The sequence below is a fragment of the Longitalea luteola genome, from assembly GCF_017356035.1.
Taxonomy (GTDB): Bacteria; Bacteroidota; Bacteroidia; order Chitinophagales; family Chitinophagaceae; genus Niastella; species Niastella luteola.
This window is the reverse complement of sequence record NZ_JAFIQX010000011.1, coordinates 230,687-272,505: the sequence shown is the minus strand read 5'-3', so window position 1 is coordinate 272,505 and position 41,819 is coordinate 230,687. Positions and strand designations below refer to the sequence as shown.

General features: G+C 39.3%; 38 protein-coding genes (1 of these 38 cut by a window edge). 6 read left to right on the top strand and 32 right to left on the bottom strand.

What is annotated here, in order from left to right; all coding sequences use genetic code 11:
• Positions 1-61: 61 nt before the first annotated feature.
• From JUB15_RS23265 to JUB15_RS23130, 28 genes are all read right to left on the bottom strand, one after another.
• Positions 62-1,597 carry a recombinase family protein gene (locus JUB15_RS23265; RefSeq protein WP_207515048.1) on the bottom strand — a complete coding sequence of 512 codons (1,536 nt, stop codon included), beginning with the start codon at positions 1,595-1,597 and terminating at the stop codon, positions 62-64.
• Positions 1,594-1,899: a hypothetical protein gene (locus JUB15_RS23260; protein WP_207515047.1), complete on the bottom strand. Its 306-nt coding sequence runs from the start codon at positions 1,897-1,899 to the stop codon at positions 1,594-1,596. Before JUB15_RS23260 ends, JUB15_RS23265 begins: the two co-directional genes overlap by 4 nt.
• A gap of 81 nt (positions 1,900-1,980) precedes the next feature.
• Positions 1,981-3,489: a P-loop NTPase family protein gene (locus JUB15_RS23255; protein ID WP_207515046.1), complete on the bottom strand. Its 1,509-nt coding sequence runs from the start codon at positions 3,487-3,489 to the stop codon at positions 1,981-1,983.
• Between the two features lie 15 nt (positions 3,490-3,504).
• Positions 3,505-9,960 (bottom strand): MutS N-terminal domain-containing protein, encoded by a 6,456-nt coding sequence (locus tag JUB15_RS23250; RefSeq protein WP_207515045.1) that lies wholly within the window; start codon positions 9,958-9,960, stop codon positions 3,505-3,507.
• Between the two features lie 7 nt (positions 9,961-9,967).
• The gene (locus JUB15_RS23245) at positions 9,968-10,645 is read right to left on the bottom strand and encodes a DNA cytosine methyltransferase (protein ID WP_207515044.1); all 678 of its coding nucleotides are present in this window, start codon (positions 10,643-10,645) and stop codon (positions 9,968-9,970) included.
• A gap of 27 nt (positions 10,646-10,672) precedes the next feature.
• Positions 10,673-11,236, bottom strand: a complete 564-nt coding sequence (locus JUB15_RS23240) for a hypothetical protein (RefSeq protein ID WP_207515043.1) — start codon at positions 11,234-11,236, stop codon at positions 10,673-10,675.
• Positions 11,237-11,250: 14 nt separating this feature from the next.
• On the bottom strand, positions 11,251-11,421 hold the full coding sequence (locus JUB15_RS23235) for a hypothetical protein (protein WP_207515042.1): 171 nt from the start codon (positions 11,419-11,421) through the stop codon (positions 11,251-11,253).
• 32 nt (positions 11,422-11,453) lie between these two features.
• Entirely contained in the window at positions 11,454-12,146 is a 693-nt protein-coding gene (locus tag JUB15_RS23230; RefSeq protein ID WP_207515041.1) for a hypothetical protein, read from the bottom strand.
• Positions 12,147-12,174: 28 nt separating this feature from the next.
• A complete protein-coding gene (locus JUB15_RS23225; protein WP_207515040.1) occupies positions 12,175-12,384 on the bottom strand; it encodes a hypothetical protein in 210 nt (69 codons plus the stop codon).
• A complete protein-coding gene (locus JUB15_RS23220) occupies positions 12,381-13,037 on the bottom strand; it encodes a hypothetical protein (RefSeq protein WP_207515039.1) in 657 nt (218 codons plus the stop codon). Before JUB15_RS23220 ends, JUB15_RS23225 begins: the two co-directional genes overlap by 4 nt.
• Positions 13,037-13,477: an N-acetylmuramoyl-L-alanine amidase gene (locus JUB15_RS23215; RefSeq protein WP_207515038.1), complete on the bottom strand. Its 441-nt coding sequence runs from the start codon at positions 13,475-13,477 to the stop codon at positions 13,037-13,039. Before JUB15_RS23215 ends, JUB15_RS23220 begins: the two co-directional genes overlap by 1 nt.
• 14 nt (positions 13,478-13,491) lie before the next feature.
• A complete protein-coding gene (locus JUB15_RS23210; RefSeq protein ID WP_207515037.1) occupies positions 13,492-14,454 on the bottom strand; it encodes a peptidoglycan-binding domain-containing protein in 963 nt (320 codons plus the stop codon).
• A gap of 6 nt (positions 14,455-14,460) precedes the next feature.
• Positions 14,461-15,144: a hypothetical protein gene (locus JUB15_RS23205; RefSeq protein WP_207515036.1), complete on the bottom strand. Its 684-nt coding sequence runs from the start codon at positions 15,142-15,144 to the stop codon at positions 14,461-14,463.
• An 80-nt stretch (positions 15,145-15,224) separates the two neighbouring features.
• Positions 15,225-15,407: a hypothetical protein gene (locus JUB15_RS23200; protein ID WP_207515035.1), complete on the bottom strand. Its 183-nt coding sequence runs from the start codon at positions 15,405-15,407 to the stop codon at positions 15,225-15,227.
• A gap of 3 nt (positions 15,408-15,410) precedes the next feature.
• Positions 15,411-16,244, bottom strand: coding sequence for a hypothetical protein (locus JUB15_RS23195; RefSeq protein ID WP_207515034.1), 834 nt, complete (start codon positions 16,242-16,244; stop codon positions 15,411-15,413).
• Complete coding sequence (locus tag JUB15_RS23190; protein ID WP_207515033.1) at positions 16,219-16,566, bottom strand: hypothetical protein; 348 nt, start codon at positions 16,564-16,566, stop codon at positions 16,219-16,221. The genes JUB15_RS23195 and JUB15_RS23190 overlap by 26 nt, the downstream gene beginning before the upstream one ends.
• 4 nt (positions 16,567-16,570) lie before the next feature.
• Positions 16,571-17,449 carry a hypothetical protein gene (locus JUB15_RS23185; RefSeq protein WP_207515032.1) on the bottom strand — a complete coding sequence of 293 codons (879 nt, stop codon included), beginning with the start codon at positions 17,447-17,449 and terminating at the stop codon, positions 16,571-16,573.
• Between the two features lie 10 nt (positions 17,450-17,459).
• Positions 17,460-17,837: a hypothetical protein gene (locus JUB15_RS23180; protein ID WP_207515031.1), complete on the bottom strand. Its 378-nt coding sequence runs from the start codon at positions 17,835-17,837 to the stop codon at positions 17,460-17,462.
• Between the two features lie 19 nt (positions 17,838-17,856).
• Positions 17,857-18,405, bottom strand: coding sequence for a glycoside hydrolase family 24 protein (locus tag JUB15_RS23175; protein WP_242696485.1), 549 nt, complete (start codon positions 18,403-18,405; stop codon positions 17,857-17,859).
• 26 nt (positions 18,406-18,431) lie between these two features.
• Entirely contained in the window at positions 18,432-19,055 is a 624-nt protein-coding gene (locus JUB15_RS23170; protein ID WP_207515030.1) for a hypothetical protein, read from the bottom strand.
• A 26-nt stretch (positions 19,056-19,081) separates the two neighbouring features.
• Entirely contained in the window at positions 19,082-19,801 is a 720-nt protein-coding gene (locus JUB15_RS23165) for a hypothetical protein (RefSeq protein WP_207515029.1), read from the bottom strand.
• Positions 19,802-19,943: 142 nt separating this feature from the next.
• The gene (locus JUB15_RS23160) at positions 19,944-20,510 is read right to left on the bottom strand and encodes a hypothetical protein (RefSeq protein ID WP_207515028.1); all 567 of its coding nucleotides are present in this window, start codon (positions 20,508-20,510) and stop codon (positions 19,944-19,946) included.
• Positions 20,511-20,532: 22 nt separating this feature from the next.
• A complete protein-coding gene (locus tag JUB15_RS23155; protein WP_207515027.1) occupies positions 20,533-22,416 on the bottom strand; it encodes a hypothetical protein in 1,884 nt (627 codons plus the stop codon).
• Complete coding sequence (locus JUB15_RS23150; RefSeq protein ID WP_207515026.1) at positions 22,413-22,901, bottom strand: hypothetical protein; 489 nt, start codon at positions 22,899-22,901, stop codon at positions 22,413-22,415. The genes JUB15_RS23155 and JUB15_RS23150 overlap by 4 nt, the downstream gene beginning before the upstream one ends.
• A gap of 2 nt (positions 22,902-22,903) precedes the next feature.
• A complete protein-coding gene (locus JUB15_RS23145; protein ID WP_207515025.1) occupies positions 22,904-23,083 on the bottom strand; it encodes a hypothetical protein in 180 nt (59 codons plus the stop codon).
• 20 nt (positions 23,084-23,103) lie between these two features.
• Positions 23,104-23,361: a hypothetical protein gene (locus JUB15_RS23140; RefSeq protein ID WP_207515024.1), complete on the bottom strand. Its 258-nt coding sequence runs from the start codon at positions 23,359-23,361 to the stop codon at positions 23,104-23,106.
• A 7-nt stretch (positions 23,362-23,368) separates the two neighbouring features.
• A complete protein-coding gene (locus tag JUB15_RS23135) occupies positions 23,369-23,926 on the bottom strand; it encodes a hypothetical protein (RefSeq protein ID WP_207515023.1) in 558 nt (185 codons plus the stop codon).
• A 231-nt stretch (positions 23,927-24,157) separates the two neighbouring features.
• A complete protein-coding gene (locus tag JUB15_RS23130; RefSeq protein ID WP_207515022.1) occupies positions 24,158-24,379 on the bottom strand; it encodes a hypothetical protein in 222 nt (73 codons plus the stop codon).
• Positions 24,380-25,531: 1,152 nt separating this feature from the next.
• Here JUB15_RS23130 and JUB15_RS23125 point away from each other — a divergent pair.
• The 6 genes from JUB15_RS23125 (at position 25,532) to JUB15_RS23100 (ending at position 38,037) form a co-directional block, all read left to right on the top strand.
• Positions 25,532-26,128 carry an RNA polymerase sigma factor gene (locus tag JUB15_RS23125; protein WP_207515021.1) on the top strand — a complete coding sequence of 199 codons (597 nt, stop codon included), beginning with the start codon at positions 25,532-25,534 and terminating at the stop codon, positions 26,126-26,128.
• A gap of 227 nt (positions 26,129-26,355) precedes the next feature.
• Positions 26,356-27,543 carry a FecR family protein gene (locus JUB15_RS23120; protein ID WP_207515020.1) on the top strand — a complete coding sequence of 396 codons (1,188 nt, stop codon included), beginning with the start codon at positions 26,356-26,358 and terminating at the stop codon, positions 27,541-27,543.
• Positions 27,544-28,102: 559 nt separating this feature from the next.
• Positions 28,103-31,534, top strand: coding sequence for a SusC/RagA family TonB-linked outer membrane protein (locus tag JUB15_RS23115; protein WP_207515019.1), 3,432 nt, complete (start codon positions 28,103-28,105; stop codon positions 31,532-31,534).
• A 17-nt stretch (positions 31,535-31,551) separates the two neighbouring features.
• Positions 31,552-33,033, top strand: coding sequence for a RagB/SusD family nutrient uptake outer membrane protein (locus JUB15_RS23110; RefSeq protein WP_207515018.1), 1,482 nt, complete (start codon positions 31,552-31,554; stop codon positions 33,031-33,033).
• 284 nt (positions 33,034-33,317) lie between these two features.
• A complete protein-coding gene (locus JUB15_RS23105; RefSeq protein WP_207515017.1) occupies positions 33,318-34,928 on the top strand; it encodes a thioredoxin family protein in 1,611 nt (536 codons plus the stop codon).
• Between the two features lie 280 nt (positions 34,929-35,208).
• Positions 35,209-38,037, top strand: coding sequence for an alpha/beta hydrolase family protein (locus JUB15_RS23100; protein ID WP_207515016.1), 2,829 nt, complete (start codon positions 35,209-35,211; stop codon positions 38,035-38,037).
• A gap of 742 nt (positions 38,038-38,779) precedes the next feature.
• Here the strand turns inward: JUB15_RS23100 and JUB15_RS23095 are convergent.
• From JUB15_RS23095 to JUB15_RS23080, 4 genes are all read right to left on the bottom strand, one after another.
• Positions 38,780-39,073, bottom strand: coding sequence for a hypothetical protein (locus JUB15_RS23095; RefSeq protein WP_207515015.1), 294 nt, complete (start codon positions 39,071-39,073; stop codon positions 38,780-38,782).
• Positions 39,074-39,323: 250 nt separating this feature from the next.
• Positions 39,324-39,815: a TlpA family protein disulfide reductase gene (locus JUB15_RS23090; RefSeq protein WP_207515014.1), complete on the bottom strand. Its 492-nt coding sequence runs from the start codon at positions 39,813-39,815 to the stop codon at positions 39,324-39,326.
• A gap of 1 nt (position 39,816) precedes the next feature.
• On the bottom strand, positions 39,817-41,364 hold the full coding sequence (locus JUB15_RS23085) for a hypothetical protein (protein ID WP_207515013.1): 1,548 nt from the start codon (positions 41,362-41,364) through the stop codon (positions 39,817-39,819).
• An 86-nt stretch (positions 41,365-41,450) separates the two neighbouring features.
• On the bottom strand, positions 41,451-41,819 hold the 3' portion of the coding sequence (locus tag JUB15_RS23080) for a MauE/DoxX family redox-associated membrane protein (protein WP_207515012.1). Its footprint extends 78 nt past the window's final position; 369 of the gene's 447 nt are visible here — the last part of the coding sequence; its start codon lies beyond the right edge, outside the window — the gene reads right to left on this strand; its stop codon occupies positions 41,451-41,453.

Genomic DNA, 41,819 nt, shown 5'->3' with positions numbered 1-41,819 from the left:
CGGGGAGTTCGGGATATTAATTTCTTCTTATTTAGACTCCAAAAAATCTATGCTTAACAACCTAATCCCCCAACAATTTGACTTGATCCGCGATTGGCGCGAATACTTCATTTACTTGTTCGGTTCGAAATGTTTCATTTTCGAACAAATAGACAATTCCCTTCGGAAAGATCAATTTTTGCAGTTTTTCTTTTTGCTGTGTTTCGCTGGAAGCCCATACTGGCGTGAGTTTGCTCGAAAAAGTAATTGCTTTTGCAAAGGTTTTTTTGAGGTTCGCCATATCCACTTTAGTACCTGCTAGGTTTTTCAATATATTTTCCTTTTCCTCGGTCAATTTGCCTATGAATCGATCGAAAGCTTCTTTCGGCATATCCCCATTGATATAATATTTTTCCTCGATGGTGTCTATCTTTTTCTGGACGTCTGTGAGATTGGTTTTTAAACTTTTTTCTTGTTCCAAAGACGAGCCATGTATTTTATCGAACAGGTGATATGCCTGATAAAGAAACGGCTCAACTAATTCCGGCTTAATAGAGTATTGAGAAAGAAAAGCCTCAAAATGCCTATTGACCAATTCTGCTCTTTTATTGCATTTGCAGCCGGTGGTTCTGCATTTATAATAATAGAGATTTTTTGCCTTTACAACATAGCCAGTATATCCAGAACCACACTTATGGCATCGCATAAATGCTTTTAAGGGAATAAGTTCATTTTCTGTCTGATTATGTGTTGTACCAAATTTCCCTTTGGCTTGCTTTCTAATATCGTTTACTTGCAGAAATAATTCGTATGTTATCAGCTTTTCATGGGTGCCTTCCACCAACTTGCCTTCTAACATCTGATTGGAAATAATACCGCAGTAAAACGGGTTGGAAAAAATCTGACTTAACTTCTGCTTATAAATCAGTACACCCATTGCACGTAATTTTTCAAGGATAGCTTCGTTTTTCATTCCCTGAGCTTTCCACTGAAATGCCTTCCTTAGCTTTTTACCAGTTTCGTCTACTACAATTTTACGAACGCCATTTTCTTTGATAACGGTATAACCCATAGGTGGCTTAATGCACCAAATGCCACGCTCTAATTTTTCTTTGATACCTGCCATTGCTCTTTGTCTTCTCAGCATATTATCGTATTCGCTGAATAGTAGTTGCATGTTTTGTTGGAAAACACCGCCGGGATTACTGGTATCAATAGGTTGGGTTACTGCAAGAATACTTACGCCATATTTTTCTCTTAAGTCCTTTGCGACCTTTATAGCTTCACCGCCTGTACGACTAAACCTGTCGAGTAAATAAACCAGGATGTGTGTAACCTTTTTATTTTTCTTCACAAAGGTCAGCATCCGCTGAAACTCTTTGCGTCCATCCGTTTGGGCACTTTCAAATGTTCCTCCAAAATACTCGATCGTTTTAAAGTTGTGACGCTTAGCATAATCTTCAATAGTTGCCCGCTGGAAATCCAAACTAAGATTATTTTCATACTGTTCCTTTGTAGAAACACGGGTATATACAACTGCAATTCTTTCACGGTCTTTCGCAATGATATTATCTGGTCTTTTAGCCCATTGGGCAAATAAGTCGAGTGTAATGCTCATGCTGCACGTTTTTTAGTTTGTGGGGATGGGATTGAAATAACTTTTGTTTCGAGTTTGTCATTTAAATTTACATCTTGTTGATTATCAATACAAATAGATTTTGTTTCCGCGTTTTCAAAAATGATAACTGCAAGCATTTCAAGGCTTTGAATAATTCCATTTGCCTCCTCATCTGTATAGTTCTGACAGCCAGAAAAAGAGCGTACCTTTTCAGGTGTTAAGGATTCACGTTTTGGATTGATCCTTTGAGCGTAATCAAAAAAATCCTCGTTGTTTTCTAAAACTGTTTTCAACTGCTTCATAGATACGTTTAAAAAAAAAACCGGCTGCATAGCGCCGGAAGTGGTTATATGATTGTTTATAAATTACAACTAACAAAAAATTTATGCTGCCATTCTCCAATCGTCTCTTTCAAAAATATCAATCTCACCACCCTGGTTAAATCTTCCCATCTGCACTGCCTTCCCTTTTTCGGGCACTTCAATCACCACATCCACATCATGCTGAAAAGTATTGGCTCCCCGAAACTTTCCGTCTTTAGTTGTCTGGAAAATGAAAATGAAAGATTTGCCAGGGTTTGCCGCCTTTAACTTGTTGAGATCTTCTGGTATTAAACCCATTCTGTTTACACTAACGAGAAAAACAAAGTTATATTTAGCAAGATTTGACGGCAATACAGAAGCAACAAATAGGTTGGGATGAGCCACATGCTTTTCATTTAGCTTTTTCTGGAGAGTCATATCAAGTCCTTCTTCCTTCGCCACATACAGCACTTTCCCATGATTCCGTGCCAGGTATCCGGCAAAATCTACGCACAGGTATGATTTCCCCATTTTAGGTTTTCCAAAAACCATTACCGAAAAATTCGATGACGGGTCACCGATCAGCCTGAGCCATTTACCGGTAAAGCCTAATGTATCAAATTGCATTTCGGCAAAATCCATACTGTTCATAATAGCCGGTTTTCCGTCCAACCCGTTTAGAGGGGTACAGGCACAGCCTAAAATGCCTTGTAAGCCGTTCAATTCCGCCTTTTCTATCTGTAATGTTTTTTCGCGTTTATTGGCAAGAAATTCTTCAAGGTTTCCCTTGATGTCATTGATTGCAGAAATATACAAATCCGAATTTGTCAACTTTCCTTTATCAAATGCTTTATTGATGTGTTCCAATAACTTTCTAGCTTTATCCTTTACATCAGGTTTTCCATTCAAACTGATGTATCGTTTAATGAAATTTATGGATGGCATTATCGCTTCACTATAAACCAATGCTTTCAGGTCATTATAAAAACCCTCCTTTTCTATATCAATAGAAATCTTCTGCTTCATGCTATTATACCAGTCAATCAGTTTGTTTTGAATCAGTCTGATTTGATCAGCCCAATTGGAAGTTTTACGAATACGCTTTTCGACTATGGCTTTCTGAAGCGAATTGATAAACCTCAATATTTCATCCTTTGTTTTTGATTTACCATTCAAATACACAAAACGCTTTATAAAGCGAAGTTCTTCAGGTATTTTTTCAACAAGTACAGGTGCAGTTTGCGAAGCAATCACCTTATTTTTCTTTGAGTGTTTCGTTTTCTTATTTTCGGTAGGAATTGGCTCCTGCGCGGGCATATATTCATCAATAGCTACCGTATGGCCAGCACCCTTTTTTGCTTTTCTTGGCTGCTTTGTTTCCTTCTTACTACTTCCAGAAATAAATGCATTCAATTTATCCAGGTAAAGATCAATCGTATTTTTGACCTTGTCACTCATGTTATACGCAGCAAGATCATTTCCGTTGTCCGTGGCCTTCACAATAAAATTGTGCCCCGCCGAAAGAGCAGATGGGAAGTTTGTTCTATCTATGTTTTGTATCTGATCAAAGTAGTTTTCAATTGTAATCATAGGGTTAAATAGTTTTTATGCAGCAAGTAATAAAAGTTCCAATTCAAGTGCTTCTGCTTCCAGTTCCAAAATGCGGATTTTGGCCATAGAGTTATTTACCGGTGGGGCTTCTTCCGGCGGCGGTAGTTCAATTCTGTTCCTGTTACTGCTGCGGATAGCTTCTTTATTAATCTCCTTTAATTGATAAGACTGTATTGTCATGGAACAACTGTGATTATTCTGAAGCACTTCTACAAGTTCACTTATCTTACCGTCACCTAGCATGGCAACCATCTTATCGGAAGTCTTTTCAAAGTTGTTCTTCTCAACCAACGAAAGAATATCCTTATCGAGATAGATGTCACCACCCTTACTGCGAGAAGCAGAAACAATCAGTTTATAATAGTCGCCGGTACGGAAGATGGAAAGGCCGTCATTGGTAACAATGTGATGGCCGCTCACTAAGGAGCGTATGATTGGAAGCGCCTTTAATATGGGTACAATAACCTTATCCTGCAACTGCTCAACCGGATCCCAATGCTCCGGCATAAGGATACCCTTCTTTACCTGGCCGTCTATGGTGGTATAGCTTACCAGTTTACCAACCTGGTCACTGAACGCTTGCAGCAAATTACCGGTAATAATGTGTCGCGTTGCCCTGTCAGCACTACGCTTCTGAATGTAATTATCCCAGCCATTTAAAAGCGTAGGTATATCAACTTCTTTTAGATCAACGCTCGCTCCAATAATTGACATAATATCCTGGCTATAGCTTGCAGGAATCGCCAGATACTTCGAACTGTTTGCAATGGCAAAGCGAAGTTTTATAGCGGAGGGGGCATAGGGATTTTTCTTTTTTCTATCTATCAAATACCCAAGAAATACAGCGGGCACTATTTCACTGTCAGTTCCGAAAGTTTTTACAGGATAGTTTACGTATCGACCAATATAGAAATAATTAAGTGCCTTTTTCAGTGCAGAGCTACGGTTTTCAAAGGTCTTTTCATTTTTTATGTGCATGGCAACTCTTGCATCCTCCAGCTCCTTTGTCCGCTCACTTACCGCCTGGTTCCAGGCGTCACGGTCACCTTCCAACTTTTTTATCTGCCTTTCACCGGGTATATCACGGATAAGCTGGTCATATTTTGTGTCCACTTCCGAGGTAAGCTCACGCAGTTTATTTTGTATTTCAGAAGTATATTCCTGCAAAAACTCTTGCTGTAATTTTTGCGGATTTTCCCCCTTCAGCGATTCATTTAGCAGGTTTTCAAGTTCAATTTTTGAAAACGGCTTTTTAAGCACATTGACTTTTACAGTTTCCAGCGTGCTATCCTCACCAAAGGCGCTGTCCGTACCTTTCCCCATCTTAAACACCTTAGCAGATATGGTTTCCGCTTCCAGATTCATCGCTTCTACTTCCAGATCATACTCACCGATCTGTTTTAAGTAATCTACATAATCATTATACCTTTCTGAAATATCTGTATAAAACTCGTCCTGCATTTGGGTGGAAAGAACAGCTACACGGCCCGATACCTTCATGGCGGCATCTTCTATAGGGGTTTTGCTGCCGCTATCACTTCCTGAATCTTCCATATAAAGTGGGTCGTCCAAAAGCTTATTTACCTCCGGGTTATCAGCCAGGTATTCCTGGACAATCTTATCTCCGAATTTGTTTAAAAAATCGGGAACATCCAGAATTTTAGCCGATTGCTTTTGATTGGAAGTGGTATTGGCATCGAGGGATTTGAGTTTTTTCTGAAGCATCATCATCAGCCGCTTTTCTGCCGGAATCGCACTGCTCACATAGTCATAAATAGGTTTTAGAATCTGGCCGGTACGGTTAATTCTTCCCCTCTTTTGAACTTCCGTGGATATGTCTAACTCGGCCTGCAAGACGATCATCACCCGTTGATTCACCTCGTCTTTTGGAACTTTTGCAGTAGGTATGGCATGGGCAGATGCGCCGGTACTACCGGACTGATTGATCATCAGCACGTCCACTTCATTATTATTGAACATTCGGAAGGCATCATTGGTATTGATACGTTTACGGGCAAGTACAAGTGCCTTACGCTCATGTTTATCAAACTGTAGCTCAAACTTTCTTCCGGTCACTTCTGCAACCGTGTAACCGGCCTGTTTGATCTTTCTGATAACAATATCAATGGGACTTATAGTAATGCCAGTTGATACTGATTCAATTTTCTCGCTAATGCGCTGGTATTCCAGTTGAGCATCCGGGGGGAAATCTGTAATCTGAAACTGTTTATATTCGGACTTACCATCAATTCCTATTTCAGTATAGCGCATAATACCTTGCAGACCACGGCGAAGCACTTCCGAAAATTCGGCATCAATCGTATCGCCATCGCCCACCGGCATACCGGTGTCGCTTTCCATTGTTTCAATAAAACTGCCCATCGTGCTGGCAAATGCAATCACCGGCTTTTTGCCTTCCCGGAGGCGAGCAATAGCCTTTTCAGCAACGGCCTCAGCCTTCAGACTGAAAAGCATTTGATTGATAACGTTGAAAACCTTGGAGAAATAAGGAATGTTGTCAACGCCTGCCTGTTTTGTACCTTCTCTGATCTCGACCTCCTTGCTTTCCGCTACTGCAATCTCATCCAGATCTTTTACTTCCTTGTCAACATAGGTGGTCTGAAAGGCGATAATGTCCCGTAAAATCTCGGTAATATTATCGGCAATTGCCCTATGCTCCGGCGCTTTGTCATCAAGAGTAATATAGTTTACCTCAATGCCCTCATAACTGCGTTCACGGCGTATCATTTGACCTTCGGCCACGAGCTGCGAAGAAAGTACTTCCTGTAGTGCTACGCCACCTTTTGTAATGGCGTCTACCAAATCATCCCTTGTCATATTACAATCTGCAATCGCAGTTTTCATGGCATATATGGGCAAATTATCCGGCCGTTTGGCAAAGGTGGCGGATAGAAACAGCACACCCCGTGTATGGCGGATCGCCCCCTGCATGAACTCACCCGTGTTAGAACTACCAGATGAGTTATGCGCTTCGTCCAGGATTAGAATATTATCCTCGGCTATCGCACGAAGAAAATTAGGCTTAACCGGTTTTTTTTCGGCAGAATTGAACTGCGTATAAGTAGCAACCACAAAATCATATTTAGCAGGAACCTGGCGGGATTCAAATATGCTATTTTGCTCTGTGGGCGGTGGCGCCTGGTACACCACATTACCATCTTCATCCTTAATATCGGATTTTGGCTCCCGGCTATTTACAATGAAGGGTTTTAAATGTCCTGATCCTATTGCGCTGAGGTCACGGTATATATCACTGAACAGATTTGCTTTTTCCGTAAGGAATACAGGAGTTTTTCCTTGCAGCACACCATACCGGATCATGGCCGCAGCAATACGACCCTTGCCGATACCAGTCTGGTCACCAATGATCATACCCTGACCACGAGCTTCAATATTGTAAATGGCTACTGCAACCGCATCGATCTGTTCAGCAGAAAGCACTTTACAAAGTGCTGCTTTGGTTGGATAGCCCAATCGGTGCCGAACGAAGTTATCAATGTCACCGCCTACTTCTTGTTTGATCAATTGTAAAAACGAATGAGTTTCAAAGGCCATCGAATCCGGAACCTGAGTATTGAGCTTTATACAGGCTTCGGATGCCGGTTGATAGACTGCGCCAAGATCTTCAGCCCCCCTGCTGTTTTCAATTATCATTACTTCATAACCGGCATTAGTAAGGAGCGATAAGCGTTCTTTCCATGTTTCTTTGGAAACACCGGCCATTAAAGAATATTCTGTACCTGTCGATTTAATATACCTAATCTTGCAAACCCTTGCCAGTGTCTCAGCATCTCCTTCAAACGTTGTATATGTTCCAGGAGTTTCAAAAAGAATAAGTTTATTTGGATTCTGCCCTTTAAGCATCTTGTAATGCTCAAACATTCTCCAATGGCGAACGCTACCATCTTCATCAATATAATCAGTAACATCAACGGAGTAGTCAAAGCCTTTGCCATCATTATTTTCGTTCAAAAAGACAATGGTATACCCTTTTTTATGAAAAACATCAACATAGTGTTTAAGGTTGGTCGAACGGGCACTGATTCCTTGAATTACCTTCCCAAATAAATCACGTATTGATTTTTTGTCGTAGAAATTTAAATTGTCGATTACCTGTCGTGCTATTTCAGCGTCTCCTTCCCAGGTTGTATAGAGACGAGCACCTTGCTTTATAAAGAGAACATTTTTTGTCCCATGATTTTTATTTCGAACCCATACGCGGTAGTTAGCTTTATCCTTTGCATTATGCGCTTGCCCTTTTTCTAATTCATACTGTTCTAGTTCTTTTCTTGTCGGCCATTTGTAATGCGCCTTTTCATTTTCAATAAATAAAGGTTTATAGCCAGCTTCCAAAAGCAGTTGCTCAATTAGCGGCCTATCTTCTCTTAAAATTCCCTGTTGAGCAAAATAGGGAAATCCATAACAGTTAAGAGCCTTCACATAAAAATCTGGATTTTTGTGTTTGAAATCATAATTTTTTCTGACATTATAAACTATATAAGCATCGTAATCAAAAGTTTGAAATGTAGTTGCTTCTTCCAGCAAAATAATTGTATCAGGATATGACTTTTTTAATCTTGACCACTCTTTAAACATTTTTTCATCATTGCCGCTGCCATCTTTGTATAAATAATTTACACCTGAAAGGTCATGTTCAGAACGATTTGTTTCCTCGGTTTCAGTATCTTCTATGATTGCAATAACATATCCTGCGTGGTAAAGTTGGTTTTTAATTTCTAAAAGCTTCTTTTCATTAAATGTCATGCCGTAAACCTTCTTCCCTTTTATTATTGAAAATAGTGTCAGGGGTAATGAGAACATATAAATAAGGCGTTCGGCATCCTGATCGAAAGTTTCGTACTCGCCGGTAAGAACTTTCTTAATTACTACAAGTATTTTAAAATATTCTCGGTATCTGTTTCTGAAATGCAAATAGAGCTCATAATTATTGTTGTTTATATTGCTAGGAATTATAGCACCTAAACCATTTTCAAAATTTGTTTTGAGTAACTGTAACTCAAGTTGTAGCGCTTCAGCCTCTAATTCTATTAATTTCATGTCGTAACTTTTTGAATTTTCAAATTGCCCTACAGCTCTGTGCATATACCCGGCCTTTATAATTTTGGCCACATACGTTTGAAGCGATGTTGCAGGAAAACGTATCATTTTAATTTTTTCACCCTGGTATTCCACTTCGCCAGCACCGGTAAAGTCTATTTCCCTTAAAAGTTTCTCGGCATCGCTTCCAAATATGAAGTATTCAAAACCTTCCTCTAATAAAAGAATGGAATCTGGGTAAGCAGGTTTGATCGACGCATATTTTTTATAAACAGTAAGGTATTTTGAACCTAAAGAGATAGATTTATAAGTTGCTTCCTTAGCATCCATCACCCGGTTAAATAATTCGTCAAACGTTTTTACTTCTACATCTTGTTGTAAGTTAAATAAGGGTGCATTTCCAGAAGGAGTTTCCTTTCTGCCATCTATCAATATCAACCGTACATCAAAAGCTGTTCCCTGACGTGAATAGAGTTTATGGCCGTCAATCATTATAACGTCAAGAACATTGTAACGGCTATATAAATAATTGAAGAATATCCTGTTTTTGCCTGCCTGTATTCGTCCTTTATCATCCCATCTTGTATGACCGCCAATAATAATAGCTGCCCTTCCATAATCTTTCATGCAGTCTAGAGCTCTTAGCGCCATAACATGCTCCAACGATACAATGCGAAAGGTGTCATACAATATTTCTTGTTCACTAATTCCAAAGGGAGGATTGGTTAAAATGGCATCAAACTGCCTGTAATATTCTGCAAACGGTTTGGTTGCGTCTTGTTGAGTTACTTTTTTAAATTTTTGTATTTGAAGGTTTTGATTGCGAAAGCTGTCAATTTCATTTACAATAAAGGAACTCGGATAACCAGCGATAGTCAGTAGCCCATTGCCAGCAGATGGCTCAAAAAATATTTTACTTGGTTCAGAGCTATCGATGCCGCAAAACACACCGGCCAGATATGAAATAGGCGCAGGAGTAGAATATTGTTGTAGTAATATGGATTGGGAAGTGCGGTGGGATAAGTTCACTTGCGAATTATACAGATCAACAATCTTATCAAATCTGTCTTTAATTGTCCCTCCGCTGTGAGCAAGCTGTCTTGCTCTTTTTACAATGGCAAGCTCTGTTAATTCCTTAACGTGGGTTTTATCAGTGATACCAAAAGTAGCGGCAAGTTTTTCGACAGATTTTTTATTTTGTGGCGTTTTATCTGATAAAAGCTTGTCGATAGCAGTTACAAATCCATCCGCATCATTTTTTGATTGCGGCAGGCTCGATAAACTGTCAACAGTTCGAGAATATGAAATCTGAACTTCCGGCACATTAAGCTGGTCACCTAAAACTATTTCTTTTACGTTAGGATACTTCATAAAAAAATTAAGCAGCAATAGGGAGCTGGCGGCTCTTGCTGCTTACTGTTTTTGTTTCCAAAGGGTTGGCATCAAAAAATGATTGAGCAAAACCAGGAGGTGTAATACTTCTTAACTCTTTGGTAGTTTCTGATTTGCCACCAAGCATTTGTATCCACGAACCTTGTTTGCTATAGCGAACCAGTAAAGTTTTATGCTGAACTGATGGTTTTTTAAATACGCCCCATAGACCTGTCTTCTTAGTCCAACGATCACCAAACCAATACGGTTGCCAGTACCACGGTCCGTAAGATTTTAATTCAGGCACTAAATCATTCAATCTCCCCACAGGATTTTCAATGACCCAAAACCGGGGTCGGAAATACTTTACCACTTCCAAAATCTTTTTAACCAATTGCACACTTTCTTTTGTACGTCCATCTATATCCTTCCTTTTCCAATACTGCGCTCCACTGGTAGCAAAATCAGTACAGGGCGGGGCGGCCAAAATACCGCCCACCAGCCCCTGCCTGATTTGTTTGTAATCCCATTTGTAAAGATCAAAGCCCAACTTCTTTTCTACCTGAAGCACTCGGTAACCAGCCTTCCGGTACGGTGCCGACCAACAACCGCTATAGTCAAACAATGACACCAAAATCGGCTGCTGGAGAACTTCTTTAAATACTGTCACCTGATTCATTGCCATAAGCGATAGGATCTTGCAGTGGAACGGCTACGATATGGCCTCCATACTCACTATATAATTCAGTGGCCGATATGTGAGGTTGTACCTCTCGTTCCAGATGTTGGTTTGCCGGGTGCTGCCATCTGCCCACTCGTACAGAATATTGTCGGCGGTTTGGGTAATTTTCAGAATGGCCCATTCCGGGGCCGTGGCAGCACCACTCCCTTTATGCCATCCCTTATATACAGCATTGGGCTGCGATTCGTCAATACGGGTTGGTTCGGTTTTAAGCAGATCGGCTTCAGTGTCTTTTAAAGTATTGAGCAGGTTTTTAATATTAGTCAGCTCGTTCAAAATGCCTGCTTCTTCCGTAAGATTGGGCATCATGTTTTTGATCGCATCCCGAAGCTGCTCACCGGAGGTAACCGCAGGTACTTCTACCTCGGAATAACGCAGAAACACGTTTTTAAGTGGACCTTCACCAATATCCAACCGAACCACACCATTGGCAATGGTGTCAATGGTTTTTACCTGAGCCTTTGAGACAAAGAGAACTGAAGTGCCGTTTTCAATGCGAATCACGACACCATCGTCATAGATTTTGTACGCCATTTGTGTTAAGAAGTTTATTTATCGGGATTGTTTCTTTTTTCTACAATTGTTTCTCCCACAATAGAGCCAATGAACCCAGCCACAAGCATGTATGGTACGGCATCCTTTTGAGCTTCTTTGGCATACAAGTAGGCAATCAGAGACACAACTAAGGTGGTGGTGGACACAATTGCTTTATCGTTCATGGCTATGAAATAATGATTTTTATTTACAAGAATTAGTGAAGAATGGAACTGGCTGCAAAGCCTGCCAAGGCGATGGCACCCAGCGTGAGTAGCTTATTTTTACGCTTTTGTCGTTTCATCCACTTGCGCATTTTCAGGTTTTCACTTTGAAGCATCTGTTTTTGTTCTACCGACTGATCAAAAAGCGTAGCAAGGGAATAATATACCGATTGATGAGTTTTGATGACAGAATCCTTAATATCAAGAGCATCCCCCAGTATTTCCAATTGTTGCTCATACAAACTATCCTTTCTTTGATTTTCATCGAGGTAAGCATTTACTTCGGTAATCAATGAGTCGCACTGTGAAGCTATGCCTGTGTCAGCAGGATATTCCTTTGCTCTTCTTTCAATCAAATTTTTTGAATCATATCCGTTGTGTTTGACCAGTTGTTTAATGGAGCGTTCCTTATTGGCTGTTACTTGTTTTGCTTTTTGCAACTCCGATTGAGTGGATCTCAATTTTTCATTTAGCTGTTCATTTGATTTTTGAAGGGCAGAGATTTTATTTAAGAAAATGGTTTGTTCACTCTTTGCCCTTAGCTCCAACTCCTTTACCGGCGCAACAGCAGATTTATTCGCCGGTGGATTGGGATTGCATCTGGCAAAAAGCTGAGAGGTGCAAAAACCAACAAGAAAACCCAATAGAAAAAGCACAAGGGATGTTTTGAATCGAAATGTTGCCATAGTGTAGGGATTAATTTTAAAAGTTTACTTAAGTAGATTTCTTTTCAATGGAATACCCAAAGCATCCGGCGGCAATCAAGCTCACAAAGGAGTAAAACATATATTCTGGTACTTCCTTACCATAAAACTGCTTGGCTATCCAACTAATAACTATAACCAAAATGAATATGGCGATGGCGAGTTCCCGAAGGTTAAAAGCTCCGTTTTTGTCTTTAAGAAGTTCTGTTATTTTTATCATTTCATTGTTTGATAAGTGAGAAATGCAGCACCCAGGCCAATACCGACCGCGATCATCTTTTTTCTTTGCTCCCGCGCAATAGCTCTGCTATCGATGAGCGAATAAGTGAAGCTGTTACCGTATAGCTTTCGGTGCAGTTCGCAGAGACGCATAAACTCCGAGAACTTTTTTGCATCGGCAAATACCTGACAGCCTGCCGAATTCTTGTCTATATGGAGCGCTTTTCCACTGCCGGATGTTTTGTGGATATTGATACCGTGCATTCCGGTATCAGGCTTTCCATTTCGAAAATCAAGCAGGGCATCCCGGTCGTAATCCCTAAGCACGGTAACCTTCCTTTTTTGCACTAAAGCAGCATATTGCCCCCGGTGCAGACCGATCTGATAGCAGTCCCTATATTGTCCCTGGGCCAAAATGGCCGTACCCTGGAGATTTAAGGGATTACGCAACCAGTAGGTGCCCGGATCGGTGGTAGCTTCATAAGATAGGTGGATGGTTTGGCCCTGTGGGTTTTGAAAGAACACATGTATTTGATCATCGAAACGGTTGGGTGTAGTGGTATTGGCCCGAACACCTACAATGTTGAGTTCAAAGGGCCGGGTAAAAAGCACATAATTATTAAAGTGAAAGACTGATTGAATAGCTGATAGCATTAGGCAGCAATTGCAAGTTCATCGGGAGTATAGTTACGCAGCCACTCCCTCACATCAAAGGATGGGCATTTTTTGGTGACACCTTTAAAGTCGCGGTGCCCCAATATGGTCGCGCCGGGATATTTTTCCGACAGAGCCACGAGCTTGTTAAACAAAGAACGAATTTGTGCCGGTGTGCGGTTGTCGGTTCGATTACCAGCTTTATCAACCCCTCCGATATAAGCAACATGAACACATTCTATATTAAAATCTTTTACTCCATTTGCTATTTTATCTTCCGATAGCAGCGATACAATTTCCCCGTTACGTTTGATTAAATAGTGATAGCCTGGATTGTTCCACTTCCTTACTTCTTTCCAAAACTTGAGAATACTATCGATGGTTGCATCCGGTGTGGTGCCGGTACAATGCACTACAATGTATTTGATCTTACGTCTCATGGGTAGAAATTTGATTATGATAAAAGTTTTACGGCATTGGTATTTACTAAAAAATATTTGCCCTTGTTTTCAAATAATGCGTAATCCAAACGTTGAGCCACCTTACTGCCCAGCACCATACCAGCGGGTACACTTACACTTTCTTTAGCATTTACCCATATGGTGGTCGGTTGAGTGGTTAACAAGGAAACGCCGTCTAACCCGGAAAGTGCCCACTTACTGCCATCGTACTGGAGACCCATGCGCAAAAACTCCCGTTTAATAACATCTTTTTGGGTGGCAGCCGAAAAGGTGCTGAGCAGTCCATTGACCAACGTTTGACGCACTCCGTTTAGAAAAAAAGTTTTAAAGACATCACTGGCTTTGGCGTAGTCATCGGTTGATTTTAGTTTTTTAAGACTACTGATAGCAGCCGTGTAATTTTTTGCTCGGGCCGCGTTATAGAGATCCTTTCCTACGGCGGAGGCGTCTACTTGTGTAACTGATACGATAACATGAAAGGTGCTTTTATCAATGGGAGGTATAAACCCTGCCTTCTTCAGCGCAGCTTCTGTTTGGGGGCCAAACACACCGTCTGCTGTGATGGCGTGACCTTTGGCAATAAGCGCCTGCTGCAAGCGTAATACGTTATCACCCCGGCTACCTTTTTTCAGCGGAAAATCACCGCCCGTCTCGGCTGTACTATTATTATAGGTATAAACCGTTTTAGGCTCTGGCGTTGAAGGCGTATAAGCGGGCAGTGATACTGCTGGCGGTTCAATCAAATTGTTGCTCATTTTTAGAATGGCATCAAAATCACTACTGGAAGTAGCCGCTTTTTTACGCTTGAAATATTTCCAACCAAAAAAACTAAGCAGGCCCAGACCCGCTGCTACAGAAGCAAGGACGACCTTTTTGCTGGCACTTCGGGATGTCTTCTTGCCTGCTGCAACTCTCTTCCGTTTGCTCTTTACCTTTGCCTTTTTCTTTGTTTTCATACCGTATTAAACTTTGGGTTTGTTAGTGATGATCGCCATAAGGGGGGAATACTCCCACAACTCCAGTTCCTGAAGCAGTCCGTTTTTCAGGCTTTGCCCATACAATAATTGATAGGCTTCGGCTACTTTCGCATAGTCGGCTTGCGTTGGAATTTCCATAAAGACCGACCGTACAGCGTCTTCATCGGTGCCGGGAAGGTTCGGCCCCCAAGTGTAATCAAATGCAGCTTTCAGACGCTTTGCCCATGCCTGATACTGAGCCTGCCCAATTTGTGGTGTATAACCAGTAGAAACTTTCTCTGGCTTGGCCCCGGCAATGGCCAGCATTTCATTGTACTCAGTAGTGGTGAGCTCACTTTTTAAATCGAGCATCAGATTTTTGCCGCCCGTATTATAAGAGCGCATGACACCGTAAAAAATCTCCTTAGTGGGAATTTCGCGAAAAATAGCACGCAGGGCTTCCACATCAGTTCCCCACCAGCCGTTGTTTTCAAAAGCCATTTTAATGCGGGTTGCAAAATCAGCCGGGGTACCTTCTTTTGCCGATTTGTTCGCCTGTCGTTTGATCGCCTGGCTTCTGAGTATGCGATGTCCAACATATAAACCACCGCCTACCAGGACCAAACCTATTGCAGCGTACTGGAGCTTCTGTTTGAGCGTAAAATCACTTTGATCTTTGGCACTGGGCATAACGGAAAGTTTATGTGAACCGTTGGTATGATGGCAATCATGTTTAAGCATTGCTTTGCAGGATTAACTATAATCACTGATTACACACCCAGGTACTTTTTTGCCAAAGCTGTCTTTACCGGGTCGTTCTTGACGATGTGCGCCAGTTTGGTCAGTTCTATGGGCGATAGTTTTTGTGCCAGTGTAGTTAGGGCGGTCATCTTGGCATCGGCTTCCGATTCCGTCTTTGCTTCAATGGAAATGTCATAATGAAACTTCTTCATAGTTTACGGGGTTTGAATATTCAGTAATTCAGCAACGGTTTTAAGATTCGTGGGTTCGTCGGCAAGCCTTTGCAATACCTGCATGACTACTTCCAGTTCCGCTGTGTTAAAAGCTGCGTCTAATTGTTGGAGCAGTGGGATATAGCGTAGTTGCTCCGGCTTTATTTGATCGGTAGATTTTTTTTGAAATGATGCCTGGGCCTCTACTTGGGCTGAACTGCTTAACTGCTGCCGTTCCTGATTGTCCTGCTCAATAATGCCGGCAAGCGCTTCGCCGCCGGGCAATTTTGTTAGCAGCTGTGGATTGCGACGGATCATACCTTCAAGGGCCACCGAAGCAAGTTCGGCCACATTGATACTACCGAGCTTATACTTATTGTCCTGCAGCAGTTTGATTTGTTCTTCAAGCGTTTCTGCATACTCTTCGGCTTCGACCAATTGATCTTTTACTTTTTGCAGTTCTTCGCGCAGTCGTGTCATTTCATATTCCCGGTCACGGGTTGCGAGTTTTTCCTGAATGATCCCGTCTAAATCCCCTAACCCATTAAACCCGCTAAGTCCTTTGTCCTGTCTGGTTGGTTGCACATGAAAGCTATACTGATCATTGCGGGGCGAGAGGCCTGAACCATAGATAACAATGCGCACTTTTTCGGTGGTGTCGTCTATATACCGCTCGTAGTTCTCAAATTCTTCCGCATTGTCGGTCTTGGGCACCACCTTCAAACTATCGACAAAAATTTCATAGTACCGTGGCTGCCCTTTGGCCGCCATGTCCTCTAAAAAGTTTTTTAGGCGTTCAATTTTAAATTGGTCATACTTCTCGTTGGTTACTGCCATTTTCTTGTTGATTGATGGGTATCGCCTGAATAAATCTAACGTTGTTCAGTAAGGGAGAGAGGTTTATTATTTTTATTGCGCCCCGGTGTTCGTACTGTAGCTCATTGGCGTGATCTTCGTTTTGATCGTACAGGCCCACATCACTTTCGATTCGAATATCTTTGGTGGGTTCAATGAGTATATATAATTGATTATAACCTATTAGTTCGCGTTTTTCCTGTGCCCGAAAGAGTAGATGCCGAAACCGGATCAGGTAACTGTTGCCATATCCCATTTCCAACATGCGCTTGCTGATATATTCCAAAGCCAGATCGCTTGTCATACGCTTAAGGTTTTTGCAGCCAAACAAAAATGTTGAGTAGATAGCTTATTTCCTTTCTATAAAGCACTCCAAATTCATCCTTATAGTAAGCTTCAATCAATGGTGAATGGGTCGTAATCAGCACTTCGGCTGAAAATCTTCTTTTACCCGTTATCCATTGCTCTATCTCAAAAAAATGTTTGCTAGTGTAATCACCATACCGGAGGTTGTGATCTTCTCGAAACACTTCACCCTGGTAAAAAATATCTGTTCGATCGGGACTTTGTAGTGATAGTACGCCGGCCTTGTCATTGTTTTTGATCACAAACAGCGGATCGTAAACTGGTCCCGATGGCGGAGGTGGTGCGCCGGTACAAGAACCGGTTGCCCACGCTGCAAACTGATGATTAATATCGCAAGTAAGAGTCAATTGATCAGCGTTGGCAGAAGCAGTAGGTTTATAATTAGCATCATTGCTTCCAAATTGATTCCATTCAGCAAGTGTTGTATTGTTTACGGCATCAGCGAGTTTCGTAACGATGGTGGCTGGAGTATCGCCACCAACGGCAATTACCGCAACTGTGACTGAATAAACTGCAACACTGTACTGAAAGGTTGGATTTACCGCATTACCAATCTGAAATACATGGATGCGAATTGGATCAGCCGTGATTTGATTCGATAGCTCAGTCATTGTTGCGTTGCCCGGATTGGGACACGACGGCGAAGGTTCATTGGTAGAACTACCACCGTCGGGCACTGGTGCCGGAAGGGCGGTTAAAAGAAAGATACTGGTTTCCACACCAATGACCTTCTTTTCGGTTCCAGGTAGCGGAATTTGAAAATATTTCATTTCACCAGCGCGGTTGATTCGTTCCCTGTGTATTATAACTGACTGTTGCATTTAAGTCTGGTTAGCTTTTAAGTTCCAAATCCAAATACAGCGATACGCGGTAGGCGGCAAATGGAAGGCGTGCATCCGCGTTATCCCGGTAATCTACCTTTACTTTGAAGTTGCCGGGCGGGATGCTTCCCAGATTGTAATATCTATCATTTGGAGACACATTCAGGCCCGACATCAACAACTTGCTTTCGTAATCCTCGGCAAAGATTTCCTCTGAATTGATTTCTACCTTCGCTGTCCCCCTGTAATAGAGAAGATCATCGCGGTTTGAAGTAAACAGTAAACCATGCACCTTCTCAACCGTTTTATCGAGTTCAAATGTTTTGGAGTGAACTGTGTTTTCCGTAGTGACTTCAATATCAAACCGCTTTTTTATTTTTTTTCCCATCGTAAACTGTTGATTTTAATTAAGCAGCCATTACGCTTCCACCGGCCATCTGATAGACTGCCAGCAAATTTTTAATGCTATTCTCATGTTGACCATAACCAGCACCAGGAAGCGAGGCCCATTCTTTTTTGCACTTCTCAATCGCAAGTGAAAACCTACCCGCCATTACATCTTCCAATGCCTTTCTTCTTTTAATCAGTTCAATCGCCGCTCTGTCCTGGTTGGCAGGGCTAAAGTCTAAGAGTTTTAGCTTTTGAGCGATCTCTAACCATGTTCTATACAGTATTTGATAGGCGCCAGCCGCTGTGCTGGTAATACCATATTTGGTAATACGCCTATTGGGATGCTTTGAAAAATCACTGAATAGTCCGCTGCCAAATAAAGTCCTATAGGCATTTGCACCAGCCGTGCCTTCACTATATTGAATCATTAAAAGAAATGCCCTTAAGTTCTTTTGCGCTATAGTTAGATTGGCCATTTTTTCAATTTGATTTTTAATCAAAAGCAGTAAGGGCGGCGTTAACAAACCGGCTGCTATAACCGCCCACCCATGTTTTTTAATCTTCATCTAAGTAGCATAACTAAAGAATAGATTTAAGGCGTGGTAATGGTTCCCCGCAACCCTACAAAGACAAGTTGATTTGGTAACAACCCCTGAGTGGTAGCCAGTTCAAACGTAAACTCGATCTGCCATTCATCCTGAATCAGCCGGGGATTTTCCAATTTGTAATATCCAGGTGGAAAGCCAGTAAAGCCCTGACCAAAAAAAAGTTTACAGGATGTTTCCGGCACTATGATTTTCTGATTGGCTTTTAACGTAAACTCACCATTATGTAAGGGCAAACATGATTGGACAAGTCCAATAGTGCTTGTGCTCAAGATCTCATCTTTCGTAGGCGGTTTACCGGTATTCGGGGATACGCCTGTAAATACTTGAATCCCGGAAACCAAAAGGCATTGATTTTTGGGTAGTTTACCCCCGGCAATGCTGCAAATACCCACTTGCCGGTCGTCCTGTGGTTCAAACATCTTAACCACCTTTGAACCTACGTGTTTAATCGAATAAATAATCGTATCGGCGTAGCGGAGTTTTCCCTTCTTTAGTTCCTCTTTTACATGGTGAGGAAGCTGGTTTTCAAATTTTTCCATCTCGGCACGACTACCAATGGATCCATTTTGGTTATGAATTCGCTCGAATTGCTCTACACCGCTCAACATAAAATAAAAAAGTTTTTTTTGGATTATTAAGGTGTGGTTACTGTACCGTGCAGGCCAGCGAACAGAAATAAATTGGGTGGCAAACTATCCATTGTGCCCAGTTCCACGGTAAATTCAATTAACAGATCATCAGCAATAATGCGCGGGTTGGCAAGCTTATAGTAACCTTGTGGCACAGTGGTAAATCCTGTGGTATTAAACACATTGTTGGAGGTATCGGGCACAATCTGCTTTTTATTGGCTTTTAGAGAAAATTCCCCGGATAAAATGGCCGGATAATTTGCAATTATATTCAGCGAAGAAGCCATCATTTTGTCTTTAGTGCCATCAGCGGCTACACCGGCCATCATATAAATGCCTGATACCAGGAGACATTGATTTTTTTGCAATTTGGCATTGCTGATATTTGAAATCGCCACCTGCTTGTCATCTTGGGTTTCAAACATCTTGATGGTTTTACTATTAATGAACTTTCTGGAATACAAGGTAAAATCAGCCAACCGCAGTTCTCCTTTGGCAATCCCTTCTTTGATGTGGTCAGGTAATTCATTAAAATGCTTTTCCATTTCAGCACGCGAACCTTTGGAGGGAGCGCCAGGTGCGGCTAACTTGTTTACAAATTTTTGTCTTTTAATTGGGTTCATACGGCGTAAAGCACCCAACAACTCAGGGTCATCGAGACCATCCAAACCAATCAAGGCTCCGGCATTGTTGTATTCTTCAAGTCCGTCTAATATTCCTAACATATACAGTACGATTTTTAGTGATCAATAGGTTTTGAGATTAAGTGTAACTATCTCCGATACTTTTTAAGACAAGACAGTCTCTTAAGACCGTTTTATTGCTTTAGGGCCTTTCAGTTTAGTACCATCCTAAGAGTGATTAATGTTAATAGAGTGGGTCATCCATACCATCAATTCCATCTACAAGGGTGTAGTCATTTGTACCTTGGAATTGCATACCGGATTCGATTATTTGATTTTCGATACTATCGAGTGCGGCCAGTTCCCCCACCGCCTGATCAGGATAATTAAAGTATTGTACATTGCCTAATCCTCTCAATCCTTTCTTTTTGAGCAGCTTGTCCAAAAGAAATTTTTCAGTAATGGAACTTTTCAGAGCCTGCAGACGCTCTTTCACTCCATCCAGTCCCTCCAATCCATTAACGGGTGCTGTTTTAGTAAAGGAGTTGGAGGCCATCGTTCCCAGCCCAATCACCTGCAACATTTTGCTGTTTTTAAAATGGCCAGCACCTGTTATCACGATACCCAACGGAATGGCAAACTTCCCTGCAATTGCTGCCACGATGCCACCGCCAAGTACCCCAAGAACAACATCTTTGACCGTTACAAGGGCTGTGGCCTTGAAGTCATTTTGTGGGTTTACTTCCCCTTTTATGGTTTTCAGTAACTTTGACTTAGTCGCATTTTTTACATATCGGTTTTTTCTTGCCATTAGTAGATTTTTAGTTGAATAATTAGAGTAGTTCAATAGCTACTTTCTTTGCTTGTTTGCGCTTTACTTTTTTATGTTTCTTTTTTCGAGTGGGTAATCCCGAAAGGGAAGCATCAGGTGAGGATTTATTTTTTGCCTGCCCGTTATTCAGAACGCTTGCACAAACAGCAATCAGCAAAATACTGCCTCCGATAACGGCTGTTGGTTTCAACCAGGTTTTGTTTTTTTCCCAAAAGCTGGCTTTATCGGCGGGGGTATTATTAGCCGGTTTTGCCGGTGACGTGTTTTGTTGAGTTGTAATGACCGAAGCATTTTCCTCTGCTGTTTCGCTGTAAGATTCTTCTTCCGGCTCTATTGGTTCTTGCCTTGCCGTTTCCGGGGCAATGCTTGATGCAGCACTTTCGTAATTGGCCGTCACCGGTGTGGCTTCATAACTCACAGGACTGGGCACAGCTACCGGCTCTGGTAAAATGGTTGGGGTGGCGCTTGCAGGTACAGGAGTTGTATCCGGCACCGGCTGGTTATTTTCGGCGGCCTCATTGGTCGCTTTGTCAAAATCTTCGGAGCCAGGTTGTTTGCCTTTAAAAATATTTCCCAGTTCTTGAAGTGAAGCAATGATGCCCGTAAGCACCCCCATTGCAGCACCTACAGTTGCCAGGGTCACAGGTTCGCCCAGTTCTCCCAAGCCCTCTAAACCTGCTACATTTTCCTCATAGTAAACCTCTGTGCCTAAGAGCTGCTCGAGTGGAGTATAAATGTTTAGGTTGTCGGTATCATACATGGAAAGCGCGCCAAGCCCCTCTAATCCGGCTAATACCTGCTTATCCTTATTACCTTTTCCGCTGAGAATGGCTTTTTTCAAGTTGCTTACTTTTCCGCCGCCTGTTTCAAAAATACTTTCCAGCTTTTGCCGTATTTTTAAAAGCCGGTCATATTTTGTTCCTTCAATACCTTTGGCTTCTGCCTGCTCCTTGGTCAGATAACTGTATCTTAACCGCTTCGCCACATTTTTTACGTTCAATTTCATGGCAGCAAGTATGCCGTTACGCAAGGCAATGGTCACCGGATTGATCTTGTTTATCTTGCTAACAACTTTTTTTAGGTTGACTTTTTTAACTGCACTTCCGATTTTTTTAAAAAGACCTTTTTTCTTCTTTTTAGGGGCTGGTGCGCTTGAACCAGAAGATGCTGGACTGGTTGGCTTCTTTTTAAGAATCTTGCTGAGAAGCCCTTTCTTTTGGGCCGGTGCAGATGCAGATATATTGCCGGTCTTATTTTTCTTCTTAAATAATCGTCCCAACTCTCCCATACCATCTGCCTCATAATTCGGTAAGCCATCAAGAAATTGTAACTCCATATTGTAATCTTTTTTCTGTGAGTATGGAACTTCGTAATCAAAGTGATCAGTAACGCAGTCAATAGTTATATACTGACCTTTATGTGGCACGACGGGGTAGATATGCTGAAAGTGATTCTGGTTATATTTTGTTATTCGAAGGATGTGTGGAATTTCGAGATTTGTTAGGATACTGGAAATTAACACAGAATAACAATCGCAATCCACCCCTTGAGTTCTATCGTGCCAGGTTCTTCTAGGACTTCTTATCTGTTCATACCCATGTTGGTCTTTTCGGTATTGTACATGATCATATACAAACTGCCAGATATTTTTACAGGTTTCATATACAGAGTCTTTTTTTAGATCTTGAGCAATTCCTTTAGTCTGATTTAAAGTTTGTCTTACTACTTGAGGTATGAACTGTACAGTATCCTGCAAACCCGCATTTTTCTTAATAGTATAAACCTTCCCCGGTGCTTTTTCAAAAAGATGATCATATACCTTTCCACTTTTTAATGTACGCAGCTTCGATGCTTCACCATATTTTATTCTACCGATTGAAATCATTGGGTACTGATTTTTAGTGGGATTTCCTGAACCTTTTCCAAAGGAAGGTCAGTTATGCCAGTAATTATGGTCGTTATGGCTTTTACAAGTAGTTTTACAGGTTCTTTTTTCTTTATTGCGTTTAGCATCGATACTGCTGTCGTTAACAGGCTGGTAAGCGGCAGGTCAAGCAGAATTTTATCAACTACAACCTGCCCGTATGCAGGTATAGATATGTCTTTGTTCACCACCTGAGAGCTGCCTACCAAACTGTCTTTGTAATAAACCTTTACAAAGGGAAATTTGATTTTTAAACTTCCCGCCGTTGGATTTTTCATCAGCAAATCAATTCGTAGGGTCAGTCCTTTTAAATCAATCTTGTGAACGCTTGCGGTGGGCAACACTTCAAGCTCCTCCTGCATACGGGCAAATTTTGCAAGCAATACATATACCCCTGCCATGCCCGTTATCACAATAGCCGTTGTAACAATATCTGCGTTTCGCATCCTTATTTGTTTTGCATTTTCTTCCGGTCGGCGAGGTAATCGGCTGTTAACTTATATCCCAACCATATGGCACCGCCAACCAGCGCTTTCAAACCATAATCTGCCAATCCGGCAAGGTCAAAGTTGGCAAGTAGCACTATACCGGTAAGCAGAACATTAGAACCTGTTTCATTTGTTTTCATGGAGTCTTATTTAATATTTTTTACGCAGCTTTTGAGAATGGAACTTGCATGATATACACTTTTTTAGGTAACCCGAATTTTTCAATCATAAATTCAACCTGACGAATGGAATAATACTTGCCGTCTTTTTCACCTAATTGTTCAGGATATCGGGCCATCCATTTCTTGAAAGTGTTTTCGTTTACATCAAATATGGCAATCAAATCTTTAAGCCGGTAAGGTTTGATATTCAGGTTGCCCTGCTGGTCAAAGTATTGTTTTGATTTGTGCGCTCCCATTGGTTTATTATTGGATATTAAAAGTTTTGTTTGCGGCAAATACGCTATAGATGTTCAGCAGTACCGGTTCGTCCTTTTCAATAAAGTAACTACGCCAATAAATAAAGTTCTCCTTAGTTGGTTCCTCGGCAAATTCCAGAACTGCTTCGGCCAACGCTTTGATTTCAATTTGGAAATTGGGGAGAGAATGCCGTATAACTTTTATTCTCTCCAAAAGCTCTTTTGTACTGGCGTAGCCTTCTATATTCTCTTTATCCAACCACAATGATGGAAGTGTTAAAAAATCCGTATTAAGGGATTTAATATTTTGTCGGGCAAGAATAATCCGCTGGCAAAAATTAGTAAATGCCTTTAAGGGTTTTTTACCACCTGTGATCCACTCCTTGATATAATATTTAGCTTCTGATTTTTCAAGGGAGGAAAACTCATGATTATTCCAAAGGGTGGAATAAGTAAATAGCCAGGCGGTATCAACTAAATTGGTGATTTCATCCTTATTACCGAAGATTACAGAAAAGTCAGGCAGAGGATTTGATAAATGGCTCGTAGCAGAAGATTGTGTCATTGTTGTCTTGGGTTTTCTTAGGGATTAATTTCAATTGCAAGACAAACATACAATGACTGATATACCTCTGGGAGACTAAAGGAGAAGTCGGGAAAAGCTTGGAAAAATAAAGGCACAGAAGGAAAAACATTCTACTATAATATATCTAATTCTGTTTTTTAGTTCCTTGTGGAACAGACATAAAAAAACCGCCTTCTTTAGAAAAGCGGTTTACTATCTCAATAAAGATACTCAATCTTCAAATTCAACTTTGGCTGGTGCTCCCAATTTTTCGAATATTTTTGAAACCTGAAGTGGCGTAAAATACCGACCGTCTCTTTCACCAATATGGGGTTCCAGCCTTTTCAGCCATTTATTCATAATCTTCCATGACGTTCCATAAATTTCAGCTAAGTCGGATGGGGTGTAAGGTTTTACATCGACAACATTGATAACCTTCTTAATCTCACTCATAACGGTTTTGGATTTTTGGATATAACAATTAATTGTTTACATGATTAGTTGTTTTTGGTTATAGTTATTATTATTAATGGAGTCTACGCCTTTCAAGGATGTAAGGTTATCTAAGATGAAATTTATTGCCTTACCATTAAATTTTAAAAAAATAACGTGATCAGATTTTAGTTGTACATAGTTATTACAGCGAGAGTATAAATAGATGTACTTACACCAGTAGCCTATTTTTCAGATTATAAAGCCCAAAAAGAGATATACTTTTTAGGAAAGTCGCAATCTAAGTGTATTAAAGACCATATGAAGCAGCCCCACATGTTGCTACCAGCCTCCGATTGTATATGCACTATATAAATAAAAGACGCGAACATTTTTGTTTCCCGTTCTATCTCGTAAGATCGTGGTCACCCTCTATTGTTGCGGCTGGCTGGTTATCCTTCATTGAGGGATAAACACAACAACCCCAAACACCGCCTGGGTTAGCAGCAACTACCCCGCCCTTCTGAGATCATTACAACTTTTGTAGGCAAAAAATAAATCCCGGCCTCGCCGACCTTGCCAGGATTTAAATGCCAACTGTTCCTACCTGGCTTAGTTAACCCTGCCCTTCAGCTGCATGTGATAACACCATGCAGCGGCGGGAAATAAAGGAATTACTTGTTTTTGGTCAACTTTTAAAGACTTCGAAATTTCCAAATAAATTATACGGTATTTTGCCCCGTATTTAAACGGTTTTTTCTTTATTCCACTTTGATTTATAATGGAAAACACTTAATTTAAAGTAACCGCTCTGACCGATGTATTCATCCTTGAAAAAGGTTCAATTCAGAAATGCCAAGTACTGTCTTCGTATTTAGAGGAACAAGTTTTGCAATTATTGATTAAGTAACTGACACCTTATTATATATCCTTTCCTATTTGGGTGCTACAGCTAATAAGTGGCGTAGCTAATACGGTCGATTCCCCGGATAATAAAAACCATTTACTCTATACAAACCTGCTCCTGTCGAAAATTCATAAAATCGAAATCCTTGATTGGTTAAAACGCAATGAAGTGAGATAGGCGCTGAGTGTTCATAATGGTTTTCCCTATCCTGAAAGTCGAAAAGCCGAACCAGAATTATAAGCTATAACCCTAACTGCACACTATCAATGAACGAGCAACTCGATACAGGAAGTTTAGAAGCATTCGTAAACGGAAAGCCAAGGGGATTCAATGCGGTTTTTAATTTATATTATACACAGATTCGCTATTTCTGCGAAAAATTAACCGGCAGTCGTGAAGAGGGTGAAGATATTGCTGCACAGACCTTCACCAAGCTTTTTAAAATGCATGACCGGTTCAATTCCCTGACCAACATAAAAGCATTTTTATTCATTACAGCCCGGAACCATTGTCTTGACTATCTGCGCTCACTTCAAAGAAAACGCAGTCACGAAAAACAGCTTTCTAAGCTGGTGGATGAAAAGATGGTTGATAATAAAATCATAGAGTCAGTAATTATAAAGGAGGTGTACGAAGCCATAGAACAGCTTCCACCGGAATGCAGAAGGGTTTTTAAACTTTTATATGTTTACGGTATGAAACCGGCGGAAATAGCCCAAGAGCTTTCCATTACTCAATCCACCGTTCGGAATCATAAGAAACGTGCTATTGAACTATTACGCATCTCCCTGGTTAACAATGAATATGCTATTACATGGCTGATCTTTCTGAGTGTTTTGGAATTAGAGCATTTATTGCAATAAAAATTTCTACCCAAAAAGAATCTAAAGTTTTCCTGTTTCCTTTTAGACGCTTTTTCAAGCGCCATCGTTTCTATTTTGTTAAGCGTAGTTTATTTTTTTGTTAAGTATAGTTCAATTAAGTACCCCAGGTAATGGGAAGAAAAAAATATATACGATAACATTTTTATCAAATGATCACAAAACTCGAAAATATCGGCAAACTGGTAGGCAAATATCTTCAAAAAGAATTGACGGAAGAAGAACAAAAACAATTGAATGAATGGATTAACGAAAGTGACGACAATAAAAAGCTGTTTGAAAAATGGACTGATGCGGAAGATCTGATGCGGAATATCCGCGATTGGGAGCGACTGGAAAACGATAAGCAGGATGTATGGCAAAAGATGGATATTGGTGCAGAGAAAGAAATACGCCATTCAAGGTTGCTGAGTTTTCTTTGGTGGAAATATGCTGTAGCTGCATCGCTGCTTGTTGTGGCATTGGCTGGCGCCTGGCTGTGGTTAGGACCGGGCAAACAACAACCGACAGAAGTAGTTGTCACGCCAAAGGAAGTTAACGATGTAAAGCCCAATACTAAAAATGCAGTGCTTACACTTGATGATGGTACTACCATCGTTCTTGACAGTGTACAAAATGGTACACTGGCTACACAAGGACGAATGAAGGTAGAAAAAACAGCCAATGGTCAGATCGCTTATAAAACCTCCCCTAACGGTGTAGGATTGGAGGGGGGTGTTTTTTACAACACTATCACCGTTCCCAAAGGCAGCGACGTAATATTTCTAACATTATCCGATGGCAGCAAAGTTTGGATGAATGCGGCTTCGTCTATTCGGTATCCCACAGCTTTTATAGCTAATGAGCGGAAAGTGGAAATAACTGGCGAAGCGTATTTTGAAATTGCGAGCTCTCCAACCAACAATGGAAGCGGTCACAAAAAAAGCTTTATTGTCAGTAAAGATGGAATGGATGTAAAGGTTTTGGGAACAAAATTCAATGTAAACGCATACGAGAATGAAGAAAATATTAAAGTCACACTATTAGAAGGACGCGTCAGTGTTCAGTCAACTGCAAATGGTAAAGTGACAAGTGTAACCATAAAACCCGGACAACAGGCTGTTTTAGGTGAGAAAAATATAAGAGTGATCAAAGATATAAATGGAAACCAGGTAATTGCCTGGAAAGAAGGCAAGTTCGTTTTTAAAAAAACCAATATCCAGTTGATCATGCGCCAGATGGAACGCTGGTATGATCTCGATCCAACCAAATACAAAAATGAAACCCTTAAGCAATTTGGATTTAACGGTGAAATATCAAGGTACAATAACGCATCAAAAGTTATTGAGCTACTGGAAAAAACTGGTACCGCAAGTTTTAAACTAGAAGGCAAACAAATAATAGTTAGTCAACAATAAAGATATTTTAATGGCCAGAAATTGATAATCAAATATGAAAGAATGTCAGCTAATTGAGAGATTCTCGAGTTGATGATCGCTCACGAATTCGGTGAAATAAATGAAGCTGAAAGATCGGAACTTCTGGTATTACTCGAGGACGATAAAGTTAAGGCCGGAAAATACCATGAGCTCCTGAATGACAGGAATGATTGACCATATTGTTGAGTTTACTGGTAATGGTAATGATGAAGTGACCTTGGAACGAGCGAAAGCCGACTTTCATCAAAAAAAGGTAAATAAAAATTAATTGCTCTGCATATCTAAACCTACCTATCATAATTCAAACCAGTGCCAAGCCGGGAAAGGCTGCAACATGCTAGTCAAATTCCATTGACATTAGGCCAGGTCCATTTCCTTATAGAAAAGGGATTGACATATCTATATTTTAGTGCCACGACAATGATTGGGGCAATCTAAAAGTTAAAGCCAACAATGGTGACGCATTGCTGGCTTTCGGAATGTCAACCTGTGAAACTGCTAGGTCATCACATTTATTGTTAACATTCAACCCAAAGTTATGCAAATTTTATTTTGCGTACGTAAGCCTTTATTGCCTTTTATGAGCATTCAGGCTACTAAACCAAAACAATGCTTAAGTGCCTTGGCCGGCACCAACAAAATGCTGCAATCAGCAGCCCGAATTATGAAGATAACTGCTGTATTATTACTTGGGGCATGTCTCCACTTACATGCCGCAGGGTTCGGACAAAGAGTCACACTTTCCGAAAAAGACATTGCAATAGAACGAATTTTTGAAAAAATTCAGGAGCAAACCGATTATAAGTTTCTTTACTCCGATCACTTACTTGAACATAGTCCTAGAATCAATATAAGAGTAAAAAATGCGACTATCCAGGAAGTACTTGAATATTGCCTTAGGGGCAGGATGCTGGAATTTGAGATCGACGAAAAGACCATAATTATTCGTCCGCAGAAATATCTGCGCAAAAATAATATAGAACAACCGCTTAATGAAATTCCTCCGATTGACATCCGCGGTAAAGTAGTAGATGAAAACGGAAAACCGCTAGCAGGTGTAACGGTTACAGTCAAGGGAACAAAAAAACAGACGATTACTAACGACGATGGTTTTTTCAAATTTGAAAACGTTGATGATGACGCAGTCTTATTGTTTAGCAGTGTAAATATGAACGCTTATGAAATTAATATAGGGGGGCAAACAGAGATAATAGCACGAATGAAAACAAAAAACGCTGAATTAGATGAGGTACAAGTGGTAGCATACGGCCAAACTACAAAACGATTTCAAACGGGCAATGTTAGCACTGTGAGGGCTGTAGACATAGAAAGGCAACCAATAAATAACGTTCTTTTAGCTCTTGAAGGACAAGTTCCAGGATTATTTATTACTCAAAATAATGGCGTACCAGGCGGCGGAATCACGGTACGAATACAAGGTGAAAACAGTCTACTTGTTGGAAATGACCCTCTTTATGTAGTTGATGGAGTTCCCATTGAACCTCAGCTCCCAAGTGAAATAGGTCTTAATATTTTGGCAACGTCTGGAAAAGCAAATATCGCCGGCAACCCACTTTCATATATTAATCCATCCGACATTGAAAGTATAAGTGTTTTAAAGGACGCTGACGCTACAGCGATTTACGGATCACGAGCTGCAAATGGAGCTATTTTAATTACAACAAAGAAAGGAAAAGTGGGTAATGCTCGCGTTGAATTAAATTTTCAGCAAGGTTGGGGACAAATAGCTAAGCCGGCCAAAATGCTTAATACAGAACAATACCTTGAAATGAGGAACGAAGCATTTAAAAATGATGGCTTAACGCCATCTGGCAATCCGTCGGCTAGTGGAGCTTTTAAGTATGCACCTGATTTAATGGTTTGGGATACTACTAGGTATACGGATTGGCAGAAGACGCTTATAGGTAATACCGCCCATTATACAAATGTTAATGCAAGTGTTTCCGGAGGCACTACCCTAATGCAATATCTGATTGGTACGACGTTTCGTAGGGAAACAACGCTATTTCCCGGTGACTTTGCAAATGAAGTTGGAGCACTTCATTTAAGTATCAATAGCAATTCAGCAAATCAGCGTTTTCAAGTTCGCTTTACTAGCAATTACATGCTAAATAATAATAGACTGCCGTCAACAGACTTGACAAGAAAAGCTATTTTCTTGGAGCCTAATGCACCTGCGCTATATAATTCAGATGGAACTTTAAATTGGGCACCCAATTCGGCAGGAAGTTCAACTTGGAATAATCCAATTGCTCCATTAAGCCTTACTTATAAAAATAAAACACATAACGTTATAAACAATTTGGTTGTTAGTTATAGGCTCTTTACTGGGTTAGAATTAAGGAGCAGTTTCGGAAATACTTTTACACAAAGCGAATTGTTTCAAGCTCAAAACTTAACAGCAGCAGTAAGACCTGAGAGTCGTGCAACCACAAACAGAGGTGCTGTATACGGAGTTTCAAAGTCTAATTCAATAATAGTAGAACCTCAAATTAATTATGAATCTAAAATTGCAGAGGGGAAACTTAGTGTGTTGATTGGGGCAACTATTCAGCAAAACAATTTAAATTATCAACTTGTAGAGGGAACAGGATACAGTAGTGATCAGATCATCGGTAATATGGCAGCGGCAACTTCTTTGACAGGCTATACTACAATTTCAAAGTATAAATACAATGCTCTTTTTGGTCGCGTTAATTATATTTGGCAGGACAAGTATATACTGAATCTAACTGCGCGGCGTGATGGTAGTAGCCGATTTGGTCCAAAGAATCGCTTTCACAATTTCGGCAGTATAGGTGCCGCTTGGATTTTTACTCAGGAAGCATTTATGCGGAACAAAGTTAAGTTTCTGAACTATGGTAAATTGAAAGGAAGTTTTGGAACAACTGGCAACGATCAGATCGGAGATTATAATTATATGAGCGTTTATTATCCAAATGGAGTAGAAGTTCCGTATCAAAATATTACAGGCCTTACAACTAGTTTGTCCAATCCTTACCTTGAATGGGAAGAAACCAAAAAACTACAGACTGGAATTGAACTCGGTCTTTTTAAAGAGCGACTCCTCCTGAACGTTACATTTTCTCGAAATCGCTCTTCCAATCAGCTGTTAGGCTATCAACTTCCGGACATAACTGGAACTAACAGCATAATAGACAATTTCCCGGCGACAATTGAAAATACAAGTTGGGAGTTTCAATTAAATTCAACAAATATAAAAAAAGGAAAGTTTACTTGGAGTACAAGTATCAATTTCACAATACCGCGAAACAAACTTCTAGAATTTCCAGAACTTGAAACATCCGGTTATGTTAACAATTACGTAATAGGGAAACCTATTTCATTAATTAAAGCATTCGACTATCTATACGTTGATCCAAGCACCGGAAAATATCAATTCAAAGATCTGCATGGGAATCAAACCACTTCTCCGAACTTCCGCACTGATCGCACAATATTTTTTACGCCTTATCCTGAATATTACGGAGGCTTCCAAAACAGCTTTGTTTACAAGGAGTTTACCTTGGATTTTCTTTTTCAATTTGTTAAACAAATTGGCGGTAATTATTCTTTTTCGGGCTTAGTTTTTCCAGGCCAGTTCGTTAGTGGAGGTAGCAACCAGCCAATTTCAGTATTAAACAGGTGGCAGAAGCCGGGTGACGAGAAACCTGTTGCAAAATTTTCCAGTACTACGGGATATTTTGCTGCTACATCGAGTGAATATTTTTATTCAGATGCATCGTATGTAAGATTAAAAAACATTTCGATTTCCTATTTGGTACCCAGCCGATATATCGAAAAAATAGGACTTAAGAGGGCACGCCTTTATTCACAGGCTCAAAACCTTTTCACTTTTACAAATTATATGGGAGATCCTGAAACGAAAAGTATATCTGCATTGCCACCACTTCGATTAATTACAGCGGGATTACAAATCGAATTTTAATCTTTAAAGTAAAAGCTATGAATTCTTATAATAAGTTACTTATTCCAATCTTCAACAGAATAATAATTGTAGTTGTATGTTTTCTTGTAGTTGGTTTCATCAGGTGCAAGAAATTAGTAGAGGTTAGTCCACCCGACACGTTTCTCGCCGATGGCAATGTGTACAATAGTGACGGCACAGCGATAGCTGTATTGACTAACTTATATGCAACCATGAGTTCAGAAAGTATTTTTACTGGTTCAAACAGTATGTCATTATATACTGGGTTGTCATCCGACGAGTTCACACTATTTAGCGGTATCTCCAGCCCAGATGCAAAATTTTATTATTATATAAATTCTCTATACGCTGATGTTCCCTCCACGACACCAGGCACAGAATATTGGGCACCATTATATAATATGATTTTTTTGTGTAATAGTGCCATTGAGGGTTTAAGTAGCACCAATAAGTTGACACCAGACGTAAAAAGTCAATTGCTCGGAGAAGCAAAATTTTTGAGAGCTTTTTATTTTTTCTATTTAACAAATCTATACGGTGATGTTCCGCTAGCTCTAACCACTGATTACAAGTTGAATTCCCAACTTCCTCGATCTGCTAAATCTGAAGTTTATAAGCAACTAATTGCTGATCTGTTGGATGCCCAAACGGTACTAAAAGAAGTTTACCTTGATGGAACTCTATTGAAAAATAGCAGTGAACGGCTGCGACCTAACAAATGGGCTGCTACCGCTTTATTGGCACGTGTGTATCTATATTTTGGAGATTGGACAAATGCCGAGATCCAATCGAGCGCTGTTATCGGTAACAATTCATTGTATTCTTTAAGTTCATTGGATAATGCGTTCTTAAAGGCCAGTAAAGGAAACAAGGAAGCGATATGGCAATTACAACCGGTTTATGATGGTTATAATACTCAGGATGCAAGAGTTTTTATAATCCCATCCTCTGGGCCGAACGATTATCAAAATCCTGTTTTTCTTAGCAATCAATTGCTGGGCGCTTTTGAGCCAGCAGACCAAAGGAGATATGGAAAATGGGTAGATAGTATCAAAATTGGATCAGACATTTACTATTTTCCGAAAAAATATAAGATTGACCAGAATAGCACCTCAATCAATGAGCATCTAACCATACTGCGCTTAAGCGAGCAGTACTTAATAAGAGCTGAGGCAAGGGCACAACTTAATAAAATAGATGACGCTAAAACTGATTTAAATATTGTAAGAAATCGGTCTGGATTGGACAATACAAACGCAAATAGTCAAGCTTCCCTGCTAACAGCGATAATACATGAAAAACAAGTCGAATTATTTTCAGAGTTCGGACATCGGTGGTTTGATTTAAAAAGAACTAATAACGTTGATAATGTAATGACCGTCGTATGTCCACTGAAATCAAATACCAATGTTTGGCGGTCATTTCAGCAACTATATCCGATCCCTTTAACTGAATTGCAGAAAGCCGGCCAGTTAGCTCAAAATCCAGGATACGAATAATTCGAGAATAATGGTGAAGCAACGGTGATCCTTAGTGAACACTTAATTGTTAGTTTAAATTAGGAACTATCATTTGCACCTACAATTTCCATTATGCTGTTCATTTTGTAGAGCCGCTGCTTTCAACATAACATTTCCATTTCTAAACCGATACAAAATTAATCATATCACGATTGTGAGCCTGCTCAAAGTCTTGAGGGGATCAAATATCACTTCAATAAAGCAAATTCATTTTGATAGTAATTAGAGCGTTTAAAAAAGGATTCAGTAAAATTAAAAGTAAAATGAAGAAAGTATTCATCTTGTTAACGTTAATTCCTATGTCACTCATTGCACAACAGGGAGTGGGTGTCAAATATGAAAAAGGTAAAAGCTGGGATCAAATAGTAGAAAAGGCAAAACAAAATAACAAATTTATTTTCCTCGATTGCTTTGCAACTTGGTGTGGCCCGTGCAAAGCAATGGACAAATACGTTTTTACAAATGAGAATATTGTGTCGAAGTTGAATGACAAATTTATTTGTGTAAAGGTTCAGATGGATAAAACTGACACAGATAATCTCGATGTTAGAAATTGGTATCATACTGCTAGTTTAATCGAATCTGCTTATAATGTAACTTCATTCCCTACCTTCCTATTTTTCAATTCAAATGGAGAACCTATTCATAAAGCGGTCGGGTATCGAGACACTACAAAGTTTAGGGAAGAAGTAATCAACGCATTAACCCCAAATAAACAATATTATGCAATCTTAAATAATTTTAGACCAGGAATGTTTGATACAAGTGAATTAAAGGGACTGGCTAGGGCTTTTCAAAATACTGATATGGAATTGTCACAAAAAATTGCCCTTGACTATTTAAACAGAATATCACTATCGCAATTGGGCTCAGCCGATAATATCGAATTTATGTCAGACTATAATGAACTTAAACCCGTTCAAGATTTGGTTGCGAATTTCTTAAATACTTTAAGTCGCAATGAAATTACGGAGAATAGAATAGTCAATTTGATTAACGCATTTAAAGAAAACAAATCAGTACAAGCATTTGCGCTTCAATACTTATCTAGTCTTAATGATGATAGTTGGGATAACGCCAACAATCTTGTGTTAATGACATTGTTTAAGGAAAATCAAGCCTTGAAAGAAAGAGCTGATAAATACATCTATCATTTGTCGTCAAGGATTCAGTATTCTAAAAACGATATACGGTTCATTACGGCATTTACCCAATCGAGTAAGGATATAGGCTTCAGAATATTATTTGAAAAAGCGTCAATAATCGATGCCGCAATGCAAGAAAAGGATTATGCCGATAACATCGTAGATGACATCATCATAGGTGAGAATCTGGATTCAAGCTGGAGTTTATGCAAGGATAAAAATGATGATCCGAATTGGGATAGTCTATATCAAATCATAAATAAAAAGTACAACCGCTATCATGCAAAACGGGTAATACTTTTTTCAAAAGCGAGATTCTACAACTATAGGACACAAAAATATAATAGGAATTGGCCGCAGTATATCGAATATAACCTTCAGGTTTTCGAAAAAATAAAGACCGATACTTCTAACTACTTCAGAGACTATGATGTTAATGCATTTTTGTATAATGACGTTTTTTTTCATTGTAACGATATTAAGCAATTGAAAAGAGGAATTAGATTAATGAGTGACATTGTAAAGCGACGTTCTGATAATGTTGGCTATTTAGATACCTACGCGAATCTCTTATATAAGACGGGTAAGAAAAAAGAAGCACTCGCTTGGGAGCAAAAAGCCTTAGAGATTTCGATTTCCGAAAGGTTGGAGTATAAAGTAAAAGTATATGAAGTTGTTATCGCAAAAATGAAAGCGGGAATTCCCACCTGGACAAATATGAAAAATTAGCAATTGGTCTTGTCTTGTGGGAGAATCTTTTTTGGTTTTGTCGACATTTTATAGGTTAAATTGAGTGATATATTTTAAAAGAAAAGGGCAACCATTTTCTCAACTGTCTTCGGTTTTTTTGTAACTTAATATGACTTTAATTTCCCATCCCTTTGAAAAATGATAATGCGTTGACTGACTACTTCATTGAAAGCAAGCATCATCATATTATTACTGTTGCGTCAATTAGAATAATAATATTGTTAATTTAATAAAGTCCTTAAACAAGTGTTGAAAAGCAATGAAAAAGATATCTTTTTTGTTTTTTATAATTTGGTTTTGTCAATCATCTTATCCTCAATCCACAAACTTACAAGAGATTCCAAATTCTTTTACTTCAAGAAATAAGCCGGTGATTGACTTGGAAGCGATAAAGGCATGGCCAACGTTAGAAACAGATTGTTTAATTAGCTCAGATGGAGAATTTTTCAAATACAGAATCGAAAACCAGCCAATAAATAGTAGGACAACTATTGTAGCCAGTACTGAGACTGGATGGTCGAAACAACTTATAGGAGTCCGTGACGTTGGAAATTTTACAAAAAACTCTAAATATTTTGTCTTCCAAAATAAAGACAGCCTATGTTATTTGAAACTTGGAAGTGATGAGATGCGCTGCGTTTTGGGCGTGGTAAATTATAAGCTTGTTTCCGGGCCTGATACCGAATTGACTTTATATATGGCTCGAAACGGTGATCTTGTAATGTATGATTTAGAAAAAAATGAGGAGAAGCGATTTTCATCCACATCGAATTACTTATTTAATGATCGCGCTAAAGTATTAATACTAAAGACGAAAGGTAATGAAATTCGGTGGTTTGATTTAAAGAGCGGTGTAATAAGAACAATCTGGAAACCTCAGTCAGTTCCAGCCAGGGATGCTAGTGTATTGGATTGGAATATTGATGTAACTGGGAGTCAATTATTGTTGCTGATAAAATCCTTACCAAATACATTTATCGATTCGGATTCACTGGAGTTTCATCGAAATAGTAAAAGTGGAAACAGTATTTGGTATTTCAGTAGCGGAATGGACAGTGCAGTTATTAAGATTAATAATAAATCGAGAGGAATTGATTCAAATCTGAAAATATTTGATCAATGTCCGTCATTTACAGATGATGGAAGATATATTCTTTTCAAAGTATGCCCTATCATCTCCTCAAAAATTAATGACGAGTCAAGGAAAGGTGTACAAGTTGATGTGTGGAGTTATAAAGATAGCGTGTTACAAATCGAGCAAATGAAGAGGATTGATCCTAATTCGTTTGCAAATGCCGTTCTTAATTTAACATCCAAGCTGGTCGCGTATAATTTACAGAATAGTGTAATTACCGTAGTCGAAAAAGAAGGCGAAAAATGTTATGGAACATTTGGTGATTATGGTATTGTAATGGATAAGATGCCTATTATTGAATATTGGTGGCCATCCTTATCTGATAAATCGCAATGGTTGGTATCTCTAAAAGACGGCAGTCGAAAGAAGTTAATTACTAATGCAAGCTATTTTTTCTCTCCTGATTACCAGTATCAGGTTTTTTTTGATCCTGGCCGTATGCACTTTTATAGTCAAAATTTGAAGACGTCTAAAACATATAATATTTCAGGAGATGTACCTGGTGATTGGTTTTGTTCAGAAGAACCACACCCATTTTCGGAGCGCTATCCAAAAACTCCGTTAGGGATAGCCGGCTGGTTGCCGGAGGAGACAGCGGTATTAGTTTTTGACAATTATGATATTTGGCAGTTAGATCTCGATGGAAAGATTCCTCCATTAAATATTACAGGAGGACGCAAAAAACATATCAAATTTAGGTGGCTTGGCAACCCGACTGATGAGCGAGGTATCGTGCCTAAAAATAAATCGTTGCGATTAGTTGCTTTTAACATGGATAGCAAACACAATGGATTTTACAATTTAATAATAAGTAAAATTCCTAAGCTGGAATTGTTGTCCATGGGTCCGTGGTCCGTTTGTCATGGTGACCTCGAAATGATACCAAGCGATGGTTTCTTTGCCAATTTCTTGCCCTTAAAGGCCATTTCTAAAGATGTCTGGATTGTAAAGCGTGAATCTTCAAGTGAAGCGCCTAATTTTTTCCTTACTCATGACTTCAAGACCTTCAAGAAGTTAACGAATTTACAACCCCAGATGTCGTACAATTGGCTAACTACTGAGTTAGTAACTTATAGACAACTCGATGGGACTCTCTGTCAGGGCGTATTGTATAAACCAGAGAATTTTGATCCAAAGAAAAAATATCCTCTTATATTTTCAATATACGAAAAGTTTTCTCAAAACCTATATCAGTTTCCGAGGCCTAAAATATCCCAGGATAGAATAAATATTCCGTGGTATGTAAGTAGAGGTTACTTGATTTTTACACCAGACATTTTTTACTCAGTTGCGAGTGAAAGTAATAAAGTAGTTGGCGATTGTGCTGTTAATTCAGTTGCAGGAGCAGCAAAATACCTGTCAGAGTTACCTTTTATTGACAAAAATAAAATTGGATTGCAAGGCCATAGTTTTGGGGGAGGGGAAACATTATATGCAATTACTTCTACCAATGTGTTTGCTGCTGCCTGTGCAGCGGCTCCAACCGTTAGCAATGAGATATCTACATATTTGGGCATTCTTAGAACGAAGGGCAAAGCAGAGGAAAGCAAAATGCTGCATTCTGAAATCGGTCACAACAAGATAGGGGCTACCTTATGGGAGCGACCAGATTTATACATCCGATCGTCCCCTGTGTTTAGAGCTGACAAGGTAAGCACTCCGCTACTTTTAATACACAATCAAAACGATGGAGCTTGTGATTGGAATCAAGGTGTAGAAATGTATATGGCCTTACGAAGGTTGCAAAAAAAAGTGTGGTTGCTTCAGTATGATTCAGGGGATCATAGTTTAACTGGCAAAGATGCACTTGATTATACCATTCGGGTACAGCAATTTTTTGATTATTATTTGAAAAAAAGCCCCCCAGCCAATTGGATGACAAAAGGTGTACCGCTAAGTCTGAAAGGAATCGACGATGGTATGAAGCCTGATGAAAGCGGCAATATTCCTTAATTCAAAGTCTGAAGTCCAAATTGCTAGTATTTAGAGGAGTGAGGGGCTTTTTCATACTTGGCGACGAATTTAATTTTAATAACGGCTACAAACGGCGAAGTGGCCATTGCAGTTTAATTTTGATAGATAAAGGAAATAGAGGCCGTTTTTGTATCAGCGATAAAAGCTGGTTGTGCCGAAATCATGGAAAGCTTTCTAAAAACTTCGTCCATAACTCTTCGGCCTTTGCTATTAGATGCATTTTTGATAAGCATAACTGTTACTCAAGGGTAATAGTCGATGCAATAGACGGGCACGTAACTTCGTTAACGCATTTATGATATGAGTCTACAACCGTGTAATGTATTTTTCGATTGCCTCCAACTAAAGTTCGACCGGTAACAAGATAAATGAAGACGCATGTAGTTTTAGTGTCGACACCTGATATGGGCGGTGCTGTTTCATTATAACATATGTAGTTAAATTGGTCTTTTCGTATTTTGAATGCTAATATTCCTCCTGATATAGTCAAAATCACTAAAGACGATAACATAAATTTTGCAAGCTTCATAAAATTATTTTTAAGTTGTTCTTGTATGGTTAAAAGGAATTTGTCTAGGTGGCCTTGTCACCATCGTTTTCTTTTAGGATGTATCCGAATAGATCTTGAAAGTTAATTAATAGACTAATAGAAAAAAGAGGTTGGCGAATATTCGCCAACCACGATTCTTAATGAAATTGAAGACATTAAATAACCTGTCAGTTATTCTGCAACAATTGTAGAAACTACTGTAGGACAAGTAACCTGATTGTTCAGGCATTTATCATATGTGTCTACAAGCGTATAGTGGATATTTCTCTGTGTTCCACTTCCTATTCTATTGGTTACAGTATAAGAGAATTCGCATGTGGTTTTAGTATCAGTACCAGATGCGGGTGGTGCTGTCAGATTATAGCATACATATTTAAATTGGTCTTTCTTAACTTTAAAAGCTAATGCGCCACCAACTACTGCTAAAATTGCAATAGACAACAACATGATTTTTGCTTTTTTCATAAAAAACTGCTTTTGGTTTTGACTTAATAAATTGCCTACTCTTTTCTAAAGGTTTTCGGCTGATCCTTTTTCCACTTTTTATGCGAAAGTGGACATGCTGGATAACCATTTCCTCTGAAATCAGACATTTGATTTTTCCAGGTATTAAAGTAAATCCCAGTAATTCGAGATCGTGGCCACTCACTCGATACTGTTTACTTTGGTTTGTGCATTATAGTATTACCATGCACGTATGTTGCGCAACAAAGATTTACTCAGCAAGTTCTTTTATTTCTGATATATTAACTTTGCCCATCAATACGCTATTTAATTTTTTTTCGCGATTATAAATTGCCAAATAGGGCACCCCAATAGCATTAAAGTGTTTACTGAAGTACACTTTATAATCTTGACCAACAATGATATTAGGATATTTAGCAAGATCGTAATGTTTATAATAGTCTTTAATATTTTTTAGAGGAAAATTTGAAAACATACAAATAGTTATATCTGATAATGATTTCATATTGTCAATGAAGTCTTCGGTTTGAGCACGGCAGTAAGGACAATGAGGACTGAAGTAAAACAATACAACAGGTTTATTAACCGGAAAACTACTCGTATTTATATAAGTTACACTATCAATATACAATAGACTAAAACTTGGAAGCAAGGTTCCTTCCAAACCTGTTTTAATAACGGTTCGGCGCCCATTACATCCAATTATAGCATATACAAGAAGAATCCAAAATATTCGTTTCATTTTAAATCATGTTTTGTGTTTTTGAGTACAGCAGACTGTCTTCTTTATCATATGATGAATTCGATGGATCAAGCATAACCTTTTTAATTAAGAGAGATAGTTGTAAAGGCACAAGGCAGAACGTTATTACCATAGAAAACAGTTGGTAACGTATTTCTATAGGGGCGGCGAATACGCTAAAGGATAAATTCGCAATCCAGACTATGAAACTCCAGTTTAAAATTCGTTTGAACATCTTATTCTCATCTCGATGGATACGGAGAAAATAAATTAAGAGATAAGATAATATATAGATGAGATTTACAATGGCTATAGTTATGGGAAAAACTTCAGCTATTTTTATTTGTTTGGTTGATGATAGAACGGATACTTTATTATCATTCCAATTAAACCACTTAGTAATGGTAGAATCGACTGTGTCTTGTTCAAGATTATAGAGTCCCATAAATTTTGTTGGTGGAACATAAAATTTTAGAAAGTTTGGCCAGAGATAATACTTCATGAATTGCCATGGTCGTTTGGAGATAATATACTTTCCGTATTCACTGTAAAGGACGGATACAGACGACCATTGCTGTAAATAGTTCTTTGAATCGGGATGTTTAAGGTGTTGGACCATGAAAACCCTTAATGGTGAATTTATACCCCACTGGTAATAAAGTGCAACTTCATTATCGGGTCTGATTTGCAGATGCCGCAGTGAATCCATGTGCCTGTTAACAATCCAGTGCAATGGCTTAAACTTTTTTGGCACCTCATCGAGTTTAATAGGGTCAGAATACGCATAACCGTACAAAGCGTTAGCTGCCAGTTGCCATCCACTAAAAGCAGAATACTGCCTCGTTCCAGTTTGTAATTTGTATTCGCGGTAAGTACAACTTATAAAAAGCGACGGTAACATTAATATGACGCTCACAGCTTGAACTTTTTTGAGAAAAGGAAACTCTGAAAAAGCTATTATTAAAACGCTTATTGCTGGATAATAAAGTGCATTAAATCTTATTGTGAAAGCTAATACTACAGTTAAAGCATGAACAAATATTAGTCTTGTTGATGGACGATACAAGATCCACATTATTTGGGTAAACCAAAAAACACTTACGGCGGTAAATAAACAGTCACTCGACACAAAATTCGATATATGTAATAACAAGGGATTAGCGATTATTATTAATACAACAATCCTAAAGGTCCAGGTGCTCATGTCGATAAAATAGCGTAGTGTAAATAAAAAATATAAAAGCGATACCTGTAAAATCAGATATTGTATTAAGACTAAAATAAAATCCGAACGAGTGAAACAACTTGTAAGACGCAGGAATTTGGAGTAACCTATAGCCCAAAGATTGATGAACTGATTATTTTGGGCTGCCTCAACATAGGAAATCGAATCAGGCGGCATAAAATTTGGGTATGGGTAAATTATTTTTAGCCAGGTAAAGCACGCAATAAGAGCCGCAAAAGAAAACCACAATAGTCTTTTATTTTCTCTATCATGATAAATCCATGTAGAAAATGTTAATTGACAAATATTTTCTTTCTTTAACATGCTTGAGATTTGAAGTTTTACTTTGTCTGTTTAGCCTTACGTAGTCAATCAGGAGTTATTATCGTTTTTTTTACACGATTTTATTTTTATCCGTATGAGGGTTCCCAGTTTTTTTCAAATTCTTTTTTTTGTTTGATTTGCAATACGATTGCAGCCACACTTAACCCAATAAACAGACAGTTAAGAATCACATGCTGCTTCCACGATAGTAAACCAATTATGCCACCGCAGCTACATGGCAAGTGTTCACTAATCATCATAAGGACTGTTATATACAGTGTGAAGCCAACCATCAACAATATGCTTAAGAAATGTCCCTTTAATCTCCACCTTGGTATCATAAGTCCAATGACAGCAATTAGTTCTGCGACCGGAACTAAAACGGCAACAGGTTTAGCCGAAAAACTCAAAATAGGTGAGAGCTCTAATTGTTCTTTGAAGATTGGATAGTCAAT

Coding starts and splice junctions, on each gene's coding strand:
- JUB15_RS23125 (WP_207515021.1), top strand. CDS start 25,532: ATGAACGAGCAACTCGATACAGGAAGTTTAGAAGCATTCGTAAACGGA.
- JUB15_RS23235 (WP_207515042.1), bottom strand. CDS start 11,421: ATGAACGATAAAGCAATTGTGTCCACCACCACCTTAGTTGTGTCTCTG.
- JUB15_RS23150 (WP_207515026.1), bottom strand. CDS start 22,901: ATGCGAAACGCAGATATTGTTACAACGGCTATTGTGATAACGGGCATG.
- JUB15_RS23115 (WP_207515019.1), top strand. CDS start 28,103: ATGCAAATTTTATTTTGCGTACGTAAGCCTTTATTGCCTTTTATGAGC.
- JUB15_RS23130 (WP_207515022.1), bottom strand. CDS start 24,379: ATGAGTGAGATTAAGAAGGTTATCAATGTTGTCGATGTAAAACCTTAC.
- JUB15_RS23170 (WP_207515030.1), bottom strand. CDS start 19,055: ATGTTGAGCGGTGTAGAGCAATTCGAGCGAATTCATAACCAAAATGGA.
- JUB15_RS23105 (WP_207515017.1), top strand. CDS start 33,318: ATGAAGAAAGTATTCATCTTGTTAACGTTAATTCCTATGTCACTCATT.
- JUB15_RS23260 (WP_207515047.1), bottom strand. CDS start 1,899: ATGAAGCAGTTGAAAACAGTTTTAGAAAACAACGAGGATTTTTTTGAT.
- JUB15_RS23100 (WP_207515016.1), top strand. CDS start 35,209: ATGAAAAAGATATCTTTTTTGTTTTTTATAATTTGGTTTTGTCAATCA.
- JUB15_RS23110 (WP_207515018.1), top strand. CDS start 31,552: ATGAATTCTTATAATAAGTTACTTATTCCAATCTTCAACAGAATAATA.
- JUB15_RS23135 (WP_207515023.1), bottom strand. CDS start 23,926: ATGACACAATCTTCTGCTACGAGCCATTTATCAAATCCTCTGCCTGAC.
- JUB15_RS23245 (WP_207515044.1), bottom strand. CDS start 10,645: ATGGCAATGAATCAGGTGACAGTATTTAAAGAAGTTCTCCAGCAGCCG.
- JUB15_RS23140 (WP_207515024.1), bottom strand. CDS start 23,361: ATGGGAGCGCACAAATCAAAACAATACTTTGACCAGCAGGGCAACCTG.
- JUB15_RS23085 (WP_207515013.1), bottom strand. CDS start 41,364: ATGTTAAAGAAAGAAAATATTTGTCAATTAACATTTTCTACATGGATT.
- JUB15_RS23165 (WP_207515029.1), bottom strand. CDS start 19,801: ATGTTAGGAATATTAGACGGACTTGAAGAATACAACAATGCCGGAGCC.
- JUB15_RS23145 (WP_207515025.1), bottom strand. CDS start 23,083: ATGAAAACAAATGAAACAGGTTCTAATGTTCTGCTTACCGGTATAGTG.
- JUB15_RS23160 (WP_207515028.1), bottom strand. CDS start 20,510: ATGGCAAGAAAAAACCGATATGTAAAAAATGCGACTAAGTCAAAGTTA.
- JUB15_RS23210 (WP_207515037.1), bottom strand. CDS start 14,454: ATGAAAACAAAGAAAAAGGCAAAGGTAAAGAGCAAACGGAAGAGAGTT.
- JUB15_RS23190 (WP_207515033.1), bottom strand. CDS start 16,566: ATGACAAGCGATCTGGCTTTGGAATATATCAGCAAGCGCATGTTGGAA.
- JUB15_RS23240 (WP_207515043.1), bottom strand. CDS start 11,236: ATGGCGTACAAAATCTATGACGATGGTGTCGTGATTCGCATTGAAAAC.
- JUB15_RS23175 (WP_242696485.1), bottom strand. CDS start 18,405: ATGAAGATTAAAAAACATGGGTGGGCGGTTATAGCAGCCGGTTTGTTA.
- JUB15_RS23220 (WP_207515039.1), bottom strand. CDS start 13,037: ATGCTATCAGCTATTCAATCAGTCTTTCACTTTAATAATTATGTGCTT.
- JUB15_RS23265 (WP_207515048.1), bottom strand. CDS start 1,597: ATGAGCATTACACTCGACTTATTTGCCCAATGGGCTAAAAGACCAGAT.
- JUB15_RS23090 (WP_207515014.1), bottom strand. CDS start 39,815: ATGAAACGAATATTTTGGATTCTTCTTGTATATGCTATAATTGGATGT.
- JUB15_RS23215 (WP_207515038.1), bottom strand. CDS start 13,477: ATGAGACGTAAGATCAAATACATTGTAGTGCATTGTACCGGCACCACA.
- JUB15_RS23155 (WP_207515027.1), bottom strand. CDS start 22,416: ATGATTTCAATCGGTAGAATAAAATATGGTGAAGCATCGAAGCTGCGT.
- JUB15_RS23200 (WP_207515035.1), bottom strand. CDS start 15,407: ATGAAGAAGTTTCATTATGACATTTCCATTGAAGCAAAGACGGAATCG.
- JUB15_RS23230 (WP_207515041.1), bottom strand. CDS start 12,146: ATGGCAACATTTCGATTCAAAACATCCCTTGTGCTTTTTCTATTGGGT.
- JUB15_RS23250 (WP_207515045.1), bottom strand. CDS start 9,960: ATGAAGTATCCTAACGTAAAAGAAATAGTTTTAGGTGACCAGCTTAAT.
- JUB15_RS23180 (WP_207515031.1), bottom strand. CDS start 17,837: ATGGGAAAAAAAATAAAAAAGCGGTTTGATATTGAAGTCACTACGGAA.
- JUB15_RS23205 (WP_207515036.1), bottom strand. CDS start 15,144: ATGCCCAGTGCCAAAGATCAAAGTGATTTTACGCTCAAACAGAAGCTC.
- JUB15_RS23095 (WP_207515015.1), bottom strand. CDS start 39,073: ATGAAAAAAGCAAAAATCATGTTGTTGTCTATTGCAATTTTAGCAGTA.
- JUB15_RS23195 (WP_207515034.1), bottom strand. CDS start 16,244: ATGGCAGTAACCAACGAGAAGTATGACCAATTTAAAATTGAACGCCTA.
- JUB15_RS23255 (WP_207515046.1), bottom strand. CDS start 3,489: ATGATTACAATTGAAAACTACTTTGATCAGATACAAAACATAGATAGA.
- JUB15_RS23225 (WP_207515040.1), bottom strand. CDS start 12,384: ATGATAAAAATAACAGAACTTCTTAAAGACAAAAACGGAGCTTTTAAC.
- JUB15_RS23185 (WP_207515032.1), bottom strand. CDS start 17,449: ATGCAACAGTCAGTTATAATACACAGGGAACGAATCAACCGCGCTGGT.